Genomic DNA, 53,635 nt, shown 5'->3' with positions numbered 1-53,635 from the left:
AGCGTCATCAACGAACAGCGCGCGTAGCCTGTCGCTCTGCTTGTCGGTGAGCAGGTCCGAGCCGGTGTGCAGCGTGCGCCGCGACTTGTAGAGCGGATCGTCCCTGAACCCACGGTGCCCGTGGATCGCGAGTTGGACCCGGCGCCGGCACCTGTCGAGGGCGTCACCGGCCAGGCGCACGACGTGGAAGGGATCCATCACCGTGACCGCGTCCGGGATCTCCTCCGCAGCGGCGGTCTTGAACCCGGTGAAGCCGTCCATCGCGACCACCTCGACCGCGTCACGGAAGGCGTCGTCGCGGTCGGCGAGCCAGGTCTTGAACGCCGCCTTCGACCGGCCCTCGACCATGTCCAGCAGCCTTGCTGGGCCGGCGCCATCGCGGACCGGGGTGAGGTCGATGATCACGGTGACGTACTTGTCGCCACGCCTGGTGTGGCGCCAGACGTGCTCATCGACGCCAATCACCTTCACGCCCTCGAACCGCGCGGGTTCTTGATCAGCAGCCTCTTGCCTTCGGCCAGGACCGCGTTGTTGGCGGTGTCCCACGCGACCCCGAGTCCCTCGGCGACACGGGCGACGGTGAGGTGTGCGACCACGATCCCTTCCAGCGCCCACCGCAGCCCGGTGCGCGAGAGCTTCGCGCGTGGCTCCGCCGCGGCGCTGGTGTCTTGGCGCCACACGTGTCCGCAGTCTGCACAGCGGTAGCGGCGCACTACAACTTCCAGCACGGTCGGTCGCCAGCCCAGCGGCTCGTGGGCCAACCGCCGGATCACGGTGTCACGAGCGGCGCCTTCGCTGCCGCACCGTCGGCACCACTGATCTGGTTCCACCACGCGGCACGCGAGGACCGCACGATCCGGTTCAAGTCGTTGCCCGATCACGCTCAGACCGAGGCCGTCGAGTCGAGCGAAGGCGGTTAGGTCAGGGCGGCCGAAGCCGGCCGGCGGGGTAGCGTCGGGCACGTCGAGGTCTTTCCGATGGATGGCGTAGGAGCCTCCATCGTCGGGAGATCTCGACGTCTATCTGCGGACCGACTCGGCGGGCCCGATCGTCTCGTGCGTTGGCGGACTACGGGAGCTTGGACGCGAGGACGTCGGCCGCCAGGATCTCGGGTGCTGCGCCGAGGAGGTGCTGGTTGGCCATCAGGGCTGCGACGATGGCGCCGTTGGCGTGGGCGTCGCGAGCGGCCTCGTCGGGGAATGCATCGAAGATCCAGAAGGTGTCGGCGTGGGTCCTGACCGCGAACCAGACAATCGTTCCTACTTCTTCGTTGGCGAGTGCGACAGCGCCGGCGAGCAGATCGGCGACCGCGTCGTGCTGTCCATCGGCCGCGACGATCTTGGCGACGAAGGCATACGGAAGTGATGCGGGTGTGGACATGAGGGACTCTCCTTGACGTCGGGGTTCTTCGTGGGACGAGTTCAGCGTATGACGAGCGAGGGCCGGTGGAGAGTGGCGTATACGGCAGTATTGCTATTGTTTACGTCATGCGTATCGGACTGATCGCGATCGACGGCTGCTTCGGTTCGGCTATCGCGTCGATCATCGACATCGTGCGGGTGGCCGACGGAGCCCGCGGCGATGTCGACCCGCGGATCGACCCGATCGAACTCGCCATCCTCGGACCGAAACGGCGAGTGACCACGACGGCATCGATGACCCTGTCGGTGGACCACCCGCTGTCGGAGTCCGGAGAGTTCGACGTGGTCGTCGTCCCTGCGCTTGGAACCCTCACGGCCGCCGCGACCCACGACGCCCTCCAGAGCCGAGATGCTCGTTCGGTCATCGCCTCACTCGGGCGCCTCGACGAGGCGACCACCCGGATCGCCGCGGCGTGCACCGGCGTGTTCGCCGTCGCCGAGACCGGACGGATGCATCATCGGCGGGCGACGACCAGCTGGTTCCTGGGGCCGGAGTTCCGGAAGCGCTATCCGACCGTCGCCCTCGATCTCGACACCATGGTCGTGGTCGACGGGAACCTCGTCACCGCCGGCGCCGCCTTCGCCCACATCGACCTCGCGCTCTCACTCGTGCGATCGATCAGCCCCGACCTGGCCCAACATGTCGCCAAGCTCCTCATCATCGACGAGCGCCCGTCGCAGGCGGCTTTCGTCGCCTACGAACATCTCCGGCACGAGGACCCGATCGTCGTCGAGTTCGAACGCTTCGTGCGCGCCCGCCTGGACGAACCGTTCAACGTCGCCTTCGTCGCGCAGTCGCTCGGCACCAGCCGGCGCACCCTCGAACGACGAGTCCGTGCGGCGCTCAACCTCACTCCGCTCGGCTTCGTCCAACGGCTTCGCGCCGAACGAGCTCGACACCTCTCAGCAACCACGGACCTCACCTCCGCCGAGATCGCGCTACGGGTCGGCTACGCAAACGCCGAGACTCTGCGCTCCCTCCTGCGCAGGGAGCGACGCCGTTCCTGACCTATCGCCATGCCTGTAGCTTGTGTCCTAGCTGTACTGACCCGCTGCGTTGTTGACGCGGTCGATGGGGCGTTGGCCGCCGATGCCGAGGTGGGGTCGGTTCAGGTTGTAGTGCTCGAGCCAGGTGGGCAAGAGGGCGGCGCGTTCGGCGTTGGAGGTGAACACGCGCGAGTAGGCCCATTCGGCGGCCAGGGTGCGGTTGAGGCGCTCGACCTTGCCGTTGGTCCACGGGCAGTACGGCGTGATCAGCTTGAGTCGGACGCCGAGCTGGTCGGCAGCGGCCAGGAAGTCGCGTGAGAGCCGGTAGTTCCCGGCGTTGTCGCTGATCACGCGTTCGACAGTGATGCCGTGGGAGGCGTAGAACGCCACCGCGCGGGTCAGGAAGCCTGCGCAGGTGGTGCCCTTCTCGTCGGCGTGGATCTCGGCGTAGGCCAGGCGCGAGTGGTCGTCGATCGCGGTGTGGACGTAGTCGTAGCCGATGCCGCGGGTCCGGACGTCCTCGCTGCGCCCGTGGGCCTTCCATCCGCCGCCGTCGGGGATGCGGCCGAGCTTCTTGACGTCGATGTGAACCAGTGACCCGGGGTAGGGGTGCTCGTACCGGTTGGCGGTGCGCCGCGAGGACCGGATCGGTACCCCGGTCAGCGGGTCGCACTCACGCAGCCGCGGTACCCGGTGGCGGGCCAGCACTCGGCCGACCGTGGACGCCGGCACTCCCAGGTGGTGGCCGATCCACACCGGCCCGCGGCGCGAGAGCATCCGAGCGATCCGGATCCGGGCCTCGATACAGGCCGAGGTGCGTCGGGGATGGCTACGGGCATGGCTGGGCCGGTCCACCAACCCGGCGCGACCCTCGGCCTGGTAGCGGCGCCACCACCGCCACGCCGTCGTGCGCGAGACACCCATCTCTGCGGCGACGTGCGCGACCGGCCGACCGCCGGCGATGCGCTGGACCATGACGAGCCTGCCGGCCGGGGTCAGCCGGGCGTTAGCGTGGGACATGAGAGACCTCCGTTGGTCCGAGCGGGTTCCTTCAGCAAGTCCCACTCGACCCGGAGGTCTCTCTTCACGTCAACAACGGTCCAGGTCAGTACACCTAGCGCTCGGTTGGAACCACCTCTCAGCACGTCGCGTCGACGCTCCTGCGTCGCCCCTGGACTACCCACTCGACACGCCCGCAGCACAGCCCATGTGACGTGCCCCGGCTTCCCGGACGGTCCGGGTTGGGTGGCTGTGATGTCGCTGCGTTCTCGTCGAGAGGGTCAGCAGACCCGATCAGAGCCGATTGGGATGAGCCGCGAAGGCGGTTAGGTCAGGGCGGCCGAAGCCGGCCGGCGGGGTAGCGTCGGGCACGTCGAGGTCTTTCGGATGGATGGCGTAGGAACCTCCATCGTCGGGAGACCTCGACGTCTATCTGCGGACCGACGCGCCCGGCCGACCTACACCTTCATCTAGGAAGAGCCCCCAAAGGCACGCCCGGAGGTGCCTGCGACCGCACCCAGGACTAGATCTCGCCAGCAGCGGAAGGAGCCGGCAGTCACGTTGACAGGCGCAGGGTGCGACCGCCTGGGACGATCGGTAGCGGCTGTAGAAGGGCCTGACGCCGACGGCACACACGTCTTGGCCCGGACACCTTGGGTTCTGGTCATGGATGGACCCCTGCCGAGGGGCTCACCCGGCTGCTGTAGGCCCCGAACACCGCCGGCCGCTCGTCGCCGCCGGTGCCGAGGAGCTCGGCGAGCCTAGTGGCGAGCTAGTCGGCTGCCGGGCGGGCCGCCGAGGAGGCATCGATCTCTGACATCTGTCATAGCGGAGAGCCAAACCAACGAGGGCACCGACTACCAGGATGTCATGGAGAACAATCTCACGGCCCTCCGCAGCGGGCTCGGCTGCGCCTGAAGACCGGCAACGAAGCCGCGGCTGGTCGCCATGCCGAGTCCGCCATCGGGCGAGACAAACATCGGAGTTGTCGACAGCAGCGACGGGTTCCTGTACCTGCCACCGTGACCGACTGGTACTCCCGGCGCCTGTTCCATCGCCGACCACAAGCGCAACGACTTGGTCACCGGCGCCCTACGCGCAGCCGCGGCCGAACGTGGGCCGCTGGCCGAGGCGTCGACTCGTTCACGTGCGGCGCCAGCACAATTGCGTCGGGGCGACGGGGAATGGTCGGGTCCGTTCGCCATGCCGCCCGAGCGCAGCGATACCATCTCGATGCGTACGACAACCAGCCGTCGGTGCTAATTTAGGTTGTTCCAAGGGTGTGCGCGACGGAGGCTTCAGCGCTGAAGCCTTCCTGGCGAGGACGTCCACCACAGTCCGCGACGAGCCTCCGAGGAGCGCCGGTGCCCAAGAACAACGCCCGCTGCAACGTCGTCGCTATGGAAGGCACGAAGCAGCGTGACGTGGTTCCGTCGACCGACGGGCGGCGGTCTGCACTGGTGCGTCACGGCGTGCTCGCCGTTGCGACGGGCCTACTCGTCCTTGCCTTCTGGCGCAGCAGGATGGAGTGGACGCCCGACATGAGGCTGTGGCGGGCCGTCGGTGACGCAGCGATCGTTCTGCTCTTCGGATCGCTGGCGCTGGGGCCTGCGGCGCGACTGTCGGTGGTCGCCGCCAGGGGCCTGCGTTGGCAGCGTCAGGTCGGTATATGGACAGCGCTAGCGGCGCTCCTGCACTCGCTGCTGGTGAACGACGGCTGGGCGACGTGGAGTGTGCAGCGGCTCCTGGGGTACGAGTTCATCCCGGCACTGGGCCGAGAAGCCCGCCTTGAGCCCGGCTTCGGCCTGGCGAACCTGGTCGGGTTGGTCGCTGGCGGCTGGCTGCTGGTGCTCCTGGCGACGTCGTCCGACCGCGCCGTGCGCTGGTTGGGTCCGCGTGGATGGAAGTGGCTGCACGGCGGATCCAACGTCGTGTTCTACCTCGTCGTGCTTCACTCGGGATACTTCTTGTTCATTCACTACACCGCGTCCTTCCACCGCACCGTCCCGGATGAAAACTGGTTCAGGTTTTCCATGCTTGCGCTTGCTGCGGCAGTGCTGGTGCTCAAGTGGGCGGCGTTCGGTCGCACCGTCCGTCTCAGCCGGACCAGTGCACCGAGCGCGGCCCGGAAGCGCGACCGGAGTTGACTCACACCCCGGTTTCTGTTGGGTCGAGAAGCCGGCTCCTCGACACACGCCGGCTCCTCGGCGTCGATCTGGCGAGGGGAATCGCCTTGATCGGAATGATGTCGGTCCATATCATTCCGTCCCTGGCGGCCGACGGCGAGGTGACGTGGGCCTACCAGGCTTTCGCGGGGCGGGCCTCCGCTCTCTTCGCTGTGCTGGCAGGGCTGTCGCTGATCCTGGCCCACGGTGGGAAGGGAGACGAGCCACCAGAGTCGGGAGCGCGCCGAGGGATCCTGGGACGGGCTGCGGTGGTCGCGGCCATCGGCCTGTTCCTCGGCGCTCTCGGGTCAGGTGTCGCGGTGATCTTGGTGCACTACGCGGTGCTGTTCGCAATCGGTGCGCTGTTCCTCGGTCTGGGTGCTCGAGCCCTCATGCTGACGGCAGCTGCGTGGATGGTGCTCAGCCCGGTCCTGGGACACCTGCTGCGTGCCGTCGTGCCGCCTGGTCCGGGCCCGAACCCCTCGCTCGCCTCCGTGGCCGACCCAGGACAACTCCTCGCTACGGTCTTCCTCACCGGTTACTACCCCGTGCTGCAGTGGACCGGGTACGTCCTCGTCGGGATGGCGCTGGGCCGAGTGTCGCTCCGACGGACGGCAACCGGGCTCCGGCTGCTCATCGTTGGCGTTCTGCTTGCCGTGACGGCCAAGTTCGTTTCGGCGGTGCTGCTCGGCCCGGCCGGGGGCCTAGAGCAGCTCAGCGTGCCGCCCTCCTCGGTGCTCGCCGGTCGCGAGCTGGACACGGTCCTGCGGACCGGCCTGTACGGGACGACGCCGACCTCATCGTGGTGGTGGCTGACGGTGTCGGCCCCGCACTCCGGCGGTCCACTGGACCTGCTTCACACGACCGGGACGGCCCTAGCAGTGATCGGGGGTTGCCTGCTGCTCGTTGCGGCTCTGCGCAACCGGTGGCGCTGGCTTGTACTTCCCCTCGCCGCGACAGGGTCGATGACCCTGACCCTGTACACAGTGCACGTCATCAGCTTGGCGGTCATCCATGGCGTGACGTCCGGGTCCCCGACCTCCTCTCCGACAGTCCTCTGGGCGGTGAGTGCGTCCCTTGCCGTCCTGCTGGCGAGTGCATGGCAGCTCACCGGGCACCGTGGCCCGCTCGAGTCCATCGCGTCCGACATGAGTGCCGCCGCGCGCGGGGGCGCAAGCCCCCACTCTTCTCCTTGGCCACGTTGAGCCACCGGGGCGCCGCCGCCCCGGCTAGAACCACAACGTCCTCTCGCTCGCCAGCGTCCGTCCCGGTGGTCAGAGGCATGGGCTATGCGCAGGGGGCTACATCACCTGCCAACCACCCACTCGGCGTAGTAGACGCCGATCCCCGCGGCGACGAACAGCCCCGCGATGATCCAGAACCGGATGACGATGGTGACCTCGCCCCAGCCAGAGAGCTCGAAGTGGTGGTGCAGTGGCGCCATCTTGAACACCCGCTTGCCCGTCATCTTGAAGAAGCCGATCTGGATCACGTCGGACAGCACGATGAGCACGAACAGCCCGCCGATGATCGCGGCTAGGACCTCGGTGCGGGACAGGATCGACAGGCCCGCGAGGGCACCGCCGAGGGCGAGCGAGCCCGTGTCGCCCATGAAGATCTTGGCCGGGCTCGCGTTCCACCACAGGAAGCCGAAGCACGCCCCGGTGATGGCCGCCGCGACGACCGCGAGGTCCAGCGGGTCGCGCGTCTCGTAGCAGCGCGGGCCCACGGTGAGGATCGACTGGCAGCTCTGGTTGAACTGCCACACGCACACGAGGACGTAGGCGCCGAAAACGATCAGCGAGACGCCGGTCGCCAGCCCGTCGAGGCCGTCGGTGAGGTTCACCGCGTTCGACCACGCGGTGATGAGGAAGTTGGCCCACAGCACGAAGAGGACCAGCCCGAGCGTCACACCGGCGAACGCCAGGTCAATGCCGGTGTCACGGATGAAGGAGACCTGGGTCGACGCCGGCGTCCGAAAATTCTCGTTCGGGAACCCCAGCGCCGCGACCGAGAAAATCACCCCGACCAGGCCCTGACCGAGGATCTTCCAGCGGGCCCGCAGACCCAGGCTGCGCTGCCGCGAGATCTTGATAAAGTCGTCGAGGAAGCCCACGACGCCCAGGCCGGTCATGAGGAACAGCACCAGGACCGCGGACGCGCTCGGCACGTTGCCGGTCAGCACGCTCGCCGCACCCCACCCGGCCAGGGTCGCCAGGATGATGACAACGCCGCCCATCGTGGGCGTCCCGCGCTTGGTGAAATGCGCGGTCGGTCCGTCCTGGCGGATGAACTGGCCGTACTGCTTCTTCACGAGCAGGCGGATGAACAGCGGCGTGCCGAGCAGAGACAGCACGAGGGCGAGAGCACCTGCGATAAGGACCGTCGTCACCGGACGCTCATGACCACTGAAGACCTCCGAGAGTGCTGCACCGATCCTCTGTTCTCGTCATGCACGCGTTACCTTCCGCGCGACTTCGCAGTGGTCACAGACCCAGCAGCGGCCGCGGGTTGACGGTCTTACCGTTGACGTAGACCTCGAAGTGCAGATGGCACGCCCCCGACAGGCCGGTGTTCCCTGCGTAGCCGATTAGCTCGCCCTGGGCGACTCGTTGCCCTGCGCGCACCACTGTTCTGGTGAGGTGGTTGGAACTCGACATGACTGAGTTCCCGTTGATGTAGCCGTAGTCAATCATCACCTGGTTACCGAATCCGTTTCGCCACTCGGCCCACTGAACGGTGCCGGCGCGCGGGGCGTACAGCGGGGTGTTGCAGTACGTGCGCAGGTCGATGCCAGCGTGTAGCCGGACGTATCCGAGGATGGGGTGCATGCGCATTCCATACTCGGAGGTTACGTAAGCCGGTCGGATCGATGTGGGGTTGGCGAACATGGCGCCGGATACGCTCCCCGAGGGGGGCAGTGCTGCCGGCGGCGGAGCCGCGGGTGCGGGCGGTGGTGCTGGTGCGGGTGCCGGTCCGCCAGCAGACCGCCGCTGGGCGGCTTCAGCGGCTGCTGCGGCCTCGCGAGCCGCCGCTGCTGCTTGAGCTGCGGCGGCCTCCCGTGCCGCTTGTTCTTCGGCTGCGGCACGCTGCGCGGCGATGATTCCAGCCAACTCGTCCTCGATGGCTGCGAGTTGAGCTTGCGCCTCGAGCTCCTGGGCTTGGGCCTCACCCTTCATGCTCTCGACGACAGCCTTGTCCGCAGCTTGCTTCGCGATCAGCTGCTCGATCTCCTCCTGACGTGCCTGCGCCTGGGCGCGGGCACGATCGGCTTCTCCCACCTTGGCGTCTGCTTCAGCCTTCAACTCGGCCACTCGATCACGGACCGCTGACAGCCGGGACCGGCTGTTGGAGTCGACGGCCTGCAGCTGGCGAAGGTCGTCCAGTACCCGGCTTTGAGTCCGCAGACCGGTCGACACCATCTCGTACTGGTCGACGAAGTCCTCGGTGGTCTCGGTCCCCACCACAACACCGAGCCCCGTGCTGGCTGTCTGACCTTTGTACGCTCGGCGCGCCATCTCACCGACGGCGTTCCGGACCTTCTCGGTCTGCGCCGCCGTGTCAGCGATGCTGGAGGTGAGCGCCGCCTGCTGGTCTTGGGCGTCCTGCAGACGGGTACCGATCAGGACCGCTTCGCGTTGCGCCGTCTCCAGTGCGCTGCGCGCCGAAGCGAGCTCGGTCTGCGCCGCAGGCAGTCGGGCCTGGGTGGCCTGCAGATCGAGCACCGCCTGACCAAGCCTCGCGTCCAGGCCTTCGATGGAGGCCTCCAAGGCTTCCAGCTCCCGATCTGTCGCGGCGGACCGCTCCTCAGCGGCACGACGCTGATCGTCCAGCTCGTCTGCAAGGGCTGGAGCGGATACAGCGACCAGGATGGCCAGCGCCCCCGCCAAGCAGGTGGCAGCGAGTCGTCGAGCGTGGGACACGAGTTCGTCATCCTTCAGTCGGTCCCTTTGGTGGCGGGACGCATGTGCGTGGTGCAACTGTCCGGGGCGGTGCACCGAGTTCACGGCCCGGTGGTCAGGCCGGAGTAGGAGTGCAGCCCGGAGAAGGACAGGTTGACGACGGTGAAGTTCGCGATCACGCATCCGAAGCCGACCACGACGAACCAGGCCGCACGCCGCCCGTCCCAGCCGCGAGTGGTCCGGGCGTGCAGGTACGCGGCGTAGACAACCCAGATGACGAACGTCCACACTTCCTTGGGGTCCCACCCCCAGTAGCGGCCCCACGCGTGCTCAGCCCAGATCGCTCCGGCGATCAGGGTGAAGGTCCACAGCACAAAGCCGACCGCGTTGAGGCGAAACGACAGTGCTTCGAGTTCCCTGGGCTGCGGCGCGGAGTCGAGCCATCGCCAGCCCGGTCCGCTCATCCGCGACGTTGCGCCGTCACGTGAGTCTCTGAGCAACTGCAGGACGCTGGCGGCGAAGGCGACCGTGAACACGCCGGTCGATGCGACAGCGATGCCGACGTGGATCACCAACCAGTAGGTGTCCAGTGCCGGCTGCACCCCATCGGCTTGGATGTAGAACACGAGCAGGCCTACGGCCAGCGCTAAGACGGAGAACCCCGTGACGATCACTCCGAGGAACGGGAGGTCACGGCGTCGAAGCACCACCACGAGCACCACGACCGCGACCAGCGTGCCCACCAGGGTGAACTCGTACATGTTGGCCCACGGTGCGCGTGCTGCCGCGACGCCGCGCAGTGCGACTGCGAGAGCGTGCAGCGCCAGGCCCAGCAGGGTGGTGCTTTGGGCCACTCCTCGCGGCTTGGAGCGCCGGCGTGCAGGTGGTTCCGCTGCCGTGGTGGAGCCGGCGGCCGGGATGGGCCGGCTTGGTGCAGCGGCGAGGTTGGCGAGGTCCAGCGAGTAAGCGACCAGGGCGACGCTGTAGACGGTGGCTGCCGCCCAGACGAGGTTGGTGCTCACATCGCCGAGCTCCACGGGGGTCATCGTCTCCTTGGGTTGTTGCCCGCCGCACGGGCGCATGACGGCGCTCGTGGGGTCCTTCGAGCGGCGTGGGGCACGTTAATCGCGGCGCTTCGACGCACCGCCATGACTCGCGGCCTTCAGCGAATCTTCATAATTGGTGGCTATCGGCCACCAAGCCCCGTATCCGCCCGGCCGACAGCCTCCGAGGCGCGCTTGACCAGGCGCTTTGTCGTCGACTGGCCTGTGACAGAACTGACGCCTGAGTGCTTACCCTCACCACGGCCGCTCGCGGAGGTCCGAGTCATACTTGATCGACCGAGTGATGTGCGAGGCGGCAGAAAGGGGGCCAGTGTGGCGGTACCTTTCCGCGCCCGTTGGCACCTTCCGTCGATCGTCGGCTACTGCGTCCTCGTGGCCCTGGTGGTCCTTGGTCTCGGCGCGATGCACGGCGGCGCGTCCGCGGCCATGGCCGCGGGCCACCATCCGGCGCCGCACGTGTCCACCACGGCCGCGTACCTGTCGCCCGCAGGTCCGCACGTGGCCGGTGCGCAGGAGGTCCCCATGACCGCGGCAGGCCTAGCCACGCTCGCCGGCCCCGACTCGATGCCGTCGTCCTCGACAGATCACGGCTTGGTCGTGGGCTGTGTGCTCGCCCTGACCGGAGTGATCGGTGTGGTGTTGGCGCGCGTGCTTGCTCGCTTCGCCGATGGCCCTGCGCTGCGTGTCATCGGCACTCGCAACGCTCAGCGCACGGTTCGTCCATCGGGGTTGGCCTTGCCACGACCATGGGACCGGTTCTTTCTGTGCGTGCTGCGGACGTAGAACGTGGCCTCCATCCGCCGCGATGCCGCAGCGGGTGGCACCCGACTTGTCCTAGTACCCCTGTTGCAGCACCTTCAGGCTGCGCCTCTGAACATGGAGAGACCTATCGTGACGATCAAGACCCGCATCACTGCCGGAGCCGGAGCTCTCGCCCTGGCCGTGACGCTTGCCGCATGCGGCTCGGCTGATGAGACCACCGTCCCCGGCACCACCGAGTCCTCGACCCAGTCCACCGACGATGGCGCAGTGGACGCCGGGCACAACGACGCAGACACCGAGTTCGCGCAGATGATGATCGTCCACCACCAGGGCGCCATCGAGATGGCTGACCTCGCGATCGAGAAGGCAGCCAGCGAAGACGTGCGTGCCTTGGCCGAGCGGATCTCCGCCGCGCAGGGCCCGGAGATCGACGAGATGACTTCCTGGCTCCAGGCGTGGGGCGAGGAGGGCCCTCAGGACGCGGACATGGGCGGCATGGATCACGGCGGTATGGACATGGGCGGCATGGACATGGAGTCCGCGATGACCGAGCTCGAAAGCCTCTCGGGGGCCGAGTTCGACCGCGCCTTCCTGGAGATGATGATCGAGCACCACCGCGGCGCCATCGAGATGGCCGAGACCGAAGTGGCCGACGGAGCGAATCCTCAGGCCACTTCTCTGGCGGAGCGGATCATCGACGACCAGGCAGCAGAGATCACCGAGATGGAGCAGATGCTGCAGGAGCTCTGACCGCTGTGTGATTCGTGGTGGGCCCCGCACGGCACTCGGCTGGGCCCACCACGGCGCCGCCTAACGCGGTGGTCTCTCCTTTACTCCAAGGGGAACATTCAACTGCTCCTAGGTCGGTACGCCGACTGTGTAGGGCCGACGCCCCACGGGCACGTGGGGCCTCGTACCTACATGCGTCTCATATGCGACCGATTCGTGCCGATTGCCCACATGAGGAGGGCGACACAGTGGACGGCATCACGGCGATCTCACAGCGGATGGCCGCTATCCAGGCGACCATCAGCTCGATGAGTGCGCCCCGCGGACGCCCGCTCAGTGACGGTACGGGCGCGCAGTTCAGCCAGGTCCTGAGCGAGGCGGTGGCCAGCTCCGCTGCCACCGGCGCGGCTGCCTCAGGTGCCCGGCGGACTGCGGACGGCATCCCGGCCGACCTCGCCGCCTACGGGAACGGGAAGATCCCGCCCGCCGCGCTGAAGAAGGTCGGGACCACGGGGCACAAACTGTGGGCGCCCGCCGGCGAGGCTCTGGAGTCGCTGATGGCGGCGGCGGCGCGCGACGGCGTCAAGATCGGCATCACCGACTCCTACCGGTCATACGACGCGCAGGTCGACGTCGCGGCGCGCAAGGGTCTGTACTCCCAGGGCGGCCTCGCGGCCAACCCCGGAACCAGCCCGCACGGTTGGGGGATGGCAGTCGACCTCGACCTCAACGACCGCGCCCAGTCGTGGATGCGCGCCAACGCCGGGCGCTTCGGCTTCGTCGAGGACACCCCTCGAGAGCCGTGGCACTGGGTGTACCGCGCGTGAAGCGCGCCGCAGTATGGACCGAGCTGCGTCCACCGCGCACTCCTACCGTCACCGATGTCGTTGGCCAACCCGACGCCACCGGGGAGCAGGTTGACGGCCGCGGTTGGCCAACCGCTCAGTCTCTGCGTTCGTCGGCCCGCTGGGGGCGTCGGATCTCACCGCCGCAGACCGCTCCCCCGCGCCCGTTGTTCGTTCCGTCGCGAGGTCTGGCTCTGGTCATGAGCGCGACCGGCGGCCTGCTGACCGAGACGGCGTTTCCCAGCAAGTCGTGGTGGGCGATGGCGTACGTCGGTGTCGCCCTGCTCGCCGTGGCGGTACGCCACAACTCCGCGCGGTGGGGCTTTGCCGTCGGTTCGGCGTTCGGGCTCGGCCTGTTCTTGCCGCACCTGTGGTGGGCGAACGAAGCGGTGGGGCAACCCATCGGCTGGCTTGCCCTGGCCATCGCCGAAGCGGGCGCCATCGGGGTGTTGGCCGCTGCAGCGGCATTGGTCTGGCGTGTCCCCGTCATCGGGACCCGACTGTGGCTTCAGTGCGTCAGCTTCGCGGTGCTCTGGGTCGCCGTCGAGCACCTGCGCAGCACGGTGCCCTTCGGTGGCTTCCCTTGGGCCACGCTCGCCTTCTCTCAGACCGACTCCCCCCTCTTGCGGCTCGCGCCTCTCGGGGGGTCCACCCTGGTCAGCTTCATCGTGGCGCTCATCGGCGCCGTCCTGGGCACGGTGATCACCGCAGCGCTGAGCCGGAACCCCGCAACAGCGGTCACCGGGGCGGTGCTGTGCATCGCCACCACGTCGTTGCCGCTGCTCGTACCGGTCAGCACCGGGGCGCAGACGGGGACCGTGAACATCGGTGCTGTGCAAGGCAATGTGCCGGCCCGCGGAGCCGAGGCGATGTCTCAGGCTCGAGCGGTGCTGGACAACCACGCCGCCGGGACGCGGGCGCTCCTGGAGCGCCTACCCGCTGGGCAGCTGGACCTGCTGCTGTGGCCCGAAAGCGCATCGGACATCGACCCGCGCACCGATCAGGATGCACGAGCGGTCGTCCAAGCGGCGGCACGGGCTGCTGGGGTCCCGATCATGCTGGGCACGCAGCGGTTCCTGGAGGACACCCGGTACAACGACTACATCGTGTGGGAGCCGGCCGTCGGCGCGACAGCTAGTTACACCAAGCAGCATCCCGTGCCGTTCGGTGAGTACATCCCCTACCGGGACTTCTTCCGCCGGATCACGCCCGCGGTCGACCTGGTCAGGACCGACATGACCGCCGGCACCGACCCGGCCCCGATTGGCGTGCCGATCGAGCGGCTGGGTCGCTCGGTGCCGATTTCGGTAGCGATCTGCTTTGAGGTCGCCTATGACGACCTCATCCGCCAGTCGGTACTGGCCGGGGGCGAGCTCATCGTCATCCCGACGAATAACGCGTCGTTCGGCATGACCCAGGAGTCGACCCAGCAGCTGGCCATGTCCCGGTTCCGAGCAGCCGAACATGGTCGGGCGGTCGTGCAGGTGTCGACGGTCGGCGTCAGTGCTCTCATCCGTCCCGACGGTTCGACCGTCGACCGGACCTCGCTCTTCACCGCAGACCAGATGTCGGCCCAGCTGCCGCTGCGGACGTCCTTGACTCCCAGCGACCGGATCGGGGCTCGACTGCCTCTGGCCGTGGACGCTCTAGCCCTGGTCTTCATCGCCGGCGCAGGCGCACACCAGCTGCGGGGCAAGACGGGGCGGCGGCAGGTCGGCGCCCGCGGCGCCTGACGGTGGCGTCACACGGCGGATGACCTGGGCGCTGGGGCGAAGTCTTTCAGCCACGAGAAGCAGGCTCAGCGTGCTCACCAGCACCAAGAGGCTCGACACGAACCACCACCACCACGGCGCGAACCGAGAAGTCAGCGTGCCGGTGTTGGCGCCTGCGCAATGCGCCTATCCGTTCGTCGTTGAGGTGGGTGTGCCGACCGCGACCTCAACGCCGGCCGACCGACGCGTGTCGGCCACCCCGGAGACCACGCCGGCGTCCCAGTCGATCTGGAGGGCTTGGACCGATCCCCAGTTGGCTTTCGACTCCGGGGCGGTGACACGTACCGGGTAGCCGCGTGCACGCAAGTCGCCAGCGAGGCGGTCGGACTCGATGCTGAGTTGACCGTCGGCGAGGATGAAGCGGTCGGCCGCCACAGCTTCGTCCAGGCTCATCCCATGCAGCGCCCACATGGTGATCACCTGCGCGGTGGTGTTGGGAATCTGGCGACCACCTGGCGTGCCGATGACCAGCACCGGCCGGTCCTGGTCGTCGAGCAGCATGGAGGGGCTGCTCCATGTCACCGAGCGGCGCCCGGCGGCTGCTGGCGCGTTAGCACCACCGGAACCGATGTCGCCGAATCGTTCGAGCTGGTCGTTGACGAAGAAGCCGGCAACGTACTGACCCGACCCCCAGTAGTTGGTGATGGTGTTGGTCATGGACACCGCCATGCCGTCGGCGTCCACCACAGAGATGTGTGTGGTGTTCGGCGCTCCCTCGTAAGCCTGGGCGGACTGGTCGAACGATGGCGCGGGCAGGGTCTGGGCGATGACGGCGTTCGCGGGGGCGTCGGTGAGCTGGTCCACCGGGACCTCGACGAAGGCCGGATCGCCGAAGACTGTCTGCACGGCGGCGTTCGCCACCTGCCAGGCACGTGACTGCAGATCGACGAAGTCCGCGGAGTTCGGGTCGACGGTGCCGATCCCGGCGGCCTCGGCGATCTGGACCATTTGGATGATGGCGGCTCCCGGCAGCGCCGGGGACCCGGACAGCATCGTGTACCGCCCGACTTGGCCGCTGGGCGGGGTGGACGTCTGCACGGTGTACGCGGCCAGCGATGCTGGGTCGATGCCCTCTACGGTGCTGATCACTTCGGTCAGAGAGCCGTTGTAGAAGGCTGGGGATCCCTCGGCGGCGAGGGTTCTCATCGTGGCTGCCAGCTCGGCTTGGATGAGCGTCTCCCCTTCTTGCAGGAACTCCCCACCTGGGGATCTGAAGTGCGGCAGGCGGCCGGTGACACGCCGTCCCAGGTTGCTGTTGATCGTTGCGGCGAGGTATCCCGAGACCGGGGCACCCTCCTCGGCGAGCTGGATGGCGGGTTCCAGCAACGTCGTCCACTCGACGGTGCCGTGCTGCAGATGAAGTTCCTGCATGCCAGCGACGAACCCTGGGACGCCTGCACCGCTGGAGGGGATGACGCCGGCCTGGTTGACGACCTCGCGGTAGTCGTAGTTGAGGGCTCGACCCTGTTCGGCGACGATCGTGGTGCCGCCGCCGCCGATGCCCGACGATGCCGGCTGCATGACGGCGTCAGCGAACGCCGTTGCAATGGCGGCGTCGACGGCGTTGCCTCCCATTTCGAGGACGCTCATTCCCGCTCGCGTGGCCAGTGGGTGCCCTGAGTTCACCCCGTACGCCCCCAAAGTCGCCGCCGCCGTCGTCATCGGCGTGGGCGTCGGGGGTTGTGGTGTCGGCGCCGTAGAACTCGTGGTTTGGTCCGGTGGATTCGGCGCTGCGGTGGTGCAGCCGGTAGTTACCAAAGTCAGCGACGCCGCGAGCATGGCGACCACCGTGGTGGCGCGGGGCGACCGTCTTTTGAGAGCCCCAGATCCTGGGGGGGACTTCGTGCGTGACGTGGACGGGTTCAGACGCATGGTGAGGATCCTTCGATCAAGGGGTGAACTGAGTCGTTGTGGCGCGGGGCGCCGGGCTCTGGTGCAACCACGGAAGCCATGCCGCGCGCAGGACCCATTCCAACGGACCAATCGAGAAGTGCTGGCGCCACAAGACGGCGAGCAGGAGGCAGGCGGTGATGAGGATGGCGCTGAGAATCGCGCCAGCGCTGACCTGGATGTCGGCCGGTGGTGCGATTACTGCCAGGACCATGACGTGAAGCACGTACAGGGTCAGCGCCAGCTGACCGGCCGCTGTCAGAGGTCGAGCAATCCGCCGGACTCGCGGCCACAGGCGCAGCAGGACGGCGATCGTGAAGAGCGCTCCCCCGCAGCTACTCAGGAGCCATAGCGGCATCTGGCCGTGCGCGGCACCGGTGAGCAGCCGCAGGTATCCCTCATCTGCGGCTGAGCCCAGCAGGGCCAGTGCCGCCTGGCTGAGCGCGAGCCCGACACCGGTGGCGGCAGCCCCCCACACGAGGAGCCGTCTGATGACTGTGTGGTTGGTCAGGTCGGTCTGTGCCACCCAGATGCCCAGCACAAAGGGCACTGCCCAGGTCACCAAGGGGTAGCGCCCGGAGACGACCAGCCCGTGGATGACGTCCACTGGGGTGTCGCCGAGCTGGACCAGCTGGGAGTGCGCGCCGACCGACTCGGTGGCGACGTGGTTGAGGTACAGAACTGGTCCGACCACTGCCAGCGTGACCGCGGACGTTATGAGCGCGACCGGGGGCAGGAACTGCAAGACGAGCACCGACAGAAAGAGCAGTCCGTACAACGGCAGGATGACGCCGACGTCGTCGGTCAGGCTCTGCAACGCCAGGCCACCGGCGAGGAGCACGGCCGCCCTCCACAGGAGCATGAGGGAGCGGCGCCCGCGCGCCGGTCGGGCCCGCAGGAACATGCCCATGCCTATTCCGGCGACCACCACGAAGAGGATCGACGCACGCCCGTAGGGAAACAGGTAGAGGCGCTCCAGCACCCCTTCGACCGTCGTGGGACCGACGTTGACGATGATCATCCCGACCAGTGCCAGCCCACGCGCAGCGTCCAGCGCAAAGATGCGCGTTCCTACGGCACCAGTCGGGTGTAGTGCAGCGGTCTTGTTGTCTGCGCTGCCTGCCCTACGGTGTGGCACGCGCCGCTTCCGATCGCGACCCAGCGCTCTTGCACGGCATAGCGATCCTCCTTCTTCTGGTGCGTTGTCTTGGTACTCGCAGGCATCGGCCGTGGCCTGCTACTGCACGGCCGAGCTCTGACCACTCCAGACCCCGCCGGTACGAGGCTTAGGGGAACCGTCAGCGGCGTGCCACCACCGTGATCTGGGGGGTGTCAGCATGCTCAAGGCTGCGGGGGAAGCTGACGCCCACAGCGACCGACATCGTGGTTGATCCACGCCGGTAAGGGTGACCGCCACGCATGAGTGCTCGCTGAGGACGGTGAAAGCCCTGGGTACGTGATCGACGCCGTGCCCGTCGTCGACCAGGCTTTGCCCGTCGAAGGTCTACGGCTTCCCTTTGAGGTCACCGCGGGGGTTGACGCCCAGACCATAGACATGGCTGCGCGGAGCGGCGCCCCGGCGACGCGGCGCGGCGTACTCGGGCGAGCCGCTTCACGGCAAGGCTTACGTTCTCAGCACGCACAGACCAAACCGCGGTGGTCGCCCCACCCCGGCTCGCTGGATCAGGCGCGGTATGGGACCACGCGCGCGCCGCCAGCTCGGAGAGCTGGGGTAGTTGGCTGTTCGGCGCGCGAAGCGCGTGAGGGCGGCGAGGCCCACGAGCGCGGCGACCGCGAGCATGCAACTCGCGACCGCGTCATGGTCAGTTCCGCTGTCGTTCACTGCGACGACCGTGGAGCTAGGTGCATCGACACGGTCGGGAACCATCAGGGCCACCGGCTGCCGGTGGGTCACCGCGTGGGCAGACACGGGCAGCGCGACGTGGGCGTCTGTGGACCCGGACACGACGCCACCGCCGTGCGCGACGGTGAGCGCAAGCACCATCACCAGCATCACGGCCGCGGGGATCACATGACTCAGGAAGCGCGAGAGGCTACGCGTAGCTGCCACGTCACCTCCTGATCCGATGGGGCCCCGACCTGCAGTAGGCCTGCGCATCGCATGACGCGCAGGCGACAGCATCCGCCCACTGCGGGGGCGCCACATCATGACGGGTGCGACGCCGAGACGACGAATGCGGCGGCCGGTGGCCCGGGACCGACCAGTATGCAGCTGCGCTCACGGGGTGCAGCGTGGATCTTCTCGCCTCCGCCGAGCGTCGGCTCGGTGTGATCCCCGTTGCGCGTGCTTCAGTCGAGGCCCGCGAGACGCCGCACTGCGGCGACAGTGACGTAGCCCGTCACCGTCGCCAAACACGCCGGAGGTCCTGGGCACCCTCCGCACCCAGGACCTCCCGCGCGGTCTAGGAGACCCGGATGAAGATCGGGTTGGACTGCCAGATCTCGCGGATCTGGATGCTCTTGCCCGGCCGGGGTGCGTCGACCTGTGTGTTGCCGCCGGCGTAGATGGCGATGTGCCCGGGGGTCCAGATCAGGTCGCCCGGCTGGGCTTCGGACCGCGGCACGACGGTGCCGACGTTGCGCTGCGCGGACGAGGTCCGCGGCAGCTTGATCCCGACCTGCGCGAACACGTACGAGGTGTAGCCCGAGCAGTCGAACCCTGACGGGGTGCTGCCGCCCCACAGGTACGGCACCCCGACGTACCGCGAGGCGATCTCCACGATCGCGTTGCCGTTGGCACTGGCGGGCGCGGCCGCACCCACGGGCTCGGCAGCAGGCTCGGCCGCGGACGATTCGGTTGCCGGCTGCGCGGCGGCCGCCGCGACAGGTGCGCGCTGGGCACTGCGGCTGGCGGCTGCGGCCCGCGGCTTGGGCGCCACGACCTTGGGCGGCGGCGGCGGCGGGGGCGGGTCCTTGACCACGGTGACTGCAGGCACGTCGAGAGCGAACTGCACGTCCGCTGCCACGGTGACCACCGGTGCGGTCGCGAGGACCGCGCGGGCCTGCGCGGTCAGCGCGGAGGTGTCCACGGCCGGCACACGGGTGACCGCCGCAGCCTCGGGGGCAGCACCGGCCGGCGCGGCGAGGCTGGACACGACCAGCCCAGCGGACGCGGCCGCGACCGCCGTGCGACGCCCAACAACAGCGATCGAGCCGGTCGCGGCTGCAGCGAGGTCGGTCAGCGGCGTTGCCGGCCGGCCGGGCGAACGGTGACGCGCCGAGGCAGGCGTCGGTGACATGGGTGCCCTCTCCGGTCGCCTGCGAGGTCAGCTGTCGGGTTCGGGTCGGAGCAGCACCCGGCCAGCCCGAATGGGCAGGCTTCACCCCAAGGGCACCGTGACCGGCGCCCGACGAACATTGGGTCCCCCGCTCCTGCCAGCGAGATTTCACGAGGCCATCAGTGGTGGCAGGACTCGGCGGTCCACCTCAGGCGACCCCGGCGAGGCCGAGGCTGGCGGTGATGCTAACCGCACGGACACGCCATTGTCACGATCCGGTCACGAACCGCTGTCGGCGAGTCCCGGGTGCGCTACGGGCTGACAGTGGCTGCCGGGAGCGTGGCGATGAACGCCGCGCCGGCGCCGACGCCGGCGTTGGTGGCTGTGATGGTGCCGCCGTGCGCTTCGGTGAGGGCTTTGCAGATCGCCAGGCCGATGCCTGATCCGCCGCTGGCGCGGTCGCGTGCGGTGTCGGCGCGGTAGAACCGCTCGAACACGTGCGGCAGGTGCTCGGGGGCGATGCCCTCGCCGGTGTCGACGACGGACAGGGCAACGCGGCCGGAGCCGTCGGCGGGCGCGGCGTGCAGGGTGATGGTGCCGCCGGGCGGGGTGTGCCGCAGGGCGTTGGCGACCAGGTTGTCCAGGACCTGGGCGATGCGGTGGCGGTCGACGGCCACCGGCGCGGCGGTGGTGTCGGGGTCGAGGGTCAGGTGGACGCCCGCCGCGGTGGCGCGGTCGCGCCATGCCATGGCGGTCTGCTCGAGCAGGTCGCGTGCGGGGACGGGCTCGACGTCGAGCGTCAGGTCGCCGGCCTCGGCGCGGGTCACGGCGGCCAGGTCCTGGGCGAGCCGGGTCAGTCGTGCGGCCTGGTCGCCCAGCACCGTGATGGTGGCATCGTCCAGCGGTTGGACCCCGTCCTGGACCGCTTCGAGGTAGCCGGCGATGGTGGCCACGGGGGTGCGGACCTCGTGGGCGACGTCGGCCAGCAGGCGTCCGCGTAGCCGGTCGGCGTCTTGCAGGCGGGCGGCCATGGTGTTGAACGAGGCGGCCAGGTCGTCGAACTCCGCGCCGAGGCCGGCGGTGGGGACGCGGGACTCGTACTGGCCCGCGCCCAGGCGTGCGGCCGCCGTGGACACGGTGGCCAGGGACCGGCCGATGCGCCGGGCGAGCACGACACTGACGCCTGCGGAGGCGATCGCCGCGGCACTCAGGGCCAGGGCCAGGGAGACGGCGCTGGCGTCGCGGAACGCCCGCTCTGCGTGCATCACCGCCTGGTCGTGGTCCTGCAGGCCGGCGCGGACCATGTGCTCGTGGAACAGGCCCGGCCCGACCGCGGAGGCGACCAGCCACGCGGTGACCGCTGCCACGGCCAGGACCACGACCAGTGCGGCGAGCAGCCGCGCGGCCAGCCCCCACCGGGTTCCCCGGGCGGGGTTCATGTGCCGGTGCCGATCCGGTAGCCGACCCCGCGGACGGTGCGGACGAACCGCTGCCGCTCGGGGCTGTCGCCGAGCTTCTGGCGCACGTGCAGGACGTGGACGTCGACCAGGTGCTCGTCCCCCACCCAGTTCGGTCCCCACACCGCCTCGATCAGTGCCCGTCGGCTGAACACCCGACCGGGTCCGGATGCCAGGGCCGCCAGGACGTCGAACTCGGTGCGGGTCAACGGCACCGGCAGACCGTCGAGGTGGACCTCGCGGGCGTCCAGGTCCAGGCGCAGCGGGCCGACGTCGACGCTCGGCCGAGGGGTCGGGGTGGAGGCGGGCTGTGCGGACCGGCGGGGTCGGCGCAGCAGGACCCTGACCCGGGCCATGAGCTCGCGGGGACTGAAGGGCTTGGTCATGTAGTCGTCGGCACCCACCGACAGGCCGATGAGGGTGTCGACCTCTTCGGCGCGGGCGGTCAGCATGATGACGTAGCAGTCGGAGAAGGTCCGCAGCTGGCGGCACACCTCCACCCCGTCCAGACCCGGCAGGCCCAGGTCCAGGACGACCACGTCGGGGTCGACCGCGCGCAGCACCCCGACCGCTTGGGCGCCGTCGTGGGTGACGTGGACCTCGAACCCGTCCCGCTCGAGGTACCCGGCCACCAGCCGCGCCAGTGCCTGCTCGTCGTCGACGACGACCGCACGCCGGGATGCCGCTGCTGGGAACGAAGGGATGCTCACTGCCCCAGTATCGGCAGGCCGGCCACCGGGCCCGCGATCTTCATCGAACCTTGATCGGCCGGTGACGGGCCCTTCGGCCGTAGGCATCGATGATGGTGCGCGTTCGCGGCGGTGCCCCGCGCCGGCCGCGCGGCCAGTGCGCTGGCTGACCACCGCTGCCGCCGCTCTACGCGGATCTGCCGTATGACACCACGAAGGAGAGACCCGATGGGCTGCTGCCAGGACACGACCACGGCCACCATCACGACCGCCCCCACCGCGCAGGACACGCGCGAGACGGCCCAGGCCGTCACCAGCGACGGCGGCTGCTGCGGTGGCGACGCCACCGAGAACGACTCGTGCTGCACCCCGAGCGCGACCGCCTGAACCACCTGCACACCTGTTCTGGGAAGGAACTTCCGTGATGACCACGACCCGGCGGCGCTTGGCTGCTACGGCAACCGCCCTGGCGTTGGCGGCGGGGCTGACCGCCTGCTCTGACGCCGCCGAGCCGCCCGCCGAACCGCCGGCCGCAGCGGCGACCTCCAGCGCTCCGGAGGTCGAGCAGGCCAGTGAGCACAACGACGCGGACACCGAGTTCGCGCAGATGATGATCGTCCACCACCAGGGCGCCGTCGAGATGGCTGGCTTGGCGGTCGACAAGGCCGCCAGCGAGGAGGTGCGGGCGCTGGCCGAGCGGATCTCCGCCGCGCAGGGCCCGGAGATCGACGAGATGACCTCATGGCTCCAGGCGTGGGGCGAAGAAGAGCCCCAGGACGCGGACATGGGCGGGATGGATCACGGCGGGATGGACATGGGCGGGATGGACATGGAGTCCGCCATGGCCGAGCTGGAGGGGCTCTCGGGCGCGGAGTTCGACCGCGCCTTCCTGGAGATGATGACCGAGCACCACCGCGGTGCGATCGAGATGGCTGAGGTGCACCTGGCTGACGGCGCCAACGCCGAGGCCCGGGAGCTGGCGCGCAAGATCATCGACGACCAGACGCGCGAGATCACCGAGATGGAGAACCTGCTGCGCGACCTGTGAGGCCAACCCCTGATGCCGGGCCCGGCGATCACACCGGGCCCGGCAGTGTGGTGCCGTTGGTCCGCGGCGCGCCCGGCCCGATGCTTCCTGCGCAGGTCCGGCGTCGCCGCGTGATCCCGGCTGTGGGTCAGGCCGGGGTCGTGCCGCACTGGCGATGGAGCTGACAAATGGATGACGTGCTGGTGGGTGTGTTGGGAGCGGCCCTGGTGCTGCTGGTCCTGGTGGACGCGTTGACCACCACGGTGACCGTCGGCGGCGGCGCGGGGCTGCTGACCCGCCGCGTGACTGGGGTGCTGTGGCGGGTGCTGCTGCGGGTGCACCGGCGCGACAGCGACTCCTCTGTGCTCGCCGCGGCAGGTGCGGTCCTCTTGATCGTGACGGTGCTGGTGTGGGTGGCGCTGCTGTGGGCCGGATGGGCGCTGGTGCTGCTGTCGTCCGACTCGGTGGTCAACTCGACCACCCGCGCCCCGGCCGGCGTCGCGGACGTCGTGTACTACGCGGGGTTCACCGTGTTCACCTTGGGGGTGGGTGACTTCGTCGCCACCACCAGCGTCACCCGGGTGCTGACCGCGGCCGCGAGCTTCACCGGCTTGTTCGTGATCACCCTGGCCATCACGTACCTGATCTCGGTGGTATCGGCGGTGGTGGCGCGGCGTGCGTTGGCGGTGCAGATCGCGACCCTGGGGTCCGACCCGGTCGACATGGTCACCGGTGGCTGGGACGGGGACCAGTTCTCCTCGGCGTTCGTGCAGCGGCTGGTGAACCTCACCGGGGCCCTGGCCACCAGCGCCGAGCAGCACCTGGCCTACCCGGTGCTGCACTATTTCCACAGCAGCACACGGGTCACCGCGGCCCCGGTGGCCGTGGCACACCTGGACGAGGCCCTGTTCCTCCTCCAGGAAGCGGTCCAGCCCGCCGCCGCACCCGAGGCCGGCACCGTCGCGCCGACGCGGCGGGCCGTGGACCGGTACCTGCACACCGTGGGCGCCACCTCGACGATGCCCGTCCGCGTCGACGACCCACCTCCGGCGCCGGACCTGGCGGGGCTGCGGGGTGCGGGAATCCCGGTCGCTGGCGACGCGGACTTCGGGCCGGCCGTCGCCGCGGCGGCCGACCGTCGGCGGACCCTGGCCACGATGGTCGTCAACGATGGATGGTCCTGGTGACCTCCTAGGACACAGGGTGCGCGATCGTGGGGCGCGTCAGCCGGTCATTTGGTCGTCAGGGCCCCGAACGTGGCGCCGCCGTCACTGGACTCCAGCACCTGGTCGGCGGTGACCGCCACGACCCGCACGGTGTCGTCGGGGCCGCGGGTCGCGCCGACGGCCGCGACCGGCTCACCCAGGGCACCGACCTGGGTCCAGGTCTGGCCGGCGTCGTCGCTGCGGGCCACGTCACCGTCCGGGGTGACGCCCACGGCCACGGTGTCGTCGGCGAACGCCACGTACTGCAGAAGCGGCGCCTGCGGCTGCTGCCACGTCGCCCCGCCGTCGCCGGACCGGTACACCCCGGCCTGACTGGTCAACACGAGGACCCGGCCGTCGCGTGAGGCGGCCAGCGCGAACGGTTCCACCGGTGCGTCCAGATCGGTCCAGGTCTGCCCGTCGGTGGTGCTGCGCAGCGCGGAGCCGTCGTAGCCGACGACCGCGGCGGTCGAGGCGGTCAAGGCATGGAAGTCCGACTGCCCGCCGCGCGAGAGCGGCTGCCAGGTCTGCCCGGCGTCGGTGGACTCCACCAGCCCCAACGGCGTGGGGAGGTCCACGCCCGGGCTGGGGTGTCCGGAGGAGTAGAAGTGGTCCGGCCCCGCGACGGTGAACCCCATCAGGTCGATGACCGGCCCCACCCGCTGCGGCCCGTCGGCCCCGTACCGGAACAGTCCGTCGTGGCTGGCCAGGTACACCAGCCCGTCAGCGGGGTTGACCGCCACGCCATGGACGTGGCTGCTCGGCAAGCCTTCCCCCGCAGCCGCACCGGCGTCGGCCGGTCCGGGGCCGGCCGACACCGCCGGTCCGGGCGGCGGGGCAGTCCCGGCTCGTGGGGTCCCGGCGCAGCCAGCCAGAACGGCGGCGACGAGCCCCAGGCTCGCCAGGGCGCGGACCGTGGTGCGGTGGTGAGGGTGCATCAGGTCAGGGTGCCTCTCGGTGTGGCTGGCGTCGGGACGGTCAGTGCGGGCACAGCGCGAGGGCGGCCGCGGAGCCGGCACGGGGCTGCTCATTGCTGCTGGGCCACACGGGCGGGGTCGAGGTCCAGGCGCCGCAGGAGCTGGGCGTTGGCGGCGACCACGATCGTCGAGGCGGACATCAGGATCGCCCCGACGGCCGGTGACAGGACGAACCCGGCGAACGCGAGGACGCCCGCTGCCAGGGGTACCGCGATGAGGTTGTACCCGGTCGCCCAGACCAGGTTCTGCCACATCTTGCGGTACGACGCCTGGGACAGCGCGATCACCGACACCACCCCGCGTGGGTCGTCCGAGGCCAGGACGACCCCGGCGGACTCCACGGCGACGTCCGTGCCGGCCCCGATCGCGATCCCGACGTCAGCCCGAGCCAGCGCAGGGGCGTCGTTGACGCCGTCGCCGACCATCGCGACCTTGTGCCCGCGTGCCTGCAGCTCGCTGACCTTGGCGTCCTTGTCGGTGGGCAGGACCTGGGCGAAGACCTCGTCGATGCCGAGCTCGGCGGCGACTGCGTCGGCGACCTGCTGGGCGTCGCCGGTGATCATCGCCACCCGCACACCTCGGGCGTGCAGGGCCGCGACCGTGTCACGGGACTCGGGACGGATGGCGTCCTCGACCGCGACCGCGCCGATGACCTGACCGTCACGCACGACATGGAGCACCGATGCCCCCCGCTCCACCCACGGCCGGGTCGCGGCCTGCACGTCCGCCGGGGGCGTCCACTGCCGCTCGGCGAGCAGCGCCGGCCCGCCCACGACGACTTCGTGGCCGTCGACGCTGGCCTGCACCCCGCGCCCAGGCAGGGCCCGGAAGTTCCGCACGGTCGCCGACACCTGGCCGGCGGAGCGCACGATGGCCCGCGCCACCGGATGCTCGCTGTCGGCCTCGGCCGCCGCGGCCAGGGCCAGCATCGTGGCTTGGTCGACCCCGTGGGTCGCGACGGCGCCGGTGACGGCGTGTGCGCCCTTCGTCAGGGTGCCGGTCTTGTCGAACAGGACCGTGTCGACGGTGCGCATCCGCTCCAGGGCGAGCCGGTTCTTGACCAGCACACCGGCCTGCGCGGCGCGCTCGGTGGAGATCGAGATCACCAGCGGGATGGCCAGACCCAGCGCGTGGGGGCAGGCGATGACCAGCACCGTCACGGTCCGCGTCACCGCATCGGCGGTGTCCCCGAACACCAGCCACGCCGCGAAAGTCAGCACGCCGGCGCCCAGGGCGAAGTAGAACAAGAAGGCGGCGGCGCGGTCGGCCAGCGCCTGTGCGCGTGAGCTGGACGCCTGGGCGTCGGCGACCAGCCGTTGGATGCCGGCCAGGGCGGTGTCCTGTCCGACCGCAGTGACCCGCACCCGCAGGGTGCTGTCGGTCGAGACGGTGCCGCCCACGACCGTGTCCCCGCCAGCCCGACGCACGGCCCGGGACTCCCCGGTGATCATCGACTCGTCCAGGTGCGCCTCGCCGTCCACGATCAGCCCGTCGACCGGCACCCGGGCCCCCGGGCGGACCAGCACGACGTCGTCGGTGGCCAGGTCGGACACGGCGACCTCGAGCGTCCCGGTGCCGGTGACCTTCTCGGCGCGGTCGGGCAGCAACGCGGCCAGCGCGTCCAGCGCGCCGGACGCCGCACCCAGGGCCCGCATCTCCAGCCAGTGCCCCAGCAGCATGATCACGACCAGCAGCGCCAGCTCCCACCAGAAGTCCAGCTCCATCGCCGCACCCAGCGTGGTGGCCCACGACGCGACGAACGCCACCGTGATCGCCAGCGCGATCAGCAGCATCATCCCGGGCCGGCGACTGCGGGCCTCCACCACCGCGCCGGTCAGGAACGGCCACCCGCCGTAGAAGAAAACCACCGTGCCCAGCACCGGGGAGACCCACCCCGACCCGGGAAACGCCGGTGGGGTGTACCCGAGCAGGTCGGCGAACATGTGGTTGAACACCACCACCGGCACCGCCAGCACCAGGCTGACCCAGAACCGGTCCCGGAACTGACCCACGTGGTGCCCGTGACCGGCGTTGCCGTGCTGGGCGTGGGCCTGCTCGGCCCCGTGCTGCCCACCACCGGGGTGCCCGCCACCGCCGTGACCCCCGTGGTCGCCGCCGCCGGGATCGGCCGCCGCCGTGGGCGCGTGCTGGGCATGGTCACCCGCCGGGCCGGCGTGCGCGTCATGGTGGCCGGCGCCGCCCAGACCGGGGTGCGTGGTGTGTCCGGTGTGCTCGTCCGCGCTCATCGTGACCTCCCGTTTGGATACCCCTGTGGGGTACTCGGCAGGAACCCGTTGGACCGGGCTGGTGTTCCCCAGTGTGTGCGCCGGGGTGGGGCTTCATCGAAACTTCATCGCCGCCCCCGGGGCCCCACCATGCGACCGGCCGCGGGGGTCCCTAGCGTCGATGGGGTCCAGGTGCGCGGGCTCACGTTGGCCACGCGCCGTCAACCGAGACCCACCGGAGGGCACGATGAAGACCGCCGCGATGCTGCAGACCTACCCCGCCGAGATCAACCTCGACCGCGAGCTCCTCGCCCGTGTCATCGACACCCTGGTCACCTGCTCACAGGCGTGTACCGCCTGCGCGGACGCGTGCCTGAGCGAGGACATGGTCGCCGACCTGCGCAAGTGCATCCGCACCAACCTCGACTGCGCCGACAGCTGCGCCACCACCGCCGCCATCCTGTCCCGCCACACCGGCTACGACGCCAACGTCACCCGCGCCCACCTGCAGGCCTGCATCGCCGCGTGCCGCGCCTGCGGCGACGAGTGCGACAGCCACGCCGGGATGCACGAGCACTGCCGGATCTGCGCCGAGGCATGCCGGGCGTGCGAGGAGGCGTGCACCGAGCTGCTCAACGCCATCGCCTGACCCCCTCCCGGACGCGGTCAGGCGCACCGGCGCCGTCGCGCCTGACCGCGCACCCGCGACGCCACCACCACATCACGTCAGCAGCGAAAGGAGCGGCGCCCGTGTCGATGAAGGGGCACCAGCAGGTCGACGGTCAGCACCAGGACCACGACGCCAAGGACCAGGGCCACGTCCAGCAGCACGGTCAGGGTCAGGGTGGTCACCACATGAGGAACATGTACCTGCGGTACGCGGCCATGATCCTGACCGGCATGGTCGTGATGTACGCGGTCATGTTCGTCGGCACCTACCGGTGGGACCACATCCGCTTCAGCGAGAGCCGCGTCTTCATGGCGCTGACCATGGGCGGAACCATGGCGTTGGTGATGCTCGGCTGGATGCTGAACATGTACAAGAACACCAAGGCCAACATCGCCGCCGTCACGGCCGGCGTCCTGCTGATCGGTGGCGGGGTCTACCTGGATCGCAGCCAGACCACCGTGCAGGACACCAGCTGGATGAGCGCGATGATCCCGCACCACTCCTTGGCCATCACCCGCTCCGAGCGCGCCGAGATCGTCGACGTCCGCGTGTGCGAGCTCGCCGCCGAGATCAGCGAAGCCCAGCGACGCGAGATCGACGAGATGGAGTGGCTGATCCAGGACATCGAAGCCAACGGGCTCGCCACCACACCCGAGCAGGCCCAGGCACGCCAGGTCCCGACCTTCGAAGCCGCCGCGAACCGCCAGTGCGACACCGGGTGACACCACCGGTCACGTGGGCGCGAGCCACCAAAGCTGCGATCGGCCGGTCGACCAACACCTGCGACGAACCCTCGGCAGAGCAGCCGGACGTGCCGCCAGTCGCGCGGACGCGCAGGCAGGGGCACGCTGGATGCAGCCCCCATCCAAGGACAGGACCCATGCCACTGACCCTCGCACCCGTCGCAAGCTCGGTCCGGGTCGGTCGGCGTTGGGTCCTCGACCAAGCGGCGACTGCCGGCGTGCAGCAGCCAGCGATGCCGACGATCGAGCTGCTCACCAGCGAAGTCCTCACCAACGCCATCGTCCACGGCTCACAAGGCCACCCGGTCGTCCTCCACACCTGCCTGAACGACGACCTCTTCGGCGTGGCAGTCACCGACCAGTCCCCCGACCAACCCCGCCGGCTCCAGCCCGCCCCTACCGCCGGGGGTGGGCGCGGAGTCTTGCTGGTCGACCTGCTGGCGACCGACTGGGGTTGTCAAGCACTCGATCCCAGTGGCAAGTCGGTGTGGTTCCTGCTCTCTGTCCGGACGTGACTACGGCAAGGAACCGCTGGCACGCGACCCACAATCGGCGTTGTCATCCGGTGAGGGGAACGACGCGTGGCCCGCACGAGTCGCTCGGCCGCCGGACGCCTGTTTTCGATGAGGCCGCGGGTCAACCTGTTCTAGCGGGTCGCGTGGGCGGCGATGGCCGCGGTGACGTGATCGTCGAACTCCGAATCGTTAACGCTGTCGCCGACAAGTACGTACACCGCCAGCGCGATCGACTGGATATCCACCGGCGCCCGGGATGCGCCACGTGCTTTGTGGTGATCGCTCACGTCACCTCCATCGGTTCGCTGCGGTGGAGCGGCGCCCGGGCAGAACACTCGCCGTCGCTGCGCCGCTCGTTTGCCTGGCTCGCAGATCAAGGATGCCACGCGCCACTTGCCAGCACAGTCCCCCGCGAAGCGCCTTCCGCAGAAGTTTCAAGCGTCCATCTCGAAGCCTCACAGCGCCCGCGCGGGACCGTGTCTATCCGGGCACGACCGACCCTGCACACCCGCAGTGGCAAGCTCCGCCTCTGACCTCGAGACGACCGGACCCGGCCAGGCGTGCAGCGATGTCCGCCGTCGACCGTCCTGCGCGGTGACGTCCCTCAGTGGCTGTGACGGTGATGCAGGTCGGGTACGTGCGGGTGGTCGTGGACGGCCCGTGCGTGGGTGTGCGCGTGCTGATGGCGTCCGACGGCCCCGCTGGGGTGGTCATGGTCGTGGTGCCCGTCGTCGTGCACGTGCTCGTGGTGATGCTCCACGGCTTCGTGGACGTGGAGGTGGGTGTGATCTGAGCGGGACACCAGCGCGACACCCACAGCGGCGATGACCAGGGCCAGCAGCGTCGTCGGCGCTGCCGGCTCGCCGAACACCGTCCACGCGATCACGGCGCCGAGGAAGGGCGCGGTCGCGAACACGACCTGCGCCCGTGCCGCTCCCAGATCCCTGGCCCCAGCGACCCACAGCGTGATCGAGATGCCGTAACCGAGCGCACCCACGAGCAAGGCCGCTCCAACGGTCACCAGGCCGGGCGGGTCGGCGAGCACCACACCGATGACGGTGTTCGCACCACCGGCAACCACCCCCTTGGCGAGGGTGACATGCGCGGGCGCGAGCTCATCAAGCTCAGCCGTGACGCTGTTGTCGACTGCCCAGCACAGGCAGGCAGCCGCTATCAGGGCCGCCCCGACGCGGAGATCGCTGGTGGCGCCTGGGCCACTGATGAGCACGCTCGCCCCAGCGACTAGACCAGCGCCGATGGCCACGTTGTGGTCTTCGCCGTTCTATGGCGGGGAACTTTCTGCTCAAGTGGCGGGCTGCTCGAGCCACCGTCGTGGTACTTGGGCCGCTCAGCGGCGCAAGATGCCGCGCTTGGTCGCGGTAGCGACGGCGGCGCTGCGGGAGTCGACGTCGAGTTTCGCGTAGACGTGGGCCAGGTGGGTCTTGATGGTCGCTTGGCTGAGGAAGAGCCGTTGGCTGATCTGCTGGTTAGACAGTCCTTCAGCGACGAGCTGGAGCACCTCGAGCTCGCGGGGGCTGAGTCCGACTCCTGGAGCGCGGAGGCGTTCGAGCAGTCGGGTGGCGATCGCAGGTGCGAGGGCTGACCCGCCCGCTGCGGCGGTGCGGACTGCGACCGCCAGCTCCTCGGGTGGTGCGTCCTTGAGCAGGTATCCGGAGGCACCTGCGTCGATCGCGGCCATGACGTCCGCGTCGGAGTCGTAGGTGGTGAGGATGACCACCCGAGGCGCGCCGGGCGTCTGTGTGATCGCAGCGGTTGCTGCCGTGCCTCCCATGCCGGCTCCGAACTGCAGATCCATGAGCACGACGTCAGCGTCGCCGGCGGCGCAGCGCTGGACTGCCTGCTCGGCGGTGGAGCATTCCGCGACGACGACGAAGCCGGGCTCAGTCTGCAGCACCGCGCGCAGGCCGGCCCGGACGACGGGATGATCGTCGGCGATCACGATGCGGACCTCGGCCTCAGCCGTCATCGCTGCCCACCGGGCAGGGGCAGGGTCACGGCTACCGCGGTCCCGCGACCGGCCGCGGACTCGATGGCGAGGGTGCCGTTGAGCGCAGCCGCGCGGGCGCGCATCGCTGCCAGCCCGAAGCCGCGTGCGCCGTTGCCGTCCGACCCGTCGCGCGTGCCGATGGGGGCGGGCACGGCGCCGCTGTACGCGTTGTCGAAGCCGCGTCCGTCGTCGACCGCGTCGAGGACGATCTCGGTGTCCATGTAGCTGAGCGTGAGGTGGATGTGGTGTGCGTCGGCGTGCTGGATCGCGTTCGCGATCGCTTGCTGGGCGACGCGTAGGAGGGCGACCTCGTGCCCGGTGGGCAGCGGGACGACTGTGCCGGACACGGTGAGGTCTACGGGGATGCCGCTGCTGGCCGTGGTCCGCTGGCAGAGCTGTTCCAAGGCGTGGCGCAGTGAGCCGGACTCCAGGTCTGGTGGCGTCCAGTCATGGACGAAGCGACGGGCCTCGGCCAGGTTCGTCACCGCCGCCTCGCGGGCGGTGACGACCTGCTGGCGAGCGGTGTCGGGGTCGGAGTGAATGGTGCGCTCGGCCGCCCGCAGGAGCAGCTGAATGCTGGACAGCCCTTGCGCCAGGGTGTCGTGGATCTCTCGGGCGAGGCGTTCTCGTTCGGCGAGGACACCGGCGGCGCGCTCGGCGTGGGCGAGGTCGTTGCGGGTGGCGGTCAGCTCGGCAATCAGGAGCCGCCGCTGGTCGCTCTCGCGGTGCAGCGCCTCGTACCCGCGCACCGTAGCCACCACGACCGCGGCGCCGATGGCCGGCCCCAGGACGCCACCCATCTGCGGACCGTCAGCGTGCCACGCGGTCCCACCGACCGCGACCAGGGTCGTCACGACCACGGCCGGTAGACCCCAGCGGCCAGCCAGGTGGAGCTCGAGGAAGAACAGGGGGAATGCGAGCCACACCGCGTCCGGGGTCAAGATCACCAGCCAGAGCCAGGCGGCGAGCAGCACCGCCAGCCACACGGCGGCAGCGTGGACGGACCGCTTGACCACCGGCATCAGTGCGCCGGCCGCGTAGATCACGGCCATCGCCGCAGCGGCCCACACGATGCCGAGGGAAGGGCTGCTGCCCGTCGGGCGCATGGCGCGCACGACCACGACGAGCAGGAGCACCCCGACCAAGGCGTGCAGGAACCCGCGCAGCGTGCGCAGCACGGGCGACAGCGAGGTCGGGTCCAGGGGGTTCACGTCCACTCAGCGTAGGTCGCGCTCGACCCGGGGCCATCGCTCAAAAGGTTGAGCGGACCCTCACCCCTGCGGCGTCGCAGGAGCCCTCTGGGGCGCGATGCGGTGGCCGCTCCGCGCGGCGCACGCTGTGGGAGTCGACCTGCCGGTCGTCACCGCAGACAGAAGGGACGCGACGTGTTCGTCGCCTGGAGAGACCTGCGCTTCGCGCGGGGCCGGTTCACGCTCATGGGCGTGGTGATCATCCTGATCACCATGCTCGTCGTCATGCTCTCGGGCCTGACGGCCGGCTTGGGTAGGGAGAACACCTCAGCCGTCCTGGACCTGCCGGCCGACCACCTGGCCTTCGCCGCCCCGCTCGAGGACGGCGACGTGTCGTTCTCAGACTCCACCCTCGAGGCCGAGGCGTGGGAGCAGTGGGCGCAGGTCCCGGGTGTGGAGGCCGCCGAGCCGCTGGCGATCGTGACCACCCGCGTCGAGCACGAGGAGCGGACGGCCGCCGTGTCGGTCTTCGGGGTCCGCCCAGCTTCACCGCTGCTACCAGAGACAGACGCCGGCACGGCACTCGAGGCAGGGACCGTCGTGCTGTCGGTGGGCGCCGCCGAAGCGCTCGACGCCCAGGCCGGTGACAAGGTCACCGCCGCGGGCCACGATCTGGTCGTCGGAGCGATCGCCGGGGAGGGCTCCTACAGCCACACCCCCGTGGTGTGGGCGGATCTCACCGACACCCAGCCGCTCCTGCGCGCTGATGACCCGAGCACGCAGGTCGCCACCGTCGTGGCCCTGATCGCCCCCGATATCGACGGCACGGACCTCGCCGCGGCGGACGACCAACTCGGCACGAAGACCCTCCCACTGGGCGCCACCGCGTCGGCGATCGGGTCGTTCAGTGAAGAGAACGGCTCACTGCAGCTGATGCGCGGGTTCCTGTTCGCGATCTCCGCTCTGGTCATCGGAGCGTTCTTCATGGTCTGGACGATCCAGCGCTCCGGCGACGTCGCGGTCCTGAAGGCGCTCGGGGCCTCCACCCGCTACCTGCTGCGCGACGCGCTCGGTCAAGCGGTGGTGCTGCTCGTCTTGGGGACCGCCCTGGGAACGGCCATCGCCGCTGGGCTCGGCGCGCTCGTCCAAGGCTCGGTGCCGTTCGTCCTGGACCCCGCCACCGTCCTGCTCCCGGCCGCCGTGATGGTCGTCCTCGGCGCCGCCGGCGCCGCCCTGTCCATCCGCCAGATCACGTCCGTCGACCCCCTGACCGCGCTTGGGAGTGCCCGATGAGCCTGCACCTGACCGACATCACCCTCACCTACCCCGACGGCGCAGGGCGCCTCGTCGCCCTCGACCACGTCACCTTGACCGTGCCCAGCGGGACGGTCACCGCCGTCGTCGGCCCGTCGGGCTCGGGCAAGTCCAGCCTCCTGGCTGTCGCAGCGACCCTCATCAGCCCCGACCAGGGCACGGTCACCGTCGCAGGTACCCCTACCGCCGACCTCGACCGCGACGCCCTCACTCGGCTGCGCCGGACCCTGATCGGCATCGTGTTCCAGCAGCCCAACCTGCTGGGCTCACTCACCGCCGTCGAGCAGCTGCAGGTGATGGCCCACATCGACGGCACCCCACCAGCAGCGGCGCGGGACCGGGCCCGGGAGCTCCTCGTCGCAGTCGGGCTGGAGAAGGAAGCCGACCGCCGGCCACACCAGCTCTCCGGTGGTCAACGCCAGCGCGTCAACATCGCCCGCGCACTGATGAACAACCCTGAGGTCCTCCTCGTCGACGAACCGACCAGCGCCCTGGATCACGAGCGCGGCGCCGCCGTTCTGGACCTGATCACCACCCTGACCCGGGAACGAGGCACCGCCACCGTCCTGGTCACCCACGACCACGACCACCTCGACACCGCGGACGCCATCGTCGAGATGCGCGACGGCCGCGCCGCGTCGGTCCTCGACTCCGCTCACGCCTGACCGCGGTGGAACGGCGCCCGGCCCGAGCCGGGGAGCAGGTCGTGCCTGCGGCCGGCGACCGCGCGTACGACGTGCCCTCCGATGAGCTCGTCATCCACCTCGCCGCGAGCCACGGCACCGCGGGACTCCTCAAGGTCCTCTCGGTCCTGCACTCGCGCCGGGTCCTCGTCCATCGCCTGCAGTACGACACGACGCCCGACGAGACAGCACAGATCACTTTGGAGTGCTCACTGGGGCCCACCACGGTGGAGACCGTACGTCGGAGCGTTGCCAACGCTGTCCCGGTGCTCTGCGCGACGGCTCGGCCTCTGCCCGACACGCGCACCTCGACAACCATCGCCACATAGTCGGCCCTGCGGCGCAAGCAGCCGGCTGCTCTAGGGAGGTGTAGCGACAATGAGCACCGCCGCTTCACCGAGTTCGCCGACTCCGTACGACACGGCCACACCATCGGCCTGTGCTTCGGGGCCGCCGGCGTCGGCAAGACCGTCTCCGCCCGCCGCTACGCCCACTGGGACAAGGCCCATGACCTGCTCACCGACTGGGGCCCACGCTCCGAGACCGACGCCAAGATCTACGCCGCCCTCGCCAAGAGCCGCACCGTCGTCTACACCCCCGGGGTCCTCACAACGCCCCGTCTCCTGCGGGATGACCTGAACCTGGCGATCTCGCGGACCAACATCTGCATCCAGCAGCACGTGGACGGCGCCGCGGTGACCTGGCGACCCAAGAACTACGTCCAGCTCATCATCGTCGACGAGTCCGAACGGCTCAGCCCGACCGCGCTCGAGCTGCTCCGCGATCGATACGACCGCGACAACATCGCCGTCATCCTCATCGGCATGCCCGGCCTGGAGAAGCAGTTCAGCCACTACCCCCAGTTCTACAGCCGAGTCGGCTTCGCCCATCACTACCGCCCCCTGGGCAACGACGAGCTGCTCTTCGTCCTCCAGCGGCACTGGCGCGAACTCGGCAAGACACTCGACCCCGACGACTTCACCGACGCCCAAGCCATCGCCGCCATCGCCCGCGTCACCCGAGGGAACTTCCGGCTTCTCGAACGCCTCTTCCCTCAGATCGAGCGCGTGCTGAAGATCAACAAGCTCCAGACCATCACCAACGACGTCATAGAGGCAGCACAGAGCACCTTGGTCATCGGCGTGACCTGACACCGCCCCGCCACTCAGCGAGCACAACACGCCGCCACCTAGCGATGAAAGCCACAACCTCGTTACGAGGCGCCGCGACCCGTCCCTAGGTGCGTAACTCAGTGCCACTTTCTACGTCGCGCCACTCCCCCAACCGCACGAGTTTCGGTACGGTCGGCCGATGGGACACCTCCTCGGGTACGCGCGCGTGTCCACCACCGACCAGGACGCCTCGCTCCAGATCGATGCACTCACCAACGCCGGCTGCTACCGCGTCTTCGTCGACACCATCTCCGGGTCGCTGCAGCACCGACCCGAGCTCGACAAGCTGCTCGACCAGCTCCGCCCCGGCGACACCCTCGTCGTGTGGCGTCTGGATCGCCTCGGCCGCTCCATCCGGCATCTCATCGACCAGCTGGAGGTCCTCGCCGACCGTGGCGTCGGGTTCCGATCCCTGCAGGAGACCATCGACACCACCTCCCCCGGCGGCCGGCTCGTCTTCCACGTGTTCGCCGCCCTCGCAGAATTCGAACGCGACCTCATCCGTGAGCGAACGAACGCCGGTCTGGCGGCGGCCCGAGCGCGTGGGCGCACCGGTGGAAGACCCTCCTTGCTGTCAGCTGACCAGGTCCGAGCGGCACGTCGGATGTACGAGCAGAAGGAAATGACCGTCGCCCAGATCGGGAGCGTGCTCGGCGTCAGCCGCACCACCATTTACCGAGCCCTCAACCGCCCACCCACCACGCGCGCCTCACGACTCCCGAATAGCACGGCGTAGGCCGAGTCGGCAGGGCCAACTGGTGGCCGGACCCGTCGACGACGGCTTAACGCTCATGCCGATGAGCGCAAGGTCGGGCACCGGGGTGAGGGACGGCGAGTTGGCACGGGGGTGGCGTATCGTCCAGCAGGTGCAGGTCTTCTACGTTGGCGTCATCAACGACAACCGGCCGTCGACATCGGAGTACGGGTGCGGAGTCGAAGTGCTCGTAAGTGCCGAGTCGCGAATGGATGCCACCGCTGAGCTCCGCAAGCGGGGCTTCACGTCCGTCCACAAGGGCAGCTTCAAGAATCTTGAGGATCGACAGAGGGCCGAGGGTGAGTCGTTGCCCGTGGTCGCACCCGGCGAGGTTTGGGCACGCGCCGTCTACGTAGAAGGCGGCTGGGAGAAGCGCTAGGCACCGTCTGACCGCTTGCCCGGATCTGCCGCTGCGCGCGTACTCGCCACAGCGCTCCCGACTGTGGCGTTCAAGAGCTGCACGGTGCGCCGGGCTAAGACCTTCGGAGTAGTGAGCCCCACCGCGAGGGCGACCTTCCCGGTACCAGCTGGTTCCCGACACCCCACGCTGCAGCGGTCTCTTCGATGAAGCGACGTGTCCTCCGGTCCCAAGCAGTGCTGCTGACGATGAGTTCCGCGCGGTTGACCTCGTCGAGGTACCCCAGGCGCTTCGCTGCGTGCCAGCCTGAGAGGACCGCGCTAGCGGGGTTGCTGATCGGCCATCCGGTCTCGCGGATGGCGCCGTCACTGAGGGCGCGCAGGGCGGAGAGTGCGGTGTCATGCCGCTCTATTGAGGGCAGAAGTGTCGTCTGGACGTCGCGGATCAGGGGATCGTCAGGCGACGGAGTCGCGGGTCCGTAGGCGAGTTGTGCGTCAAGACCCAACACGTCGGCGACGCCAAACTGGCAGATCACATCGCCGCCCGACTGTTCTTGGTTCTCGCCGACCCTGTAAAGCGCGGACATCACGTCGTAGATGTCTCCGTCGGGGTCACGCACGACGCTCAAGAAACTGATCCAGCGGAGGTCATTACGCTCCAGCACCCAGTCGGCGCCACTGCGAGCGAAACCCGCTCCCTTAAGCTCGGCGGCCAGAGCCTTCGTCCGCTCGGACTTCGTCCATCTGCCGCTGACCAACGCCCCCACCTTTTTCTCTCCGAGTTCCGTTCCTACTCGTCTGGCACGCTACCTCGACTGCACGCGCTCATGCCGCCGGTCGCGCGCGGTCCCCAGTCGCTGGCCGGTGCGTGGAGATGCAGCTGCCCGCCACAGCTTGAGTAGACGACGCCACCAGTCTGTGACGAAGTCAGCTCCGCCCGGGCGGTCGACGACTGTCCGGAAAGGACCCTTAGGACCCAACGCTCATCGCCCATCGCCACGACTGGACCCGCCGGGTACGCTCGAACGATGGTCTTCACTGGCTTCCAACACCCGGACCCGTCTGGCATCGCCGGTCCCGATCTCGACCCTCTTTTCGGGCTCGCCGCCGCGATCGTGGTCGCGCTCGTCAGTGTTGTTTTGGTACGCAAGCGTCGTCATCTCGACTAACCGTCGCGTAAGTCGTTTCCGAACACACGCGCCCCAGGACCGGGGCCTCGACTCGCGGGCTACGACATCCGACATGCCGTTCGTACGGTCGCGACCATCCGCACATGTCGGCGCGGCGTGCGGGTGGCCCGCGCTCGTGAGCCGAGCGCGTGTCTCAGAATTAACCGACTTCGGACATGGCGGGCCTTGCGGCTAGTAGCCGGACGCGGGTCGGCACACGGCCGTGCCACCCGCCGGGACCTCGATCCGCACCCCGCCATCGCAGCGCTGTCCCTACTCGACAAGTCGCCAGAACGGCCATGACATAACGCCATGTCGCTTCGCGCCTTAACGCCTCAAGGAACGCCACGCGCTCGACTAAACACCAACTGTCGCCAGGCTAGTGATTGGGCGCAGCCCGGCGCGGATTGGCACACGGTGTACATTGGGGCGTACCGGCTGACACAGCTTGAGACGTAATCACACTGCGACCGACCAGCACTTCGCGGCGCAGACAAGCCTCAAACTCAATGAGGAGCGTGAACCATGGTCAAGTTCGGGATAGGAATCATCGCCGGAGTAGTGTGGTTTATCGCGCTACTTGCCGGCGAGTCGTATCGGCACCACGAAGCGCTCACCACGGGCGCGACGCCGTGGATCGTGCTCATCATGGTGGCAGCGGGATCTTCCGCTGTTGTATGGGCAGCACGGGCCCACCATGGCATCGCAGTGGGAGTGACGGTCGCACTCGCAATCAGCATGGGTCTCGGTCTCATCGAGGGGCCGGCGGAGCCACCGCCGCCTGAGGCGCTGTACGGGATCCCCGGAATCTTCGCAGTCGGGCTTGGCAGCGTGGTCGCATGGGTAGCGCTCGGAGTCGCTGCTGTTCTTGCCGCTACCAAGGGTCATCGATCCGCGATGCAGTCCGGGAACGAGCCCGTGGTCGCCGTTGAGCACTGATGCCGCGGGCGCCACCTTGCACGCTCGCACCCTGTGACGGCGCCCGTTGCCCAGCCGCGCTTGAGGCGACCGAGCTGGACTCGCTCGACGCCCTCGACCGACATGAGCCCACCCGCGTGTCGGAAACGACTGGTTTTGAGAGGCGTCGAGTGGGTCGTCTCAAGCCGCACCTTCCGCACTACAGCTGAGGGAGTGTGTGCGTGGGGCGTGGGTGGGGCACCAGGCCGGGAACGATGCGGACGTAGATGACCATGCCGACGAGCTCGACGAGGGTCTGGGTGACGGCGATCGCTGGTGCCAGGGACAGCGAGCTGGGTAGGGCGAGGGCCAGGGGCAGGATGACCAGGCCGTTGCGGGTGGCGCCGCTGAAGATCAAGGCACGCCGGGACGGGACGTCCAGGCCGAAGGCGCGGCCGGTGAGCGCACCGACGACGGCCATGACGACCAGGAAGCCCGCGAAGACCGGCACCACGCGCAGGAGCTGGTCGGCGGCGCCACTGGCCAGCTGCGCCTGTGAGGCCACGACGACGGCCAGGGTGATCATCATCAGCGGGACCATGAGAGCTTGCAGCAGTGACTGCAGGAGCAACCCGAGCCGGTGGCGGCGGGCCAGGGCCTGGGTGGCTGCAGCCGCGGTCAGCGGCAGGACGATCAGGATGAGGAACGCTTCGGCGAAGGGGCCGGCCTCCACGACGCCCAGGCCTTGGGGACCGATGAAGATCAGCAGGTACAGCGGCAGCAGTAGCAGCTGGGCGAGCATCAGCAGTGGGGATGCGGCCAGCAGCCGCTCGGAGGCTGCTCCGGCGAGACCGCTGAAGACGATGACGTAGTCGATGCAAGGGGTCAGCAGCACCAGCAGCACCCCGAAGACCAGGGCCGGCTCGTCGGCAACGAAGCGGGACAGGCCGTAGGCGATCACCGGCACCAGGACGAAGTTCAGCACGACCACCGCGGCAATGAACCTGCCATCGCGCGCGGCCTGGGTGATGGCAGCGAAGGGGATGCTGAGGAAGGTCGCGTAGAGCAGCAGCGCCAGCACCGGGTTGATCGCCACCTCGAGCCCGGGGGCGCCGGGCACCGCCAGCCCGATGCCCACGCCGGCGATGATCGCCACCAGGTACAGGCCGATCTGGTGCCGCTCGAGCCGGGCCACGAGACGTCCGGTCATGCCTGGCGCTGCAGGTGACGTGCGGGAGCAAGCAGTGGGGCGGGTCGCGGCGGTGGGGTGGGCACGGGCACCGACCGTAAAACTTCGAGCCGCTGGAAGGTCAAGGCGGACGGGGGTCGCTACCGTCACTGGTGTGCGCATCTCCGAAGTCACCCGGCGCAGCGGGGTCCCGGCGACCACGCTGCGCTTCTACGAGGACGCCGGGCTGCTGCCGGTGGCCCGCACGGCCAACGGCTACCGCGACTACGACGAGGCCGACCTGGTGCGCCTGGACCTGATCGAGGCGAGCAAGGAGCTCGGCTTGTCGCTGGAGCAGATCAGCGAGCACCTGACGGTGCTGCGAACCCGCTCGTGCACCGACGTCCGCGAGCACCTCGCCCCGCTGCTGACCCAGCAGATCCGACGACTCAACGACAAGCGCGCGCGCCTGGAACGTCTGAGCAAGCGGCTGGACGCCGCGCAGGCCGACCTGGCTGCCTGCCCCGACTCCGACGACCACTGCTCCTCCGAGTGCGTCACGCAGCGCCGGCGCCCCTGCCCCTGACCGACATTACGTGGCTGACTAGCCAGCGGCGTGAGCGGCGCGTACGCGAGCCATTCGCCGCTTCGCAGGGTGCTCAGTAGTCGTGGCGTACGGGCTCGTGCTGGGCCTGGTTGACCGGCTCGAGCTGGAAGGCGGCATCGGCTGAATCGATCCGCGGATCGCCAGCTCAACCGTGCCCTGCACGTCGTCGCGCTTCGCGGACTCGCGACCACCAGCAGGCCCGCGACTACATCCAACGCCACCGCGCCGAGGGCAAGACCGGCCGCAAGATCCGCCGCTGCCTCAAGCGCTACCTCGCCGACGCCTCTACCGCCAACTCGAGCACGGCCTACCGGCTTGACGAACCATAGGAGCGTGGGACACGGCATCCTGGGCCCGTGGCTTGGCCAGTTGATCCCCGAACGTCTGACGCCGCAGTGCCGGCAGGCGCCGTCCAGTCCGCCGGCGCGGCGCCCCCCGCGGACCTCGCACGCCCGCGCACCACCGCCCGCACGCTGGTGCCGGCGGCGGGCGTCTCGCTCTCGGCGTTCCTGCTCTTCGGCGCCCACGTGCGCCCGCTCGGGTGGATCGTGCTCGCCGCGGCGCTCGTCGCGGCCTTCCTGCTCGACCGTGGCCTCGGCAAGGACCTGCTGCTCATTGGCGTCGGGATCTCCATCGTCAGCACCACGTCGATGGAGGCCGACGTCTCCTGGCCGCGGTACGTCGCAATCGGCACCGCCCTCACACTGGCCGTGGTGGTGCCGTTCTTTATCGACCGGTTCGTCTACAAGCGGCACGCCATCCGGTTCCCATGGCGCACCGGACAACACTGGCCACAGCCGGAGAAGGTGTACCTGGTCGCCGTCCCGCTGCTGGGCTGGGCGATCCTGCCATTCTACTTCATCACCTCCGGTGCATACCAAAACTGGCCGGACATCACCGACGGCAGCGAGCTGGCCCGGTTCTTCGTCGGCGTCAACGCCGTCGGCACGTGGGACGAGCTGTTCTTCATCTGCACGTGCTTCACGCTGTTGCGCCGCCACTTCTCCACGCTTATCGCCAACCTGCTGCAGGCGACGATCTTCGTCTCGTTCCTGTGGGAGCTCGGCTACCGGGAGTGGGGACCGGCCCTGACCGTCCCGTTCGCGCTGCTGCAGGGATGGATCTTCACGCGCACCGGGTCGTTCACGTACGTGCTGGTCGTGCATCTGCTGTTCGACGCGATCGTGTTCCTCGCGATCGTGCACGCGCACAACCCAGACATGTTCGCGATCTTCATTTACTGACCTAGGTGTACTGACCCGCAACGTTGTTGACGCGGTCGGTTGGGTGGCGCCGAGGTGGGGTCTGTTTAGGTTGTAGTGCTCGAGCCAGGTGGGCAAGAGTTCGGCGCGTTCGGTGTTGGAGTGGAACACGCGCGAGTAGGCCCACTCGGCGGCGAGGGTGCGGTTGAGGCGCTCGATCTTGCCGTTGGTTCAGGGGCAGTACGGCTTGACGAGTTCAGCTGGATGCCCCGCTGCCCGGCCGCGGCCGTGAAGTCGCGGGAGGGCCGGTGGTTCCTGGCGTTGTCGCTGATGACTCGTTCGACGGTGATGCCGTCGCCGATGACGGTGTGCACGTAGTCGTAGCCGATTCCGCGGCCCTTGACGTACTCGCTCCGCCCCTGGGCGTTTCAGCTTGCTGCCGTCGGGGATGCGGCCGAGCTTCTTGACGTCGTTGTGGACCAGCGACCCAGGGTAGGGGTGCTCGTACCGGTTCGCGGTGCGGCGTCAGGCCCGGATCGGCAGCCCGGTCGCGGCTCGCGCTTTGCGTAGCAACGGCACGCGGTGCGGGCCAGGACCCACCCGACCGTGGACGCCGTAGACCACGTGGGGGCCGGTCCACACCGGCCCGCGGCGCGAGAGCGTCCGGGTGATCTGGATCCGGGTCTCGATGCGCCGGGGTGCGCCTCGCCGACGTCATCGAGCGCAGCGACGACCAAGATCGACCGCTCACTGTGCCCAGCCTAACCGCGCACGCCCTTGCCGGACCCGGCCGGTGCATAGGCGCCAGGAGCCATTCACCCCCGGAGGTGCGTGAGATCACCAGGCACTACCAGGTGAGGTCGGCGCAGCCGTCGTGGTCGGCGGGCTCGACCTGCAAGGTGGCGTGTGCGATACCGAAACGGTCGCGCAGGACCTGCCGGGCTCCCTCGAGCACTCGGTTCTGGTCCGCCTGGTCGACCGCGACCAGGTGGGCGGTGGCGACGTTCATGCCGGAGGTCAGTGCCCACAGGTGCAGGTCGTGGACCGCAGCGACGCCGGCGACGCCGCCGAGCTCGGTGGCGACCGCTTCGGGGTTGATCTCGGCGGGCGCGTGCTGGCCGAGCACCGCAACGACCTGACGGCCCAACGCGACCGCCCGGACGACGACGAACATGGCGATCGCGACGGCGACCACGACGTCCCAGACCGGCTGCCCGGTGACGATGATCAGCAGCCCGGCGACCATCACCCCGACGGACCCGGCCGCGTCCGCCACGACCTCGAAGTACGCCCCGCGAACGTTGAGGCTGTCCTTGGACCCCCCACGCAGCAGCAGCATCGACGCGACGTTGATCAGCAAGCCAGCGAAGCCGACCAGGAGCATGACGCCTGAGGTGACCTCCGGCTGGTCACCGAGCCGGCCGATGGCCTCCACGACCACGTACAGCCCGACGCCCAGCATGATCAGGACAGTCAGGCCCGAGGCGAACACCTCCGCGCGGTAGGACCCGTACGTGCGGCGCCCCGAGGGGTCCGGCCGGGTGGCGATCCGGGTGGCGACCAGGGCGGCCCCGAGCGCGACGACGTCGGCCGCCATGTGCCCGGCATCGGAAATCAGGGCCAGCGACCCCGACAGCAGACCCGCGACGAGCTCGACAACAAAGAACGAAGCGGTCAGGGCGAACGCGCCAGCCAGCCGGCGACGGTAGCGGCCCCCAGCGTGCTGGCTCGGGGCGCCGTGGCTGTGTCCGGCGCCCATCAACTGCTCACCTCGTGCCCGGTGTGCTCACGGGACAGGTCCAGCAGCGACCGCACATGGGCGTCGGCGAGCCGGTAGTACACCATCCGCCCGGACCTGCGGTTGTCGACCACGCCCGCCGTGCGCAGCAGGCGCAACGCCTGTGACACCGACGCCTCCGGCACGTCCACGGCTGCAGCGATGTCGCAGACGCACAGCTCACCGGCCTCGAGCAGGGCATACAGGATCCGCGTCCGCTTCGGTTCACCGAGCAGCTTGAACAGATCCGCCAGAACGCCGGCCTCCTCGGCGTCCGGAACCTTCTGGCGAGCCAGCGCAACCTTGTCCGGGTGCACCGTGACGACCTGGCAGGCGTCGAGAGGCACAACGCGACTAGTGCTCGTCTTCATGTATGTAATTATATGCAGATGTTGCTGCCTGGGCCGGGGGGCTCGTTCCGGCAAGACAGGCTGCCGGTCCGCGGGTCGGCCGTAGCGCCGGCACTGCCACCAGCGGCGCGCTCCGCGGTCATGTGGTCCCGTGGTGCGCCCAGTACACGCAGGGCACGCACCCCGCCGACTTGATCAGCTCAGCGGCCCTTGGATCGTTCGGCACGGTGAACGCGACCGAGTGTGGGGGGGTCTCCCAGGCCGTGCCGTGCCACCGCTCCACGAATGTGTGGCGGCGCGCGGGTGGGAGCATGGAGCAGGTTCGTCTGGTCATGTTTCGGTGAGGCGGCACGATGAGGGACGTCCCAAGCAATCCGCTCGCGCGGCTTGCCGGTGGCCTGTGCGTCGGCGCTGTCACGGCAAGCCTGTTCGCCCTGGGTCACCTGATCGCCCCGGGTCGATGGCTCGGTGCGGGGATCGTCGCACTCCTCGGTCTGGGCGTGGTCCTGATGACGGTGCGGGCCTGCACGCGGGCTTGGTGGGCGCCTACGCTGGTCGGCGCGCTCGTCGTGATGGCCGGCCTGCTGGTCGCGTACGGTGGTCCGCCGGGACGCCTGCAGGTGCTTCCCGACCGCGAGGCGGTCGCCCGCCTGGGTGATCTGCTGCGCGCCGGCCTTGATGCGGCCCAGGCGTCGGCGCCTCCCGCGGAGGCGACCATCCCGCTCGAGGTGCTGGTCGTCGGCGGCGCCCTGCTCGTGCTCCTGACGGTTGACCTCCTCGCGGTGGGCCTCGGCGCGCCCGCGTGGTCAGGCCTCGCGCTGCTCGGACTGTGGGTTCCGCCGCTGGTCATCGGGCGACCCACAGGCACGCCGGCGTTCATCGGAGCGGCGCTGGCCTACCTCCTGCTGCTCGCGGTCGCCGCCGCGCCGGGTCGTCCCGCGCACCGCAACCGCGGCGCCGGTGAGCGGCGACGACGTGTCACCGCTGCCCTGCCGATCGCCGGCACGGTCACCGTCGTCGCGCTGCTCATCGGCCCGGTCGGTGCCGTGCTCCCCGGCTGGTCGAGCGTGCCCTTGCCCTACCTGGGTTCGGCAGCCGGTGGGCCGGTGCAGCTGGCCGACGACCTCGACATGCGTCGGAGCTTGGGCGCGCGGTCTTCGGAGATCGTGCTGACCTATCGAGCGGACCCCGTCCCGGCCGGGCCCTTGCGGGTGTTCACGCTGCGCGACTACGACGGCCGGCGGTGGGTCCCCGAGGATCCTCCGCGGGGCGAGGTGCCCACGGCCGAGCCGGGAGCGGTGCTCTGGCCGGCCCGTGACCTCACGCCCGAGCCACCGGGCGAGGGCGCCCCAACGGTGACCCGGCTGGAGGTGCGGGTCGAGGGTCTGCGCGAGGACCGCCTGCCGGTCCCGGTCATGCCGCGCACGGTGCAGGTCAGCGGTGGCATCTCCTACGACGCCGGTCGCGACGAGGTGGTCCGGCCTGTACCCACCAGTGCGGGGCTGGAGTACTCGATGGAGGTCCAGCTCCTCGACCTCACAGCCGACACGCTGCGCACCTCACGAACCGCGGACCCCGGAGACGTCGCGGACTACCTGCAGCTGCCGCGCACGGCCCGGGCCGACGACCTGCGGGCACGCGCGCAGGAGATCGTGGCCGGCGCCGAGGGCCGCTACGAGCGGGCGCTGGCCTTGCAGTCCTACTTCCGCTCGGCGCAGAACTTCACGTACGCGACCGAGGTCGATCCGGCGCGCACTAATGACGCGGTCTGGGACTTCCTGGAGTCGGGCCGCGGGTACTGCGTGCAGTTCGCCACGGCGATGACCGTGATGGCCCGGTCGCTGGGCATCCCGGCGCGCCTGGCCGTGGGGTTTCTTCCCGGTCGGCAAGACGACGAAGGCGTGTACGTGGTCACCGGCCGCGACTCGCACGCGTGGCCGGAGCTGTACTTTGCCGATGTTGGCTGGGTTCGTTTCGAGCCGACACCGGCGGTCCAGTCCGGCGCCCCGCCGCGGTGGGCCGACCCCTTCCTGAACTCGGGCGCGCCCACGGCCGAGGAGGTGCAGCCGCCCGCCGCGCCGGCCACCCCGCCGCCGGCCACGGAGCCCCTCCTGCAACCCGAGGACGCCCCCGCGACCGCCGACTCGGGTGGCTGGGTGGGCACGGTGGCCGTTGGGGCCGCGCTGCTGCTGGTGATAGCCAGCGCCGTCTTCGTGCGGCGACGGCTGACGGTCACCGAGGAGATGCAGCCGGAGGTCGCCTGGGCGCACCTGCGCCGCCGGCTCGCCGGGTCAGGCATCACCTGGACGGATGCCCACACCCCCCGCCAGGTAGCCGCTGAGATCGCCGCGCAACTCCAGGCCCGACACGGCCGCCCGATAAGCCCGGACGCCCGCTCGGCGCTCACCGACCTGGCGCGGGCGGTGGAGGACCACCGGTACGCGCCAGCCCCCCGAGCGCGCGTGCCAGCGGACCACGAGCAGCAGGTCGCCATGATCCTGCGAGAGGCGACCTTGAAGACGCCAGCGCGCCAAAGCTGAGCCACTCCGTGTCCCGGCCGTTGGGTAGGCCCCGGTTCCGTGCACTCGCGATCGCCGACGCGCGCTGGCACGCCTCTACGGTTGCCTCAAGTCGGCCTCGCCTCGCCCGCTGCTTGGCCGAACTTCACCTGTTCGTCCGCCGTGATGGGCGGACCTCGAAGCGCGGTGGGATCGGGCGGTCGTCGCTAGCGCTCCGGCAACAAGGAGACCAGCGAGCCAGTCGAAGGTCACGGCGAGCCGCTGGCCGATCCCGGTCGCTGAGCGTCAGCGAGGTGTGCGCAGGGGACCTCCCAATCAGCTGGTCTGCGGTGAACAACGCGTTCGCTGCAGGACCGACCCGTCCGGGGCGATCACAGCGCTGACACGACGGTGGAGACCGTGTTAGGTCGTCCGGGCGCTGATCGCGACCGGGTCTGCCTCGTCGTCGGGGTGCGACTCCTCGTCGGCGAGCGGGTCGTCGTCCTCCACGACGTTGCGGGGTGCGGTGCTGGACGTGAACGCGCGGTGGGCGAGCCCAGCGATCGCGGCTCCGACCAGCGGCGCGGCCCAGAACACCCACAGCTGTCCGACAACGCCGCCGTCGGAGAACAGCGCGGCGGCTGTGGAGCGAGCGGGGTTCAGGCCCGCGTTCGTGACCGGCACGACCAGCAGCACCAGCGCCCCGTACGCCAGACCCATCGCGACCGGCGCCACCGCGCGCGACACGTGTCGGCTGCTCGCGCCCAGGACAACGCCGACCAGCACCGCGGTGGCCACGAGCTCCAGGACCAGCGCCGGCAGCAGGTCGAAGGTCACCTGGCCCTGGGACAGCCGGTTGAGCGGCGAGTGGTCGCCGTACCCGTTGGCGGCGGTCGCGAACATCGCCCGGCGACCTTCCAGGCCCAGCAGGCCGGCCAGCTGGGTGGGGATGGTGACGAACAGGGCCGCGGCGGCCAGGGCTGCCCCGACGAGCTGGGCGAGCCAGTACGGCAGCAGATCACGCGCAGGAGCACGGCCTGCAACCACCGCCCCGAGGGTGATCGCGGGGTTGAAGTGGCCGCCGGAGACGTGCCCCAACGCGACCGCGCCGGCGGTCACGGCGAACGCGAACCCGAGCGCGACGCTCACGGTGGCCGTGGGACCGGCCAGCTGGGCGTACAGCGACAGGCCGACGCCCACCAGTACCAGGATGAAGGTTCCCAGGGCCTCGGCCCCGGCGCGCGCGACCAGGGAGGGCCGCGCGTTGTCCGTCGCGTCAAGGTCGCGTGGTGCAGCGGCTGTGGAGGCGCCTGCGGTCGGCGACGCCAGGCCGGTCGTCTCGGCGCGGGTGCCATCGGTGGACGTGGTGGGGTCGCCGGCGTCCGGGGTCGGGTCGGGGCTCTGGTGAGACATGGCAGTTCCTTGTCAGTCGTTGCTGGGATGGCCACACACACCATCAGCGGCGTGCAGCCGTAGCTGTGGGCCGATGTGCCTGGCACCAGCATGACAGGAGGCATAGCTCCACCGAGCCACCACGCCGATGCCTGCCCCGCGCTACATGCGTTGCCGCCGGGCGTTAGCCTCACCACACGAGCGAGCGTAACCGGCGCGTCCGGGCCGCCCGCTTACTGAAGCTTCAGCTGCAAACTGAAGAAGCGGTCCACGCGCCCAGAAGGGGCGGGCCAGGTGCTCCGGCAATGGCCTGACCCCTACACCCAGACTGAGCCGCGCCGCTGGCGATGCAAAGGAACCGGAACTGACATGGCGACCGACACAGCACCCTCGGCCCCTTCGGCGCAGCACGTCGAACCGCACGTCCCGGGCCTGGCCCTGCGGCGACAGACGCTGGGCCGCACGGTGGTGAAGTGGATCACCTCCACCGACCACAAGACGATCGGGTACCTGTACCTGATCACGTCGTTCATGTTCTTCTGCATCGCCGGCCTCATGGCGCTGCTGATCCGCGCGGAGCTGTTCACGCCCGGCATCGACATCGTGCAGAGCAAGGAGCAGTACAACCAGCTCTTCACGATGCACGGCACGATCATGCTGCTGCTGTTCGCGACCCCGCTCTTCGCCGGCTTCGCCAACGTCATCATGCCGCTGCAGATCGGTGCGCCCGACGTCGCGTTCCCGCGACTCAACATGTTCGCGTACTGGCTCTACCTCTTCGGCGGGCTGATCGCCTGCGGCGGGTTCTTCACGCCGCAGGGCGCGGCGTCGTTCGGGTGGTTCGCCTACGCGCCGTTGTCGGACACGACCTTCACACCGGGGCTCGGTGGGGACCTGTGGGTGTTCGGTCTCGCGCTGACCGGCTTCGGGACCATCCTCGGGGCGGTCAACTTCATCAGCACGATCGTCACGATGCGGGCGCCCGGGATGACGATGTTCCGGATGCCGATCTTCACCTGGAACATCCTGGTGACCAGCATCCTGGTGATCATGGCGTTCCCGCCGTTGGCGTCCGCGCTTTTCGCGCTCGGTGCGGACCGACGCCTCGACGCCCAGGTGTTCAACCCCGAGAACGGCGGCGCCATCCTGTGGCAGCACCTGTTCTGGTTCTTCGGGCACCCCGAGGTCTACATCATCGCGCTGCCGTTCTTCGGCATCGTGTCGGAGATCCTGCCGGTCTTCAGCCGCAAGCCGCTGTTCGGCTACAAGGGCATCGTTTACGCGACGATCGCGATCGCGGCGCTGTCCGTGACGGTGTGGGCGCACCACATGTACCCGACCGGTGCGGTCCTGCTGCCGTTCTTCGCGGTCATGACGATGCTCATCGCGGTGCCGACCGGGGTGAAGTTCTTCAACTGGATCGGCACGATGTGGCGCGGCAAGATCACGTTCGAGACGCCGATGCTGTGGTCGATCGGCTTCCTCGTGACGTTCCTGTTCGGCGGACTGACCGGGATCATCCTGTCCAGCCCGCCGCTGGACTTCCACGTCACCGACACCTACTTCGTCGTCGCGCACTTCCACTACGTGGTCTTCGGCACCGTCGTGTTCGCGATGTTCGCCGGCTTCTACTTCTGGTGGCCCAAGTTCACCGGACGGATGCTGGACGAAAAGCTCGGCAAGATCCACTTCTGGACGCTGTTCGTCGGCTTCCACATGACGTTCCTCATCCAGCACTGGCTCGGCGTGGTGGGCATGCCCCGCCGCTACGCCGACTACGCACCCGAGGACGGCTTCACCTGGATGAACCAGGTGTCGACCATCGGGTCCTTTCTGCTGGCGGCGTCCACGCTGCCGTTCCTGTGGAACGTGTACGTGACCTGGCGCAAGGCGCCCAAGGTGACGGTCGACGACCCGTGGGGCTTCTCCAACTCCCTGGAGTGGGCCACGAGCTGTCCGCCGCCGCGGCACAACTTCACGTCGCTGCCCCGGATCCGCTCCGAGCGACCGGCGTTCGACCTGCACCACCCTGAGGTCGCGGCGATGGACTTCGCGACGCCGGACGGGGGCTTCTTCGACTGGGAGTCCGACCACCAGGGTCAGCGCGAGCTGGGGCGGCAGCGGATGGCCACGGGGACCGGCGAGCCGGAACAGGCGGCCCAAGGCGTTGTCGGCGACGGCGTGCGCCCGGACGACGACACCGAGCACCGCCAGTAGTCGGTGGCCAGGACATTCCCGTGTCGCTGGCAGGACCGCCCGTGGAGCGGGCGGCTCATGCCGCCGCCTTGCCTCTCCAAGGGCTGGGCGGGCAGCAGGCGGCGCAGCCCCTCCCCCACCAGGCGCGGGTCCACGCCCGCCTTCGACATCAGCCGCTCGAGTACCAGTTCTATGTGGGCGCACTCCGAGCTCGGATGCCGCTTGACACGCGCGGCGAACGGCAGGTACGTGGTGTTGGCCGGGAGCAGAGGGCCCCACAGCGTCCCGACGAACGCCGCGACGATCATGTGGCCGAGCTGCTCGGGGTTGTCGAGGTTCTCCAGCACTGCGCTTGGTGGCGATGCGGTCCTCCAGGATCCCGCGCAGGTCATCGGGGTCGGTGCCGTCGAAGGCGCCCCGCAGGCCCGACTTGTGGAAGTCGTCCTCGAGATCCTTGGCGGCGCCCTCCAGGGCAAGCAGCCCTTCATGGCGCGCCCGGTCGGCGACCCGACCATCGTCTCGACGGCCTGCTCGGTCTACGGGGGGGGTTGGCGAGCAGGTTTCTGGCAACGCGGTGCACGCGAAAGGCCGCGTCCTTGAGGCGTGCCGCCGATGAGTGCCGCGCCGAAGGTGCCGCCGATGACCAGGATCATCGACGGGGCAGCACGACCGGCATCGGACTGGAGCCCTTGAGAAAGATCGAGGCCAACACCGCGGCAAACGCGCCGCCGACGCCGACGCCGCTGCCTGGTTCACCTCTCCTCCCGGCGAGTGTTGCAGCTCACCTGGTTGCTGGGTCCGCGAGTCCGGTGAGGTAGTCGCGGGAACACACACCTGCGCCACCGTCAGGGGCTGAAACCTGACAGCGCCGCAGTGCATGCCGGTACGCATCGGGGGCAAGGTGCTGCTGCTCCTCGAGGGTGCGTGTCCAGGCACCGCGGACCGCGGACCGGCCTGGGGGTGCGTCGGATGTCACTCACCGGACACGCCGCGGGGCTGAACGTCGGGGCGGTTGATGGCTGTCTCGGTCTGGTCGGTGTCTTGCTCACGGTCCAGCGCGTCTCGGTGCGCTTGGCGTACCGCCACACGGCGCATCTGGCGGGTCAGGGACAGGAACAGCACGATGCAGGCCAGAGCGATCAGGAAGACCGGGATGAACCCGGCCAAGCCCGGGGAGACCTCCCAGGACTCGAAGCTTCCGTCCTGTGTCGGCATCGGGGTCGGCTCGACCGTCATGCTGACACCGGCCGACCACGCGGGGGACGTGCCAACCAAGTCACCCACCCCACCTCCAGAGCCGGCGCGCATGGGCGCCACAACAGCCTCGGAGACCGCCACGGCGCTCATGCCGCCACTTCGACAGCGACGTCGACGTCGGTGGTCCTCGAAGATGGCCCTGGGCTCGAGTGAGATCGCCAGCTCCCACGCCTGGACCGGTGACCACCAAATCGGGACCCCGGTGCTGCGCTCGTGCATGGCCGGCTCGCCCGGGGGCCGGTGTCACTTGTCCTGACGCCGCGGATCTCGCTCACAGATTCCACCTTCCGTTGATCCGGGCCATCGCGGCCGGGGGCACCGCCAACCAGTCGCCGCGGGCGACCATCGTCGCCCATCGCGACGGCTCACCACGTCGCCCCAGGTCACCGGCCAGTGCCCGGGGAGCGTCGAAGCGGTGCGGCAGTGGGCGGCTGGCACAAGAGCCGCACCTCGGAGTGCTGCGCACCCCCGCTGAATCTCGCGTGGGCACTGTGGGCGAGGGGGCTGCGTCAGATGCCCGCAGCAGCGCACTCCCCGCGCTGGAGACATCCCAAGTCCGGAGCTGCGCATCGAATCACAGCGTGCGATGACGGGGCGGCGCGGAGTGACGCGGCCACGGCGCCTACCCTGGACGACGTGTTGGCCCAGTGGAACGTCGTCCGGCTGGTGGTTCTTGCCTGCTGCGGCGCGGTCGCCGTCGTGGTGGGCCTGCTGATCTCCGGGGCCGCCGCCCCGAGTGTCCTGGGGGACCCGGGGACGGTGGTTCGCTGGGGCCTGCCGATCACCAGGACCCTGGCTCAGCTGGCCGCCTCGGTCACTGTTGGCGCGCTCATGCTGGCGATAGCGGTGCTCCCCCGCCGGTCGAACACTGGGAGCCCACGGACGGTTCGCCAAGGCAGACCGGCGGACGGCCGCGCCTACCCCGCGTCGCTGGCTCTAGCCGGAGCGGCGGCCTCGGTGTGGACCGCGCTCAGCGTCGTCCAGCTCGTCCTGACCTATGCGAGCATCGCTGGCCGGCCCGTTGGTGGGCCCGGGTTCGGCGCCGAGCTGGGGTTGTTCGTCGGCCAGGTGTCCCTGGGCCGCACCCTGCTGGGGATCACGGTCGTCACCGCGCTGACCAGCGCGGTGACGTTGGCGGCCGCGACGCCGACGGGCGCAGCCTGGGCTGCCGTCACCGGATCGACGGCCCTGGTGCTCCAGGCGCAGACCGGTCACACGGCCGGCGCGAGCAACCACGAGCTCGCCGTCGCCGCGTCGTTGTTGCACCTGGCCGGTGCCGCGGTGTGGATCGGCGGCCTGGCCGCGCTGGCCGCGCTGAACGGGCGGCTCGGCGCGGACGTCGGGCCCGCGGTGGCGCGCTTCTCTCCCGTCGCCGCCTGGTGCCTGGTCGCCGTCGCGGTCTCCGGCACCGTGACCGCGGCGCTGCGGCTAGGCGGGACCGACGGCCTGCTCACCCGGTACGGCGCGCTGCTGGCGGCCAAGGTCGCCCTCCTCGGGCTGCTCGGGGCGCTCGGCTGGGCGCACCGCCGATCGGTCATCCCGCACCTGACAACGCCCGCCGGTCACCGCGCCCCCCGTGCCACCGGGCTGCTGTGGCGACTGGTGCTGGTTGAACTCGCGCTCATGGGAGCGGTCTCCGGCGTCGCGGTCGCGCTGTCGGTGACGCCGCCGCCGGTGTCCGACGCGCCGATCAGCGACCCGACGCCCGCTGAGCTGGTCACCGGTCACCCGTTGCCCCCAGCTCCGGTCGGTGCGGCGTGGTGGACCGAGTGGCGCTGGGACCTGCTGCTAACGGCCGGCTGCGCAGCCGGGATCGTCGTCTACCTGCGCTGGGCGCGCCGCCTGCGCCGCCGCGGAGACGCCTGGCCGGTGACCCGGACCGTGTCATGGGTGTTGGGGATGGTCCTGCTGGCCTGGACGACCTCGGGCAGCCTGGCTGCCTACGGGCACGTGCTGTTCAGCGTGCACATGGTCCAGCACATGATCCTGGCGATGGTGGTCCCAATCTTCCTGGTGCTCGCGGCGCCGGTGACCCTCGCCCTGCGGGCGCTGCCCGGACGCCGGGACGACTCGCGGGGCCCACGGGAGTGGATCCTCACGCTGGTCAACAGCCGGGTCGCCCAGATCCTGGGGCACCCGCTGGTCGCGGCGGCGAACTTCGCGCTGTCGATGGTGGTCTTCTACTACACGGGACTGTTCGAGCTCGCGCTGCGCACCTACGCTGGGCACCTGGCAATGGTCGCCCACTTCATCCTTGCCGGGTACCTGTTCGTCAACGCCCTGGTCGGGATTGACCCCTCCCCGCACCGGCCCGCCTACCCCCAGCGCCTGCTCCTGCTGCTGGGCACCATGGCGTTCCAC

Annotated in this window: 48 protein-coding genes, 3 pseudogenes and 1 riboswitch (1 of these 52 only partly in view); of the genes and pseudogenes, 25 read left to right on the top strand and 26 right to left on the bottom strand. The window is 69.6% G+C overall.

From position 1 onward, the window contains the following. Both Q0840_RS08175 and Q0840_RS08170 read right to left on the bottom strand, forming a co-directional pair. A pseudogene (locus Q0840_RS08175) lies at positions 1 to 962 on the bottom strand (ISL3-like element ISPfr2 family transposase); the annotation flags it as partial. Between the two features lie 106 nt (positions 963 to 1,068). Then, on the bottom strand, positions 1,069 to 1,380 hold the full coding sequence (locus Q0840_RS08170; RefSeq protein ID WP_033107114.1) for a putative quinol monooxygenase: 312 nt from the start codon (positions 1,378 to 1,380) through the stop codon (positions 1,069 to 1,071). 107 nt (positions 1,381 to 1,487) lie between these two features. Here Q0840_RS08170 and Q0840_RS08165 point away from each other — a divergent pair, with 107 nt between their 5' ends. Then, positions 1,488 to 2,429, top strand: coding sequence for a GlxA family transcriptional regulator (locus Q0840_RS08165; RefSeq protein ID WP_298458510.1), 942 nt, complete (start codon positions 1,488 to 1,490; stop codon positions 2,427 to 2,429). A gap of 27 nt (positions 2,430 to 2,456) precedes the next feature. On the opposite strand, the gene Q0840_RS08160 is transcribed toward Q0840_RS08165, so the two are convergent. Beyond that, complete coding sequence (locus Q0840_RS08160) at positions 2,457 to 3,428, bottom strand: IS481 family transposase (RefSeq protein ID WP_298458507.1); 972 nt, start codon at positions 3,426 to 3,428, stop codon at positions 2,457 to 2,459. Between the two features lie 1,343 nt (positions 3,429 to 4,771). Here Q0840_RS08160 and Q0840_RS08155 point away from each other — a divergent pair. After that, complete coding sequence (locus Q0840_RS08155) at positions 4,772 to 5,554, top strand: ferric reductase-like transmembrane domain-containing protein (protein ID WP_298458504.1); 783 nt, start codon at positions 4,772 to 4,774, stop codon at positions 5,552 to 5,554. After that, positions 5,476 to 6,777: a heparan-alpha-glucosaminide N-acetyltransferase domain-containing protein gene (locus Q0840_RS08150; RefSeq protein ID WP_298458501.1), complete on the top strand. Its 1,302-nt coding sequence runs from the start codon at positions 5,476 to 5,478 to the stop codon at positions 6,775 to 6,777. Before Q0840_RS08155 ends, Q0840_RS08150 begins: the two co-directional genes overlap by 79 nt. Before the next feature lie 101 nt (positions 6,778 to 6,878). Here the strand turns inward: Q0840_RS08150 and mraY are convergent, their stop codons facing one another. The 3 genes from mraY to ccsB form a co-directional block, all read right to left on the bottom strand. After that, entirely contained in the window at positions 6,879 to 7,964 is a 1,086-nt protein-coding gene (gene mraY / locus Q0840_RS08145; protein ID WP_298458499.1) for a phospho-N-acetylmuramoyl-pentapeptide-transferase, read from the bottom strand. 94 nt (positions 7,965 to 8,058) lie between these two features. Then, a complete protein-coding gene (locus Q0840_RS08140) occupies positions 8,059 to 9,495 on the bottom strand; it encodes a M23 family metallopeptidase (protein ID WP_298458496.1) in 1,437 nt (478 codons plus the stop codon). 80 nt (positions 9,496 to 9,575) lie between these two features. Next, complete coding sequence (ccsB, locus tag Q0840_RS08135) at positions 9,576 to 10,520, bottom strand: c-type cytochrome biogenesis protein CcsB (RefSeq protein WP_298458494.1); 945 nt, start codon at positions 10,518 to 10,520, stop codon at positions 9,576 to 9,578. Positions 10,521 to 10,910: 390 nt separating this feature from the next. Here ccsB and Q0840_RS08130 point away from each other — a divergent pair, with 390 nt between their 5' ends. The 4 genes from Q0840_RS08130 (at position 10,911) to lnt (ending at position 14,607) form a co-directional block, all read left to right on the top strand. Continuing rightward, a complete protein-coding gene (locus Q0840_RS08130) occupies positions 10,911 to 11,321 on the top strand; it encodes a hypothetical protein (protein ID WP_298458492.1) in 411 nt (136 codons plus the stop codon). A gap of 114 nt (positions 11,322 to 11,435) precedes the next feature. Then, the gene (locus Q0840_RS08125; protein ID WP_298458544.1) at positions 11,436 to 12,050 is read left to right on the top strand and encodes a DUF305 domain-containing protein; all 615 of its coding nucleotides are present in this window, start codon (positions 11,436 to 11,438) and stop codon (positions 12,048 to 12,050) included. 287 nt (positions 12,051 to 12,337) lie between these two features. Then, complete coding sequence (locus tag Q0840_RS08120; RefSeq protein WP_298458489.1) at positions 12,338 to 12,856, top strand: D-alanyl-D-alanine carboxypeptidase family protein; 519 nt, start codon at positions 12,338 to 12,340, stop codon at positions 12,854 to 12,856. A 218-nt stretch (positions 12,857 to 13,074) separates the two neighbouring features. After that, positions 13,075 to 14,607: an apolipoprotein N-acyltransferase gene (gene lnt / locus Q0840_RS08115; RefSeq protein ID WP_298458487.1), complete on the top strand. Its 1,533-nt coding sequence runs from the start codon at positions 13,075 to 13,077 to the stop codon at positions 14,605 to 14,607. 165 nt (positions 14,608 to 14,772) lie between these two features. Here the strand turns inward: lnt and Q0840_RS08110 are convergent, their stop codons facing one another. The 6 genes from Q0840_RS08110 to Q0840_RS08085 all read right to left on the bottom strand — a co-directional run bounded on the left by Q0840_RS08110 (position 14,773) and on the right by Q0840_RS08085 (position 22,313). Further along, positions 14,773 to 16,221 (bottom strand): gamma-glutamyltransferase, encoded by a 1,449-nt coding sequence (locus Q0840_RS08110; RefSeq protein ID WP_298458485.1) that lies wholly within the window; start codon positions 16,219 to 16,221, stop codon positions 14,773 to 14,775. Between the two features lie 313 nt (positions 16,222 to 16,534). After that, positions 16,535 to 17,557 (bottom strand): DUF418 domain-containing protein, encoded by a 1,023-nt coding sequence (locus tag Q0840_RS08105; RefSeq protein ID WP_367183088.1) that lies wholly within the window; start codon positions 17,555 to 17,557, stop codon positions 16,535 to 16,537. A 1,402-nt stretch (positions 17,558 to 18,959) separates the two neighbouring features. Further along, on the bottom strand, positions 18,960 to 19,652 hold the full coding sequence (locus tag Q0840_RS08100) for a C40 family peptidase (protein WP_367183087.1): 693 nt from the start codon (positions 19,650 to 19,652) through the stop codon (positions 18,960 to 18,962). A gap of 146 nt (positions 19,653 to 19,798) precedes the next feature. Then, positions 19,799 to 19,986, bottom strand: a riboswitch (cyclic di-AMP (ydaO/yuaA leader). Positions 19,987 to 20,086: 100 nt separating this feature from the next. Continuing rightward, positions 20,087 to 21,214 (bottom strand): ATP-binding protein, encoded by a 1,128-nt coding sequence (locus Q0840_RS08095; protein WP_298458480.1) that lies wholly within the window; start codon positions 21,212 to 21,214, stop codon positions 20,087 to 20,089. Next, positions 21,211 to 21,942 (bottom strand): response regulator transcription factor, encoded by a 732-nt coding sequence (locus Q0840_RS08090; protein WP_298458477.1) that lies wholly within the window; start codon positions 21,940 to 21,942, stop codon positions 21,211 to 21,213. Before Q0840_RS08090 ends, Q0840_RS08095 begins: the two co-directional genes overlap by 4 nt. After that, complete coding sequence (locus tag Q0840_RS08085) at positions 21,939 to 22,313, bottom strand: hypothetical protein (protein ID WP_298458474.1); 375 nt, start codon at positions 22,311 to 22,313, stop codon at positions 21,939 to 21,941. The genes Q0840_RS08090 and Q0840_RS08085 overlap by 4 nt, the downstream gene beginning before the upstream one ends. 32 nt (positions 22,314 to 22,345) lie before the next feature. Between Q0840_RS08085 and Q0840_RS08080 the strand changes: the two genes are divergently transcribed. Both Q0840_RS08080 and Q0840_RS08075 read left to right on the top strand, forming a co-directional pair. Then, a complete protein-coding gene (locus Q0840_RS08080) occupies positions 22,346 to 22,969 on the top strand; it encodes a DUF305 domain-containing protein (RefSeq protein ID WP_298458471.1) in 624 nt (207 codons plus the stop codon). Positions 22,970 to 23,136: 167 nt separating this feature from the next. Further along, positions 23,137 to 24,135, top strand: a complete 999-nt coding sequence (locus Q0840_RS08075) for a potassium channel family protein (RefSeq protein ID WP_298458468.1) — start codon at positions 23,137 to 23,139, stop codon at positions 24,133 to 24,135. A gap of 44 nt (positions 24,136 to 24,179) precedes the next feature. On the opposite strand, the gene Q0840_RS08070 is transcribed toward Q0840_RS08075, so the two are convergent. Together Q0840_RS08070 and Q0840_RS08065 are read right to left on the bottom strand one after the other, a co-directional pair. Then, complete coding sequence (locus tag Q0840_RS08070) at positions 24,180 to 25,091, bottom strand: F510_1955 family glycosylhydrolase (protein ID WP_298458465.1); 912 nt, start codon at positions 25,089 to 25,091, stop codon at positions 24,180 to 24,182. Positions 25,092 to 25,180: 89 nt separating this feature from the next. Further along, positions 25,181 to 27,376, bottom strand: a complete 2,196-nt coding sequence (locus Q0840_RS08065; protein ID WP_298458463.1) for a heavy metal translocating P-type ATPase — start codon at positions 27,374 to 27,376, stop codon at positions 25,181 to 25,183. Between the two features lie 226 nt (positions 27,377 to 27,602). On the opposite strand from Q0840_RS08065, the gene Q0840_RS08060 reads away from it, so the two are divergent. The 3 genes from Q0840_RS08060 (at position 27,603) to Q0840_RS08050 (ending at position 29,283) form a co-directional block, all read left to right on the top strand. After that, complete coding sequence (locus tag Q0840_RS08060) at positions 27,603 to 28,004, top strand: four-helix bundle copper-binding protein (protein WP_298458461.1); 402 nt, start codon at positions 27,603 to 27,605, stop codon at positions 28,002 to 28,004. Between the two features lie 107 nt (positions 28,005 to 28,111). After that, the gene (locus Q0840_RS08055; protein WP_298458542.1) at positions 28,112 to 28,747 is read left to right on the top strand and encodes a DUF305 domain-containing protein; all 636 of its coding nucleotides are present in this window, start codon (positions 28,112 to 28,114) and stop codon (positions 28,745 to 28,747) included. 158 nt (positions 28,748 to 28,905) lie between these two features. Continuing rightward, positions 28,906 to 29,283: an ATP-binding protein gene (locus tag Q0840_RS08050; protein WP_298458458.1), complete on the top strand. Its 378-nt coding sequence runs from the start codon at positions 28,906 to 28,908 to the stop codon at positions 29,281 to 29,283. A 131-nt stretch (positions 29,284 to 29,414) separates the two neighbouring features. Here Q0840_RS08050 and Q0840_RS08045 read toward each other — a convergent pair whose 3' ends face one another. The 4 genes from Q0840_RS08045 to Q0840_RS08030 all read right to left on the bottom strand — a co-directional run bounded on the left by Q0840_RS08045 (position 29,415) and on the right by Q0840_RS08030 (position 32,502). Beyond that, positions 29,415 to 29,570: a hypothetical protein gene (locus Q0840_RS08045; protein WP_298458455.1), complete on the bottom strand. Its 156-nt coding sequence runs from the start codon at positions 29,568 to 29,570 to the stop codon at positions 29,415 to 29,417. A gap of 317 nt (positions 29,571 to 29,887) precedes the next feature. After that, on the bottom strand, positions 29,888 to 30,511 hold the full coding sequence (locus tag Q0840_RS08040; protein WP_298458451.1) for a DMT family transporter: 624 nt from the start codon (positions 30,509 to 30,511) through the stop codon (positions 29,888 to 29,890). A 120-nt stretch (positions 30,512 to 30,631) separates the two neighbouring features. After that, on the bottom strand, positions 30,632 to 31,270 hold the full coding sequence (locus Q0840_RS08035; protein ID WP_298458448.1) for a response regulator transcription factor: 639 nt from the start codon (positions 31,268 to 31,270) through the stop codon (positions 30,632 to 30,634). Next, positions 31,267 to 32,502, bottom strand: coding sequence for a sensor histidine kinase (locus tag Q0840_RS08030; RefSeq protein ID WP_298458445.1), 1,236 nt, complete (start codon positions 32,500 to 32,502; stop codon positions 31,267 to 31,269). Before Q0840_RS08030 ends, Q0840_RS08035 begins: the two co-directional genes overlap by 4 nt. A gap of 174 nt (positions 32,503 to 32,676) precedes the next feature. Between Q0840_RS08030 and Q0840_RS08025 the strand changes: the two genes are divergently transcribed. The 6 genes from Q0840_RS08025 to Q0840_RS08000 all read left to right on the top strand — a co-directional run bounded on the left by Q0840_RS08025 (position 32,677) and on the right by Q0840_RS08000 (position 36,783). Next, positions 32,677 to 33,774 carry an ABC transporter permease gene (locus tag Q0840_RS08025; RefSeq protein WP_298458442.1) on the top strand — a complete coding sequence of 366 codons (1,098 nt, stop codon included), beginning with the start codon at positions 32,677 to 32,679 and terminating at the stop codon, positions 33,772 to 33,774. After that, complete coding sequence (locus Q0840_RS08020; protein WP_298458439.1) at positions 33,771 to 34,460, top strand: ABC transporter ATP-binding protein; 690 nt, start codon at positions 33,771 to 33,773, stop codon at positions 34,458 to 34,460. Before Q0840_RS08025 ends, Q0840_RS08020 begins: the two co-directional genes overlap by 4 nt. Before the next feature lie 41 nt (positions 34,461 to 34,501). After that, positions 34,502 to 34,807 carry a hypothetical protein gene (locus tag Q0840_RS08015; RefSeq protein ID WP_298458436.1) on the top strand — a complete coding sequence of 102 codons (306 nt, stop codon included), beginning with the start codon at positions 34,502 to 34,504 and terminating at the stop codon, positions 34,805 to 34,807. A gap of 6 nt (positions 34,808 to 34,813) precedes the next feature. After that, on the top strand, positions 34,814 to 35,629 hold the full coding sequence (locus Q0840_RS08010) for an AAA family ATPase (RefSeq protein WP_298458541.1): 816 nt from the start codon (positions 34,814 to 34,816) through the stop codon (positions 35,627 to 35,629). Positions 35,630 to 35,789: 160 nt separating this feature from the next. Then, positions 35,790 to 36,386 carry a recombinase family protein gene (locus tag Q0840_RS08005; protein WP_298458433.1) on the top strand — a complete coding sequence of 199 codons (597 nt, stop codon included), beginning with the start codon at positions 35,790 to 35,792 and terminating at the stop codon, positions 36,384 to 36,386. Between the two features lie 22 nt (positions 36,387 to 36,408). Then, positions 36,409 to 36,783, top strand: a complete 375-nt coding sequence (locus tag Q0840_RS08000; protein WP_298458430.1) for a hypothetical protein — start codon at positions 36,409 to 36,411, stop codon at positions 36,781 to 36,783. Positions 36,784 to 36,877: 94 nt separating this feature from the next. Here Q0840_RS08000 and Q0840_RS07995 read toward each other — a convergent pair whose 3' ends face one another. Then, positions 36,878 to 37,528 (bottom strand): hypothetical protein, encoded by a 651-nt coding sequence (locus Q0840_RS07995; RefSeq protein WP_298458425.1) that lies wholly within the window; start codon positions 37,526 to 37,528, stop codon positions 36,878 to 36,880. A gap of 261 nt (positions 37,529 to 37,789) precedes the next feature. On the opposite strand from Q0840_RS07995, the gene Q0840_RS07990 reads away from it, so the two are divergent. Together Q0840_RS07990 and Q0840_RS07985 are read left to right on the top strand one after the other, a co-directional pair. After that, positions 37,790 to 37,930, top strand: a complete 141-nt coding sequence (locus Q0840_RS07990; protein WP_298458423.1) for a hypothetical protein — start codon at positions 37,790 to 37,792, stop codon at positions 37,928 to 37,930. 525 nt (positions 37,931 to 38,455) lie between these two features. Continuing rightward, positions 38,456 to 38,869, top strand: coding sequence for a hypothetical protein (locus Q0840_RS07985; protein ID WP_298458420.1), 414 nt, complete (start codon positions 38,456 to 38,458; stop codon positions 38,867 to 38,869). Between the two features lie 178 nt (positions 38,870 to 39,047). Here the strand turns inward: Q0840_RS07985 and Q0840_RS07980 are convergent, their stop codons facing one another. After that, on the bottom strand, positions 39,048 to 40,037 hold the full coding sequence (locus tag Q0840_RS07980; protein WP_298458417.1) for an arsenic resistance protein: 990 nt from the start codon (positions 40,035 to 40,037) through the stop codon (positions 39,048 to 39,050). A 133-nt stretch (positions 40,038 to 40,170) separates the two neighbouring features. On the opposite strand from Q0840_RS07980, the gene Q0840_RS07975 reads away from it, so the two are divergent. Together Q0840_RS07975 and Q0840_RS07970 are read left to right on the top strand one after the other, a co-directional pair. Beyond that, a complete protein-coding gene (locus Q0840_RS07975) occupies positions 40,171 to 40,581 on the top strand; it encodes a MerR family transcriptional regulator (RefSeq protein ID WP_298458415.1) in 411 nt (136 codons plus the stop codon). A gap of 416 nt (positions 40,582 to 40,997) precedes the next feature. After that, the gene (locus Q0840_RS07970; protein ID WP_298458413.1) at positions 40,998 to 41,846 is read left to right on the top strand and encodes a CPBP family intramembrane glutamic endopeptidase; all 849 of its coding nucleotides are present in this window, start codon (positions 40,998 to 41,000) and stop codon (positions 41,844 to 41,846) included. Positions 41,847 to 41,909: 63 nt separating this feature from the next. Here the strand turns inward: Q0840_RS07970 and Q0840_RS19070 are convergent. From Q0840_RS19070 to Q0840_RS07955, 4 genes and pseudogenes are all read right to left on the bottom strand, one after another. Beyond that, a pseudogene (locus Q0840_RS19070) lies at positions 41,910 to 42,023 on the bottom strand (integrase core domain-containing protein); the annotation flags it as partial. A gap of 219 nt (positions 42,024 to 42,242) precedes the next feature. Next, positions 42,243 to 42,389, bottom strand: a pseudogene (locus tag Q0840_RS07965) (IS481 family transposase); the annotation flags it as partial. Positions 42,390 to 42,651: 262 nt separating this feature from the next. Further along, positions 42,652 to 43,563 (bottom strand): cation diffusion facilitator family transporter, encoded by a 912-nt coding sequence (locus tag Q0840_RS07960; RefSeq protein WP_298458410.1) that lies wholly within the window; start codon positions 43,561 to 43,563, stop codon positions 42,652 to 42,654. Further along, the gene (locus Q0840_RS07955) at positions 43,563 to 43,952 is read right to left on the bottom strand and encodes a metalloregulator ArsR/SmtB family transcription factor (protein WP_298458407.1); all 390 of its coding nucleotides are present in this window, start codon (positions 43,950 to 43,952) and stop codon (positions 43,563 to 43,565) included. Before Q0840_RS07955 ends, Q0840_RS07960 begins: the two co-directional genes overlap by 1 nt. Before the next feature lie 332 nt (positions 43,953 to 44,284). Here Q0840_RS07955 and Q0840_RS07950 point away from each other — a divergent pair, with 332 nt between their 5' ends. Continuing rightward, positions 44,285 to 46,471, top strand: a complete 2,187-nt coding sequence (locus Q0840_RS07950; RefSeq protein WP_298458404.1) for a DUF3488 and transglutaminase-like domain-containing protein — start codon at positions 44,285 to 44,287, stop codon at positions 46,469 to 46,471. Positions 46,472 to 46,852: 381 nt separating this feature from the next. Here the strand turns inward: Q0840_RS07950 and Q0840_RS07945 are convergent, their stop codons facing one another. Next, complete coding sequence (locus Q0840_RS07945) at positions 46,853 to 47,842, bottom strand: aquaporin (protein WP_298458402.1); 990 nt, start codon at positions 47,840 to 47,842, stop codon at positions 46,853 to 46,855. Positions 47,843 to 48,190: 348 nt separating this feature from the next. On the opposite strand from Q0840_RS07945, the gene ctaD reads away from it, so the two are divergent. Next, on the top strand, positions 48,191 to 50,038 hold the full coding sequence (ctaD, locus tag Q0840_RS07940) for a cytochrome c oxidase subunit I (protein WP_298458400.1): 1,848 nt from the start codon (positions 48,191 to 48,193) through the stop codon (positions 50,036 to 50,038). A gap of 951 nt (positions 50,039 to 50,989) precedes the next feature. On the opposite strand, the gene Q0840_RS07935 is transcribed toward ctaD, so the two are convergent. Further along, positions 50,990 to 51,364: a hypothetical protein gene (locus tag Q0840_RS07935; RefSeq protein ID WP_298458397.1), complete on the bottom strand. Its 375-nt coding sequence runs from the start codon at positions 51,362 to 51,364 to the stop codon at positions 50,990 to 50,992. Positions 51,365 to 51,910: 546 nt separating this feature from the next. Here Q0840_RS07935 and Q0840_RS07930 point away from each other — a divergent pair. Continuing rightward, a protein-coding gene (locus Q0840_RS07930; protein WP_298458394.1) for a cytochrome c oxidase assembly protein crosses the window boundary here: on the top strand, positions 51,911 to 53,635 show its 5' portion. The gene runs 327 nt beyond the window's last position; the window shows 1,725 of its 2,052 coding nt (coding positions 1–1,725); the start codon lies at positions 51,911 to 51,913; the stop codon falls past the right edge of the window.

The organism is uncultured Cellulomonas sp., assembly GCF_947494015.1.
In the GTDB taxonomy this organism is placed as follows: Bacteria; Actinomycetota; Actinomycetes; order Actinomycetales; family Cellulomonadaceae; genus Pengzhenrongella.
The sequence above is the reverse complement of the archived record's forward strand: the minus strand, read 5'-3'. Positions and strand labels throughout refer to the sequence as shown.

Bases quoted from the DNA above. Each gene is read 5' to 3' on its own strand.
- lnt (WP_298458487.1), top strand. From the start codon at position 13,075: ATGAGCGCGACCGGCGGCCTGCTGACCGAGACGGCGTTTCCCAGCAAG.
- Q0840_RS08170 (WP_033107114.1), bottom strand. From the start codon at position 1,380: ATGTCCACACCCGCATCACTTCCGTATGCCTTCGTCGCCAAGATCGTC.
- Q0840_RS08020 (WP_298458439.1), top strand. From the start codon at position 33,771: ATGAGCCTGCACCTGACCGACATCACCCTCACCTACCCCGACGGCGCA.
- Q0840_RS07985 (WP_298458420.1), top strand. From the start codon at position 38,456: ATGGTCAAGTTCGGGATAGGAATCATCGCCGGAGTAGTGTGGTTTATC.
- Q0840_RS08005 (WP_298458433.1), top strand. From the start codon at position 35,790: ATGGGACACCTCCTCGGGTACGCGCGCGTGTCCACCACCGACCAGGAC.
- Q0840_RS08065 (WP_298458463.1), bottom strand. From the start codon at position 27,376: ATGAGCGCGGACGAGCACACCGGACACACCACGCACCCCGGTCTGGGC.
- Q0840_RS08035 (WP_298458448.1), bottom strand. From the start codon at position 31,270: ATGACGGCTGAGGCCGAGGTCCGCATCGTGATCGCCGACGATCATCCC.
- Q0840_RS08070 (WP_298458465.1), bottom strand. From the start codon at position 25,091: ATGCACCCTCACCACCGCACCACGGTCCGCGCCCTGGCGAGCCTGGGG.
- Q0840_RS08080 (WP_298458471.1), top strand. From the start codon at position 22,346: ATGACCACGACCCGGCGGCGCTTGGCTGCTACGGCAACCGCCCTGGCG.
- Q0840_RS07945 (WP_298458402.1), bottom strand. From the start codon at position 47,842: ATGTCTCACCAGAGCCCCGACCCGACCCCGGACGCCGGCGACCCCACC.
- ctaD (WP_298458400.1), top strand. From the start codon at position 48,191: ATGGCGACCGACACAGCACCCTCGGCCCCTTCGGCGCAGCACGTCGAA.
- Q0840_RS07950 (WP_298458404.1), top strand. From the start codon at position 44,285: ATGAGGGACGTCCCAAGCAATCCGCTCGCGCGGCTTGCCGGTGGCCTG.
- Q0840_RS07990 (WP_298458423.1), top strand. From the start codon at position 37,790: ATGGTCTTCACTGGCTTCCAACACCCGGACCCGTCTGGCATCGCCGGT.
- Q0840_RS08165 (WP_298458510.1), top strand. From the start codon at position 1,488: ATGCGTATCGGACTGATCGCGATCGACGGCTGCTTCGGTTCGGCTATC.
- Q0840_RS08105 (WP_367183088.1), bottom strand. From the start codon at position 17,557: ATGATCATCGTCAACGTCGGTCCCACGACGGTCGAAGGGGTGCTGGAG.
- Q0840_RS08095 (WP_298458480.1), bottom strand. From the start codon at position 21,214: ATGAACCCCGCCCGGGGAACCCGGTGGGGGCTGGCCGCGCGGCTGCTC.
- Q0840_RS08110 (WP_298458485.1), bottom strand. From the start codon at position 16,221: ATGGGAGGCAACGCCGTCGACGCCGCCATTGCAACGGCGTTCGCTGAC.
- Q0840_RS08160 (WP_298458507.1), bottom strand. From the start codon at position 3,428: ATGTCCCACGCTAACGCCCGGCTGACCCCGGCCGGCAGGCTCGTCATG.
- Q0840_RS08060 (WP_298458461.1), top strand. From the start codon at position 27,603: ATGAAGACCGCCGCGATGCTGCAGACCTACCCCGCCGAGATCAACCTC.
- Q0840_RS07960 (WP_298458410.1), bottom strand. From the start codon at position 43,563: ATGGGCGCCGGACACAGCCACGGCGCCCCGAGCCAGCACGCTGGGGGC.
- Q0840_RS08050 (WP_298458458.1), top strand. From the start codon at position 28,906: ATGCCACTGACCCTCGCACCCGTCGCAAGCTCGGTCCGGGTCGGTCGG.
- Q0840_RS07935 (WP_298458397.1), bottom strand. From the start codon at position 51,364: ATGAGCGCCGTGGCGGTCTCCGAGGCTGTTGTGGCGCCCATGCGCGCC.
- Q0840_RS08075 (WP_298458468.1), top strand. From the start codon at position 23,137: ATGGATGACGTGCTGGTGGGTGTGTTGGGAGCGGCCCTGGTGCTGCTG.
- ccsB (WP_298458494.1), bottom strand. From the start codon at position 10,520: ATGACCCCCGTGGAGCTCGGCGATGTGAGCACCAACCTCGTCTGGGCG.
- Q0840_RS07955 (WP_298458407.1), bottom strand. From the start codon at position 43,952: ATGAAGACGAGCACTAGTCGCGTTGTGCCTCTCGACGCCTGCCAGGTC.
- Q0840_RS08120 (WP_298458489.1), top strand. From the start codon at position 12,338: ATGAGTGCGCCCCGCGGACGCCCGCTCAGTGACGGTACGGGCGCGCAG.
- Q0840_RS07980 (WP_298458417.1), bottom strand. From the start codon at position 40,037: ATGACCGGACGTCTCGTGGCCCGGCTCGAGCGGCACCAGATCGGCCTG.
- Q0840_RS08055 (WP_298458542.1), top strand. From the start codon at position 28,112: ATGAAGGGGCACCAGCAGGTCGACGGTCAGCACCAGGACCACGACGCC.